The 56,838-nt window shown below is 71.8% G+C and carries 45 protein-coding genes and 7 pseudogenes (1 of these 52 running past the window's edge); 24 read left to right on the forward strand and 28 right to left on the reverse strand.

The features are described from left to right. The 3 genes from ACSU6M_RS33115 to ACSU6M_RS33125 form a co-directional block, all read right to left on the reverse strand. Positions 1-323, reverse strand: the 5' portion of a protein-coding gene (locus tag ACSU6M_RS33115) for a hemerythrin domain-containing protein (protein ID WP_437074820.1). 307 nt of this gene lie to the left of the window's left edge; the window shows 323 of its 630 coding nt (coding positions 1-323); its start codon is at positions 321-323; its stop codon lies off the left edge, out of view. Between the two features lie 31 nt (positions 324-354). After that, positions 355-804 (reverse strand): DUF4383 domain-containing protein, encoded by a 450-nt coding sequence (locus ACSU6M_RS33120; protein ID WP_437074821.1) that lies wholly within the window; start codon positions 802-804, stop codon positions 355-357. 938 nt (positions 805-1,742) lie between these two features. Beyond that, entirely contained in the window at positions 1,743-2,177 is a 435-nt protein-coding gene (locus ACSU6M_RS33125; RefSeq protein WP_437074823.1) for a hypothetical protein, read from the reverse strand. Positions 2,178-2,261: 84 nt separating this feature from the next. Here ACSU6M_RS33125 and ACSU6M_RS33130 point away from each other — a divergent pair, with 84 nt between their 5' ends. From ACSU6M_RS33130 to ACSU6M_RS33145, 4 genes are all read left to right on the forward strand, one after another. Continuing rightward, positions 2,262-2,939 (forward strand): helix-turn-helix transcriptional regulator, encoded by a 678-nt coding sequence (locus ACSU6M_RS33130; protein WP_437075451.1) that lies wholly within the window; start codon positions 2,262-2,264, stop codon positions 2,937-2,939. Positions 2,940-3,712: 773 nt separating this feature from the next. Then, entirely contained in the window at positions 3,713-5,095 is a 1,383-nt protein-coding gene (locus ACSU6M_RS33135) for an MFS transporter (RefSeq protein ID WP_437074824.1), read from the forward strand. 626 nt (positions 5,096-5,721) lie between these two features. After that, the gene (locus ACSU6M_RS33140; RefSeq protein ID WP_437074825.1) at positions 5,722-5,859 is read left to right on the forward strand and encodes a hypothetical protein; all 138 of its coding nucleotides are present in this window, start codon (positions 5,722-5,724) and stop codon (positions 5,857-5,859) included. 473 nt (positions 5,860-6,332) lie between these two features. Then, positions 6,333-8,396, forward strand: coding sequence for a carbohydrate binding domain-containing protein (locus ACSU6M_RS33145; protein WP_437074826.1), 2,064 nt, complete (start codon positions 6,333-6,335; stop codon positions 8,394-8,396). A gap of 304 nt (positions 8,397-8,700) precedes the next feature. Here the strand turns inward: ACSU6M_RS33145 and ACSU6M_RS33150 are convergent, their stop codons facing one another. From ACSU6M_RS33150 to ACSU6M_RS33160, 3 genes are all read right to left on the reverse strand, one after another. Beyond that, entirely contained in the window at positions 8,701-11,406 is a 2,706-nt protein-coding gene (locus ACSU6M_RS33150; RefSeq protein WP_437074827.1) for a cation-translocating P-type ATPase, read from the reverse strand. A gap of 2 nt (positions 11,407-11,408) precedes the next feature. Then, on the reverse strand, positions 11,409-12,290 hold the full coding sequence (locus ACSU6M_RS33155) for a universal stress protein (RefSeq protein WP_437074829.1): 882 nt from the start codon (positions 12,288-12,290) through the stop codon (positions 11,409-11,411). A 276-nt stretch (positions 12,291-12,566) separates the two neighbouring features. Continuing rightward, positions 12,567-13,454 (reverse strand): universal stress protein, encoded by an 888-nt coding sequence (locus ACSU6M_RS33160; protein WP_437074831.1) that lies wholly within the window; start codon positions 13,452-13,454, stop codon positions 12,567-12,569. 237 nt (positions 13,455-13,691) lie between these two features. On the opposite strand from ACSU6M_RS33160, the gene pflB reads away from it, so the two are divergent. The 3 genes from pflB to ACSU6M_RS33175 are packed head-to-tail and all read left to right on the forward strand — an operon-like array spanning position 13,692 to position 17,619. Then, on the forward strand, positions 13,692-15,968 hold the full coding sequence (pflB, locus tag ACSU6M_RS33165) for a formate C-acetyltransferase (protein ID WP_437074832.1): 2,277 nt from the start codon (positions 13,692-13,694) through the stop codon (positions 15,966-15,968). After that, entirely contained in the window at positions 15,965-16,711 is a 747-nt protein-coding gene (gene pflA / locus ACSU6M_RS33170; RefSeq protein ID WP_437074833.1) for a pyruvate formate-lyase-activating protein, read from the forward strand. Before pflB ends, pflA begins: the two co-directional genes overlap by 4 nt. 23 nt (positions 16,712-16,734) lie before the next feature. After that, positions 16,735-17,619: a universal stress protein gene (locus ACSU6M_RS33175; protein WP_437074835.1), complete on the forward strand. Its 885-nt coding sequence runs from the start codon at positions 16,735-16,737 to the stop codon at positions 17,617-17,619. A 98-nt stretch (positions 17,620-17,717) separates the two neighbouring features. Here the strand turns inward: ACSU6M_RS33175 and ACSU6M_RS33180 are convergent, their stop codons facing one another. From ACSU6M_RS33180 to ppdK, 5 genes are all read right to left on the reverse strand, one after another. After that, a complete protein-coding gene (locus tag ACSU6M_RS33180) occupies positions 17,718-18,197 on the reverse strand; it encodes a pyridoxamine 5'-phosphate oxidase family protein (protein ID WP_437074837.1) in 480 nt (159 codons plus the stop codon). 263 nt (positions 18,198-18,460) lie between these two features. Then, complete coding sequence (locus tag ACSU6M_RS33185) at positions 18,461-18,817, reverse strand: CBS domain-containing protein (protein WP_437074838.1); 357 nt, start codon at positions 18,815-18,817, stop codon at positions 18,461-18,463. Next, on the reverse strand, positions 18,757-19,065 hold the full coding sequence (locus tag ACSU6M_RS33190; protein WP_437074840.1) for a CBS domain-containing protein: 309 nt from the start codon (positions 19,063-19,065) through the stop codon (positions 18,757-18,759). Before ACSU6M_RS33190 ends, ACSU6M_RS33185 begins: the two co-directional genes overlap by 61 nt. Before the next feature lie 71 nt (positions 19,066-19,136). Then, positions 19,137-19,529: a hypothetical protein gene (locus ACSU6M_RS33195; protein ID WP_437074841.1), complete on the reverse strand. Its 393-nt coding sequence runs from the start codon at positions 19,527-19,529 to the stop codon at positions 19,137-19,139. A 100-nt stretch (positions 19,530-19,629) separates the two neighbouring features. Beyond that, entirely contained in the window at positions 19,630-22,317 is a 2,688-nt protein-coding gene (gene ppdK, locus ACSU6M_RS33200; RefSeq protein ID WP_437074842.1) for a pyruvate, phosphate dikinase, read from the reverse strand. Positions 22,318-22,683: 366 nt separating this feature from the next. Between ppdK and ACSU6M_RS33205 the strand changes: the two genes are divergently transcribed. The 5 genes and pseudogenes from ACSU6M_RS33205 (at position 22,684) to ACSU6M_RS33225 (ending at position 29,427) form a co-directional block, all read left to right on the forward strand. After that, positions 22,684-23,376 carry a response regulator gene (locus ACSU6M_RS33205; protein WP_437074844.1) on the forward strand — a complete coding sequence of 231 codons (693 nt, stop codon included), beginning with the start codon at positions 22,684-22,686 and terminating at the stop codon, positions 23,374-23,376. 240 nt (positions 23,377-23,616) lie between these two features. Next, complete coding sequence (locus ACSU6M_RS33210; RefSeq protein ID WP_437074846.1) at positions 23,617-24,822, forward strand: globin domain-containing protein; 1,206 nt, start codon at positions 23,617-23,619, stop codon at positions 24,820-24,822. An 838-nt stretch (positions 24,823-25,660) separates the two neighbouring features. Further along, the gene (locus ACSU6M_RS33215; RefSeq protein WP_437074848.1) at positions 25,661-26,542 is read left to right on the forward strand and encodes a universal stress protein; all 882 of its coding nucleotides are present in this window, start codon (positions 25,661-25,663) and stop codon (positions 26,540-26,542) included. Between the two features lie 34 nt (positions 26,543-26,576). Then, positions 26,577-27,547: pseudogene (locus ACSU6M_RS33220) on the forward strand (zinc-dependent alcohol dehydrogenase); the annotation flags it as partial. Between the two features lie 134 nt (positions 27,548-27,681). Then, positions 27,682-29,427, forward strand: a complete 1,746-nt coding sequence (locus ACSU6M_RS33225) for a sensor histidine kinase (protein WP_437074850.1) — start codon at positions 27,682-27,684, stop codon at positions 29,425-29,427. Positions 29,428-29,455: 28 nt separating this feature from the next. On the opposite strand, the gene ACSU6M_RS33230 is transcribed toward ACSU6M_RS33225, so the two are convergent. Then, the gene (locus ACSU6M_RS33230; RefSeq protein WP_437074852.1) at positions 29,456-29,824 is read right to left on the reverse strand and encodes an STAS domain-containing protein; all 369 of its coding nucleotides are present in this window, start codon (positions 29,822-29,824) and stop codon (positions 29,456-29,458) included. Positions 29,825-30,197: 373 nt separating this feature from the next. Between ACSU6M_RS33230 and ACSU6M_RS33235 the strand changes: the two genes are divergently transcribed. Together ACSU6M_RS33235 and ACSU6M_RS33240 are read left to right on the forward strand one after the other, a co-directional pair. After that, the gene (locus ACSU6M_RS33235) at positions 30,198-31,268 is read left to right on the forward strand and encodes a zinc-dependent alcohol dehydrogenase family protein (protein WP_437075453.1); all 1,071 of its coding nucleotides are present in this window, start codon (positions 30,198-30,200) and stop codon (positions 31,266-31,268) included. Between the two features lie 19 nt (positions 31,269-31,287). Beyond that, complete coding sequence (locus tag ACSU6M_RS33240) at positions 31,288-31,959, forward strand: pyridoxamine 5'-phosphate oxidase family protein (protein ID WP_437074853.1); 672 nt, start codon at positions 31,288-31,290, stop codon at positions 31,957-31,959. 235 nt (positions 31,960-32,194) lie between these two features. Here ACSU6M_RS33240 and ACSU6M_RS33245 read toward each other — a convergent pair whose 3' ends face one another. Further along, the gene (locus ACSU6M_RS33245; protein ID WP_437074854.1) at positions 32,195-32,902 is read right to left on the reverse strand and encodes a CBS domain-containing protein; all 708 of its coding nucleotides are present in this window, start codon (positions 32,900-32,902) and stop codon (positions 32,195-32,197) included. Continuing rightward, positions 32,899-33,363 carry a cyclic nucleotide-binding domain-containing protein gene (locus ACSU6M_RS33250; RefSeq protein ID WP_437074856.1) on the reverse strand — a complete coding sequence of 155 codons (465 nt, stop codon included), beginning with the start codon at positions 33,361-33,363 and terminating at the stop codon, positions 32,899-32,901. The genes ACSU6M_RS33245 and ACSU6M_RS33250 overlap by 4 nt, the downstream gene beginning before the upstream one ends. A gap of 210 nt (positions 33,364-33,573) precedes the next feature. Between ACSU6M_RS33250 and ACSU6M_RS33255 the strand changes: the two genes are divergently transcribed. Genes ACSU6M_RS33255 through ACSU6M_RS33270 form a run of 4 tightly spaced genes read left to right on the forward strand, consistent with a single transcriptional unit; the run spans position 33,574 to position 38,630 of the window. Beyond that, a complete protein-coding gene (locus ACSU6M_RS33255; RefSeq protein ID WP_437074857.1) occupies positions 33,574-34,479 on the forward strand; it encodes a universal stress protein in 906 nt (301 codons plus the stop codon). 41 nt (positions 34,480-34,520) lie between these two features. Beyond that, the gene (locus ACSU6M_RS33260) at positions 34,521-35,381 is read left to right on the forward strand and encodes a universal stress protein (RefSeq protein WP_437074858.1); all 861 of its coding nucleotides are present in this window, start codon (positions 34,521-34,523) and stop codon (positions 35,379-35,381) included. Between the two features lie 25 nt (positions 35,382-35,406). Then, positions 35,407-38,097, forward strand: a complete 2,691-nt coding sequence (locus ACSU6M_RS33265) for a bifunctional acetate--CoA ligase family protein/GNAT family N-acetyltransferase (protein WP_437074860.1) — start codon at positions 35,407-35,409, stop codon at positions 38,095-38,097. Positions 38,098-38,126: 29 nt separating this feature from the next. After that, on the forward strand, positions 38,127-38,630 hold the full coding sequence (locus ACSU6M_RS33270) for a flavodoxin domain-containing protein (protein ID WP_437074861.1): 504 nt from the start codon (positions 38,127-38,129) through the stop codon (positions 38,628-38,630). A gap of 1 nt (position 38,631) precedes the next feature. Here ACSU6M_RS33270 and ACSU6M_RS33275 read toward each other — a convergent pair. From ACSU6M_RS33275 to ACSU6M_RS33300, 6 genes and pseudogenes are all read right to left on the reverse strand, one after another. Next, a pseudogene (locus ACSU6M_RS33275) lies at positions 38,632-39,016 on the reverse strand (AIR synthase-related protein); the annotation flags it as partial. Next, positions 39,016-39,562 (reverse strand): annotated as a pseudogene (gene hypD / locus ACSU6M_RS33280) (hydrogenase formation protein HypD); the annotation flags it as partial. The pseudogenes ACSU6M_RS33275 and hypD, both read right to left, overlap by 1 nt. Beyond that, on the reverse strand, positions 39,559-40,179 hold the full coding sequence (locus tag ACSU6M_RS33285) for a CBS domain-containing protein (protein ID WP_437074863.1): 621 nt from the start codon (positions 40,177-40,179) through the stop codon (positions 39,559-39,561). The gene ACSU6M_RS33285 and the pseudogene hypD, both read right to left, overlap by 4 nt. 10 nt (positions 40,180-40,189) lie before the next feature. Next, positions 40,190-40,534 (reverse strand): nickel-dependent hydrogenase large subunit, encoded by a 345-nt coding sequence (locus ACSU6M_RS33290; protein WP_437075454.1) that lies wholly within the window; start codon positions 40,532-40,534, stop codon positions 40,190-40,192. Between the two features lie 327 nt (positions 40,535-40,861). Further along, a pseudogene (locus ACSU6M_RS33295) lies at positions 40,862-41,351 on the reverse strand (oxidoreductase); the annotation flags it as partial. Positions 41,352-41,417: 66 nt separating this feature from the next. Then, a pseudogene (locus ACSU6M_RS33300) lies at positions 41,418-42,272 on the reverse strand (acylphosphatase); the annotation flags it as partial. Between ACSU6M_RS33300 and ACSU6M_RS33305 the strand changes: the two are divergent. Beyond that, a complete protein-coding gene (locus ACSU6M_RS33305) occupies positions 42,271-43,230 on the forward strand; it encodes a universal stress protein (RefSeq protein WP_437074865.1) in 960 nt (319 codons plus the stop codon). The pseudogene ACSU6M_RS33300 and the gene ACSU6M_RS33305 sit on opposite strands and share 2 nt — an antisense overlap. 426 nt (positions 43,231-43,656) lie before the next feature. On the opposite strand, the gene ACSU6M_RS33310 is transcribed toward ACSU6M_RS33305, so the two are convergent. Together ACSU6M_RS33310 and ACSU6M_RS33315 are read right to left on the reverse strand one after the other, a co-directional pair. Further along, the gene (locus ACSU6M_RS33310) at positions 43,657-44,097 is read right to left on the reverse strand and encodes a universal stress protein (protein WP_437074867.1); all 441 of its coding nucleotides are present in this window, start codon (positions 44,095-44,097) and stop codon (positions 43,657-43,659) included. A 439-nt stretch (positions 44,098-44,536) separates the two neighbouring features. Further along, entirely contained in the window at positions 44,537-45,118 is a 582-nt protein-coding gene (locus tag ACSU6M_RS33315; RefSeq protein ID WP_437074869.1) for an Rv1733c family protein, read from the reverse strand. Positions 45,119-45,498: 380 nt separating this feature from the next. Between ACSU6M_RS33315 and ACSU6M_RS33320 the strand changes: the two genes are divergently transcribed. After that, entirely contained in the window at positions 45,499-45,939 is a 441-nt protein-coding gene (locus ACSU6M_RS33320) for a pyridoxamine 5'-phosphate oxidase family protein (RefSeq protein ID WP_437074871.1), read from the forward strand. Positions 45,940-46,136: 197 nt separating this feature from the next. Further along, positions 46,137-46,760, forward strand: coding sequence for a hypothetical protein (locus ACSU6M_RS33325; RefSeq protein ID WP_437074872.1), 624 nt, complete (start codon positions 46,137-46,139; stop codon positions 46,758-46,760). 646 nt (positions 46,761-47,406) lie between these two features. Here the strand turns inward: ACSU6M_RS33325 and adhE are convergent. Further along, positions 47,407-50,070, reverse strand: a complete 2,664-nt coding sequence (gene adhE, locus ACSU6M_RS33330) for a bifunctional acetaldehyde-CoA/alcohol dehydrogenase (protein ID WP_437074873.1) — start codon at positions 50,068-50,070, stop codon at positions 47,407-47,409. Positions 50,071-50,351: 281 nt separating this feature from the next. On the opposite strand from adhE, the pseudogene ACSU6M_RS33335 reads away from it, so the two are divergent. Next, positions 50,352-50,983, forward strand: a pseudogene (locus tag ACSU6M_RS33335) (type I glyceraldehyde-3-phosphate dehydrogenase); the annotation flags it as partial. 34 nt (positions 50,984-51,017) lie between these two features. On the opposite strand, the pseudogene ACSU6M_RS33340 reads toward ACSU6M_RS33335, so the two are convergent. After that, a pseudogene (locus ACSU6M_RS33340) lies at positions 51,018-51,245 on the reverse strand (IS701 family transposase); the annotation flags it as partial. A 199-nt stretch (positions 51,246-51,444) separates the two neighbouring features. Here ACSU6M_RS33340 and ACSU6M_RS33345 point away from each other — a divergent pair. Then, positions 51,445-51,864 (forward strand): type II toxin-antitoxin system PemK/MazF family toxin, encoded by a 420-nt coding sequence (locus ACSU6M_RS33345; protein ID WP_437074875.1) that lies wholly within the window; start codon positions 51,445-51,447, stop codon positions 51,862-51,864. 63 nt (positions 51,865-51,927) lie between these two features. Here ACSU6M_RS33345 and ACSU6M_RS33350 read toward each other — a convergent pair whose 3' ends face one another. The 4 genes from ACSU6M_RS33350 to ACSU6M_RS33365 form a co-directional block, all read right to left on the reverse strand. Further along, complete coding sequence (locus ACSU6M_RS33350) at positions 51,928-52,170, reverse strand: hypothetical protein (protein WP_437074877.1); 243 nt, start codon at positions 52,168-52,170, stop codon at positions 51,928-51,930. 262 nt (positions 52,171-52,432) lie between these two features. Then, the gene (locus ACSU6M_RS33355) at positions 52,433-54,364 is read right to left on the reverse strand and encodes an endonuclease/exonuclease/phosphatase family protein (protein WP_437074878.1); all 1,932 of its coding nucleotides are present in this window, start codon (positions 54,362-54,364) and stop codon (positions 52,433-52,435) included. Between the two features lie 324 nt (positions 54,365-54,688). Then, positions 54,689-55,099: a RidA family protein gene (locus tag ACSU6M_RS33360; protein WP_437074880.1), complete on the reverse strand. Its 411-nt coding sequence runs from the start codon at positions 55,097-55,099 to the stop codon at positions 54,689-54,691. Between the two features lie 365 nt (positions 55,100-55,464). Next, positions 55,465-55,839 (reverse strand): hypothetical protein, encoded by a 375-nt coding sequence (locus ACSU6M_RS33365; RefSeq protein ID WP_437074882.1) that lies wholly within the window; start codon positions 55,837-55,839, stop codon positions 55,465-55,467. Between the two features lie 364 nt (positions 55,840-56,203). Between ACSU6M_RS33365 and ACSU6M_RS33370 the strand changes: the two genes are divergently transcribed. Further along, on the forward strand, positions 56,204-56,692 hold the full coding sequence (locus tag ACSU6M_RS33370) for an isochorismatase family protein (protein WP_437074883.1): 489 nt from the start codon (positions 56,204-56,206) through the stop codon (positions 56,690-56,692). Positions 56,693-56,838: the final 146 nt, after the last annotated feature.

The raw sequence follows: 56,838 nt of genomic DNA on the forward strand, positions 1-56,838 counted from the left end.
GTGCGTTCGATCTCGGCCACGAGTTCGTTGATTTCCTGGTGCTCCGTCTCGACGCGTGCGGTGAGCTCCTCGCCGTCGGCGACCTCCCTCCGCAGGAGGGGCCACAGCACGGTCTCCTCGGCGAAGGCATGGCTGAAGGTCAGCTGGACGATGTCCTTCAGCGTGCGCTCCAGCTCCTCTTCCGTCCCTTCCTCCGTCCCTTCCCGCCCCTCATACCGGGTCATCAGGCGCTCGAGCTCGGCGTGGTCACGTCGCTGACGGACGAGGATGCTGCCCTCGCCCCCCAACTCCTCCACGCTCTGCCGCGCTACCGACGCTCCCATGAGGCCGCTCCTTGGTGCGGGTGCCGGGCGGTCACGGACGTGTGGTCCGGGTGCGGCGCGTGAGCAGGACGCCGAGGGCGATCATGCCGATGCCGAGGATGAAGTGGAGCCAGTTGTCCGCGCTGTTCACGGGTACGAAGTTGGCCGTGCTGTCGTGGTCGATGATCAGCCCGTACAGCCACAGCACCAGGTAGACGGCACCGCCGCCGATGAGGAAGGTCCGGGCGGTCGATGCGGCGCGGGCCATGGCGATGCCCGCGACACCGAACAGCAGATGCACGATGTTGTGCAGGATCGATACCTGGAACACGCCCAGCAGCTTCGCCTCGGAGTGGTGCTCGGCGAACTTCAGCGCGTCGTAGTTCGTGGTGATCCCCGGGATGAATCCCAGAATCCCCACCAGCAGAAAGACCGCCCCCACCAGCAGTGCTGCCTGCTGCACAGGGCTACGTGCGGTGACCGGGCGAGACGACGTGACCATGAGTGACCTCCCTGCACAGAGCCGCCGAGGCGGCACCTCGGGTTCCACTTCGGCGAATACCCCTTTCCGCAGCGATTAGCGGACTCGCGGCGCACTTTGTCGGACGCTGGTCACTGGTCCAGGTTGGTGCTTCCCCCGCACTGTGTGCATGGCTCAGCGTTGGCGCTCTGACCGGCGAAGAGACCAAGTGATCGACCAAGGAGGCTCGCCCGCTTCCTCGATCGGCGCCAAAAGAGGACCACTCAGCACATGGCCAGCCGACGGCGCCAAGGCTGCGCGGCCTGGCTATCAGATAGGGGACTGGTAGCCGAGGATTTTGGAGATTGATCTGAGGGACACATCTCCACCCGAGCACGAACCCCACCGAGCCGCGCACAAGTATCAAGGACGAAACGATAGAGACTGATCATCGCGCACGGCAGTGTGACTGCGGTGACCATTTACTGGAATTCTGTTTCGCAGCCAAGGAGGACGGCGGGCTACGCCGATAAGGGTCACTGCCGCCAGAATGTAGGGACCTTGACGTCGTCGGCCAGACAGGCTGCGTCTTGCACTTCGAACCCCTGCTCAACCGAGCGGCGATCACGGATGGCATCCTCTCGCTAGCGCAACGTGATCGCCTTCCCCCTTGAACCCTCGTCAGCGCGAAGAGGTCCGGCTCGGTGACGCGCGGCGGGGGAGTGGTCATGGGGAGGTCCTGCTGCTGTCAGGCGCTGTGTCCTGTCGGCCGGGTGCGGGGCAGGGGCGGATCAGTCGATGACACGCAACTGGGCGTCGGGCTCGCAGTGGGTGCAGGCCCGCAGCCCGGTGGCGGAGGCGGCGGGCTCCGTCGCGGCTGACTGGCTGGCGCGGTTTCCTGTGAGGCGTGGCACGGCGGGTGGTGCCGTGACGCTCCACCCGCCGGACGGATTCGGTGCGCGCGTGGGCTCAATGCCTGTTCACCGCTGCCGCTCGGCGTGGTAGCGCTGAGCGAGCCGCGCCAGCGCGACGGCGCCAAGGAGCAGGCCGAAGTCGCGCAGGGCGATGTCGTAGTGGTCCGGGATGGTCAGCAGGTTGACGATGATCCCGGCCAGCCAACCGGCTACCAGCCATCCCCCGAAGCGCGGAGCCAGCGCCACCGCGAGGCCGGCCACGATCTCGATCACGCCCACCGCGTACATGGCCGCCTGGGCGCTGCCCGGAACGATGTCGTCGATCCACGGCGCGAGGTAGGTGGGCCAGTCCACGAGCAGGTTGGCGAACTTGTCCAGTCCGAACAGGATCGGCGCCACGGTGAAACCGGTACGGAGGATCACGAACGCCTGGTAGCCGGGGTCGGCGAGCGCCGCCCGCCGCCGGGTAGGGGTCGCGGTGCTTGTGGTTGCGGAGGACATGCCCTCTCTCCTTCTATCGGCAAGCTTCACTTCCCATAGAAGACCTCTCTCGCTCTTTAGTCAATGGCCGTGGGTTTTACACTGGTGTTCATGGACACCCCCAAGGGAGTACGCGACGCCGATGTCTCCGCCATCGCCGCTCTCGACGAGCCGACCCGCAGGAGGCTGTACGACCACGTGGTGCGCCAGCTGAGCCCGGTCAGCCGTGACGAGGCGGCCGCCGCCTGTGGGCTGGCCCGGAAGACCGCCGCGTTCCACCTGGACCGGCTGGCCGACGAGTCGCTGCTGGACGTCGTCTACGAGCGCCGCAGCGGACGCTCAGGTCCGGGCGCGGGAAGGCCGGCCAAGCTCTACCGCCGCTCGGCGAAGCAGGTCGCCGTCAGCCTTCCGGACCGCCGCTACGAACTGGCCGGGCGGCTGCTCGCCCAAGCCGTGGAGGAGTCCGACGCGACCGGCGAGCCGGTACGGGAGGTGCTGTACCGCAAGGCCGAAGAACTCGGCACACAACTGGGCGAGCAGGATAGGACGAACGTCTTCGACTTGCTCGAGCAGTACGGTTTCGAGCCACGCCAAGAGGACGACGCCATCGTTCTGGGCAACTGCCCCTTCCACGCGCTGGCCCAGGCGCACACCCAGACGGTGTGCGGCATGAACCTCCACCTGATGCGTGGTGTCCTCAGCGGCCTGGATGACGCAGGACTCGAAGCTCGCTTGGCGCCCCAGCCAGGACAATGCTGCGTCCGGCTGCAACCGGCCGACTGACCAGACCGGAGCCGCTCAATCGCCGATCAGCCGACGCCAATGTGGAACAGCGATTTTGCTGATCCCGGGCTAAGCACTGTTTTTCCTTATACGGAGCAAGTCGCACGTTAAGGATGAGACAGCAGCTTCACACCTCTCGCCAGTTCTGAACAGACTGACATGACAGGGAACCCGGTGAGCGGCCGAGGAGACATGGCACGTAAGAAGGTGGTGACCGTCGCCGTCCTGGCAGTGGTCTGGCTGCGTAGGTCAGAAGCAGGAACGGTTGTCGGTAGTTTCTGCGAACGACCGCAGGCTGGCAGCCCTGAAGATGGCGGTGAGAAGTAGGAACGGCTGGCGCCCGCATCTCGCGGTCTCGGTGCCAGATTCCCGGACTTATTCGTCTACGAGGGATGATCCCTCCATGGACAGGGTTGTTGATCTTGATGCGCCGTGGGCCGGGGACACGGAGGGGGCTCCGTCGTGAAACGGCATTCGCGCGGGCAGCAGTTGGCGGGTGGGTAAGCAGAGGGTGTGTGGGCGGACGTCATCGAGCAGGTGTGCCGCGAGCTTTCGCGGTTGTAGCACTGCACGCGCCATTCTCAGCCTTCGAAATATTTCGACGGTGTCTGCACTCTGACTGTAAGTCGGCAATCGGCCGCAGTTGTCCGTTCTGGTTGCAGCAATTGCCTTGCGCGGGAAAGCGGGTGGCGTATTCAATGACGCCGCCCGGCCCGGCGCCCGCCATCTCGGCTGTCCGGTCACCGGTTTCATCGGAGCGGGAAGGACAGGACGTGCCGGAGACTGGAAGCAAACCCCCGATACGCACCTCGGCCGCCGTGGTCGTCGTGGTGGCTCTGGCACTGGCGCTGTTCTCGCTCAGTACTGTCGAGACGCTGCCCGTCGGTCTGCTCCCGTTGATCGCGGAGGATCTGGGGGTCTCCGAGACGGAGGCCGGCCGGCTGGTGACCGGGTACGGCATCGTGGTGGCGGTCGCCTCGGTGCCGCTGACCCATCTGGTCAGACGGGTGCCGCGACGGGCCCTGCTGGCCTGGCTGCTGGTCCTGTTCGTGCTGGCGAACCTCGTCTCCGCCGCCACTCCCGGCTACTGGGTGCTGTTCGCGGCGCGGATCACCGTCGCGCTCACCCACTCGGTGTTCTGGTCGATCGTCGCGGCGACCGCCGCCGGTCTCTTCTCCGCCGAGGTACGCGGGCGGGTGATCGCCGGGCTGTTCTCCGGTCTCTCGCTGGCCGGTGTGGTGGGTGTCCCGGCCGGCACCTGGGTGGGCCAGCAGAGCGGCTGGCGGGTGCCCTTCCTGGTGATGAGCGGTTTCGGCTTCCTCGCCCTGTTGGCGGTGGTCACGCTGCTGCCGTCCACGGTCGGGGAGGAGGGGCATGCCACCAGCGGCACCGAACCCAGCCGCCGCCGGTTCGTGGTGCTGATGGCGGCGACCGCCCTGGTGATCTGCGGCGTCTTCGCCGGGTACACCTACATCACCGTCTTCCTCACCGAGGTGACCGGCTTCTCCAGGGCGGCCGTGGCCCCGCTGCTGCTGGCCTCGGGTATCGCCGGCATCGCCGGCACCGCCCTGGCCGGCGCCGTGGTGGACCACCGGCCCCGCGGCACGCTGGTGCTGGCCGTGGCCCTGCTGGCGGCCGCGATGCTCGGCCTGTACGCGTTCGGCGGCACGGCCTTCTTGGCCGTCTGTCTGATCGCCTTGCTGGGTTTCGCCATCTCCTCGATGACCACGGCACTGCAGAACCGGATCCTCCATGTGGCGCCCGGCAGCACTGAGATGGCCTCGGCCACCGGCTCCGCGGTCTTCAACGTCGGTATCGCGGGCGGCTCCTTCCTCGGCGGTCTCCTGCTGGCCACCGGTCCCGGCGTACGAGGCACGATGCTCGTCGGCGGCCTGCTCGGAGCCTGCGCGGTGGCGGTCCTGCTCGCCGAGCCCTGGGCCGCCCGGCACGAGACACTCCGCGCCGCCACCCGGGAACCGGCACAGGAGGCGGCCTGGTTCGACGGGGACCGTCACGGTCACCCGGGGCACGCTGCCGCCGCGGACAGGGCCGAGCGCCACCAGCGCGTACAGGGCCGTGCCGAAGGGCAGGCCGAGCAGACCGAGCGGAACGAGGCAGCGGCCGAAGTGGCCGAGGGCCGCCACCAGCCGCGGTGACATGCCCTGCACGGTCAGCACGACCAGGATGACCACCGTGACGACGAGCCCGGCGAGGGTCATCATGCCGCCGTCGATCGCGGCGAGCGTGGCCTGGGCGGTCGCGTCACAGTTCAGCCCGACGGTGGGGCAGATGCCGTTCCCACCGCGGCAGCGACCAGCCCAGCAGCGCGACTGCCCCCACCAACAGGAGGGCCGCGCCGAGGGTGCGGGTCCGCCGGGCGCGCTGGCTGCCAAGGCTGCGGTGTGGCGGACGGGTGCGTACGACCCGGCTCGGGGACGGCGGCCCGGGCGGTGTCACAGGCGTGGGCGCAGAGGGCTGGCTGGCGGGGAACCATGCCGGTGCCAGGCGGTGGTCTGCGCGACACGGCCGGGCGGACGCGCGGAGTTCTGCGTGCTCATCGGCCTCCTCGGTGCGCGCAGTGACTGGTTCGCCCAGTGACTTTCGCCCAGTGACCTTCGCCTAGTGACTTACGAGTGTCCGACGGAGCTGGGGCGGCGGCGAGCCCGGGCGGACGGCCCGCGCGCCTGGGACGCGGACATCACCGTGCGCTGGAACCAGCGCGGCGCTCGGCGCTGAACGACACGACCCTGCACACCAGCGGGCAGTTCGCGGTCCGCTCGGCATGCTGCTGCTGGTCGGCATGCTGGGCCTGGCCGAGGCGTTCGTCCTCGACATCCTCCTCGGCGCTTCGCCGCCGGTGCCTCACCAGGCTCGTCCTGCACGACGCCTCGCCCACGCACGGCGTGACACATCTGCGTGATCTTCCGTTCGAGCATGGGGAGTTCGGCATGGACGTTGGTGATGCCGTAGTCGCCGCCCGCCTGTCCGCCGCACAGCCACCGAGGCCAGGCCGGTGTCGGCCCAGCGCAGGGTGACGACCCGGTGGGGGTACACGGGTTCGGCATCTCTGGGCGAGACGGGGCGTCAAGACGGTGGGATCTCGTACGTCCCGTGGTCAACACTGGCCGCTGGCTTCGGCGCCCCATGGCCCGTAAGTCCCTGAAGCCGCTCTGCCGCCCAAGTCGCCGGAGCTGACACCGGATCGGCCGGGACGAAGGTGCGACGCCCGGTCCGCGGGCGGAGCAGGAGTTGGTCGTGCGAGACCCCTTGACCCGATGCGGTGGAAACCTTAACTTTCTGGCACTTGCTGAAAGTTACTGCAATGTTTTGCGGAGTGTGGCGGCGTGTTACGTCCGAGGCCGCGCCTCCTCGACCCCACCTTTGGAGCGCCTCATGAGCCCTACCGCACCTGCCCCAAGACGGACGTCTGCCGTTCTGGCCGGCGCCGGTCTGATCCTCGCTCTGACCACCGCCCTCACCGCGCCCGCCCAGCCGGCGGCGGCGGCGCCGACCGCCAACGGCAACAAGAAGGTCACCGCCGTCCTGTTCGAGTGGAACTTCGACTCGATCGCCCGCGAGTGCACGCGCACCCTCGGTCCCAAGGGCTACGGCTACGTTCAGGTCTCCCCGCCGCAGGAGCGCATCCAGGGGAGTGCGTGGTGGACCGCCTACCAGCCGGTCAGCTACAAGATCCAGGGACCGCTCGGCGACCGTGACTCCTTCCGGAACATGGTCGACACCTGCCACGGCGCCGGTGTGAAGGTCGTCGTCGATGCCGTGCTGAACCACATGACGTCCGGCTCCGGTACCGGCACCGCCGGCACGCAGTACGGCAAGTACCACTACCCCGGCACCTACTCGGACGCGGACTTCCACGGCTGCCGCCGCCCCATCGGCAGCAACTACGCCGACCGCTACAACGTCCAGGAGTGCGAGCTCGGCGAGACGGGACAGCCCTCGCTCGCGGACCTCGACACCAGCAGCGACCATGTCCGCGGCAAGATCGCCGGGTACCTCAACGACCTGCTGTCGCTGGGCGTCGACGGCTTCCGCATGGACGCCGTCAAGCACACAGCCGCCGGTGACCTCGCCGCCATCCGCAGCAAGCTCACCGACAAGAGCGTTCACTGGATGCAGGAAGCCATCCACGGCGCGGGCGAAGCCGTCTCGCCCAACGAGTACCTGGCAACCGGCGACGTCCAGGAGTTCCGCTACACCACCGACCTCAAGCGGATCCTGACCAACGAGAAGCTGTCCTACCTCAAGAACTTCGGTGAGGCATGGGGCTACATGCCCTCCGGGCAGAGCGGCTCCATGGTCGCCAACCACGACACCGAGCGCAACGGATCCAGCCTGAGCTACCGCGACGGCGCGAACTACACGCTCGCCCACGTCTTCATGCTCGCCCACCCGTACGGTGCTCCGTCCGTCCACTCCGGATACGAGTTCAGCAACCGGGACGCCGGTGCCCCCAACGGGGGCAATGTCACCGCCTGTCACAGTGATGGCTGGAGCTGCCAGCACGCCTGGCGCCAGATCGCCAACATGGTGGCCTTCCGCAACGCCTCCGAGGGAACCGGCCTCACCAACTGGTGGGACAACGGCAACAACGCCGTGGCCTTCGGGCGAGGCAGTAAGGCGTTCGTCGCGATCAACCACGAGGGCGGCTCACTCACCCAGACCTTCCAGACCTCGCTCCCGGCCGGCACGTACTGCGACGTCCAGCACGGCGACCCGACCGCGAGCGGCGGATGCACCGGCACGACGTACACCGTCGGCACGGACGGCAAGTTCACCGCCACCATCGGGAGCAACGACGCCGTCGCCCTGCACGTCGGCGCGACGGTCGGGGACCAGCAGGGTGACAACACGGCCACCGTCTACTACAGCACGGACAAGAACTGGACGGCCTATAAGCTCCACTACGCCCCCACCGGCGGCACCTGGACCACCTCACCCGGTGTCACCATGGAGAGCGCGTGCACGGGCTGGGTGAGGAAGAGCATCGCCCTCGGCTCGGCCAACGGCCTCAAGGCAGCCTTCAACAACGGCTCCGGCACCTGGGACAACAACAACGGCGCCGACTACGCCCTCGGCACCGGCGACATCACGGTCAAGAACGGCACCGTCGGCACCGGCAACCCCTGTGAAGTCCGGCAGACCGAGCCCGGGGCGACCTTCGCGGCCACCGCCACCACCGTCCCCGGCCAGAACATCTACGTCGTCGGGAACCACGCCGCCCTCGGCAACTGGGTGCCCGCAGCGGCCCTCAAGCTCGACGCCGCCGCCTACCCGGTGTGGAAGCTCGACGTGAAGCTGCCCCCGGGAACGTCCTTCGAGTACAAGTACCTCCGCAAGGACGCCTCCGGCAACGTCACATGGGAGAGCGGTGCCAACCGCACGGCCACCGTCCCCGCCGACGGCAAGGTCACGCTGAACGACACCTGGCGCAACTGACCTGCTGTCACGTGGCGGGGTACCGGCAAGACGCCGGTACCCCGCCGAGGTCGAGGACCTGACTGCCCGTATCGAGAAGGCCGGGGCCCGGAGATCGAGACCATGTCGGGGGTGTGCTGGTGGTGCGGGATCATGCCCTGCGCGAAGTCGACATCTGATCATTGTGAGCACCGGCGGTGTCCTGTCGTCCAGGGCTGAACCGTGCAGGTCTCCATCGCCGTGCTGCCGGCAAGGCCCCGCAGCACGTCCTGCCACGAAGGGGCCTCCCTGCTCCACGACATGAGCCGCCGGCCGCGTCGCGGCGTCATGCTGCCGGGGGAAGGTGTTCGTCGCGAGGCCTGTTCCGCAGGGCACGCCAGGTGTGCTCCGTCAGGAGGACCGTGGAGGCGGTGAGGAGGCAGACGGCCCACTGGGCGGTGTCCAGGGCGACGGTGTCGAAAACGCCCTGGGCCAGGGGCACTTGCACCGCGGTGATCTGCAGAGCGAGGACGGTGGCAAGGCAGATCCACAGGGTTCGGTTGCGCAGTTGGTGACGGCCGACGACCGGGCCGGTCTCGCTGCGGGCGGCCAGAGCGTTGCAGAGCTGGAAGAGGACGAAGGTGGTGAACGCCATCGTGGTGGCGGTCGGGGTGTCTGTGAGGTGGCGGGCGGCGGCGAAGACGGCCACGGTGCCCGCGGCCATGACGGTGCCGGCGCGGACGACGGCTGTCAGGCGCCGGGTGTCGAGGATGCGTTCGGCGGGTGAGCGCGGCGGGCGGTGCATCACGTCGTCGGTGGGCGGGTCGACGCCCAGTGCCATGGCGGGCGGTCCGTCCATGATGATGTTGACCCAGAGCAGTTGGATCGCCGACAGGGGGGCGGGCAGCCCGGCCAGCACGGTGGCGAGCAGAGTGAGGACGGCGCCGATGTTGGTCGACAGCTGGAAGCGGACGAAGGTGACGATGTTGTCGTAGATCGACCGGCCCTCGCGCATCGCACGCACCAGGGTGGAGAAGTCGTCGTCCGTCAGCACCACGTCCGCGGCCTCCTTGGCGACGTCGGTGCCGGTGACGCCCATGGCGACGCCGATGTGGGCGGCGCGCAGGGCGGCGGCGTCGTTGACCCCGTCGCCCGTCATGGCCACGATGTGACCGCGCCGGGTGAGGGTGCGGACGATGGCGACCTTGTGTTCGGGAGCGACGCGGGCGAAGACGGCGATGTCCTCGATGCGCTCCGTCAGGTCCTGCTCGCTCATCGCGGCCAGTTCGGCGCCGGTGACGACGTCTCCGGTGATGCCCAGCTCGCCGGCGATCGCGGTTGCTGTGTCGGCGTGGTCCCCGGTGATCATCTTGACGTGGACTCCGGCGGCCCGGGCCACCGCGACGGCTTGGCGGGCCTGGGGACGTGGCGGGTCGGCGATGCCGACGATCGCGGTGAGGGTCAGCCCGGTCGGCTCCAGCGGCTCCCATCGGTCCTTGACGGTGGTGGCGGCACCCAGCACGCGCAGGCCCGCGCTCCCCATCCGGCGGGCGACGGCGGTGATCTCCCGGCGGTGCTCAGCGGTGAGGGGTGCCGGGCCGTCGTCGGTGAGGACGTGCGTGCAGCGGTCCAGAAGGACCTCGACGGCTCCCTTGGCGTGGACGTGCTTGGTTCCGTCGGTGCCGCTGTGGAAGGTCGCCATGTACTTCGCGGCCGGATCGAAGGGGACTTCGCCGGTACGGGGTGTCCGGCCGATCAGCGCCGGGTCGAGGCCCGTCTTCGCGGCGAGGACGAGCAGGGCGGCCTCGGTGGGATCGCCGATGACACCGTCCGCGGTGAGGCGGGCGTCGTTGCACAGGGCGAACGGCAGGACGGCGTCGCGCAGGTCCGGGGCGTCGTGCCCGTCGGTCTGCCGGAGGGCGCCGTCGCCGCCGTAGCCCTCACCGCTCACCTCGTAGCGGCGCCCGGCGGTCCACAGGGCCCGGGCGGTCATCTCGTTGAGGGTGAGGGTGCCGGTCTTGTCGCTGCAGACCACGGTCGCGGAACCGAGTGCCTCCACAGAGGCCAGACGCTTCACGACGGCCCCGCGGCGGGCCATGCGGTGGACACCCAGGGCGAGGGTGAGCGCGAGGACGGCCGGCAGACCCTCGGGGATGGCCGCGACGGCCAGCGCCACCGCCCGCAGAGCCAGGTCGGCAGGCTCCTCGCCGCGGACGAGCGCCGCGAGCGCGTAGGCGGCCACTGCGACGCCACTGATCAGGGCCAGGCGCCGGCCGAGGCTGTCCATCTGCACCTGCAGCGGGCTCGGCGGATCCCCGCCCGTCCGCAGTTCGTCGGCGATGGCGCCGACCTCGGTGCGCATACCGGTGGCGGTGACGATCATCTCGGCACGGCCACGGGTCAGCGCGGTGTTCATGAACAGCATGCCGGTGCGTTCGGCGACGCCCACGGCGTCGACGCCGGCGGTCACGCCCGGTGCGGCCGTCTTCGCGACCGGATGCGACTCGCCGGTGAGCGCGGCCTCGGCGGCCTCGACGGACTCGGCCACCAGCAGACGCCCGTCGGCCGGGACCCGGTCACCGGCCTCCAGCAGGACGACATCACCGGGAACCAGCGTACGGGCCGGCACCGTGGTGACCTCGCCGTCGCGGCGCACCCGGGCGATCGGGACCAGCATGCTGCGCAGCGCCTCCAGGCTGCGCTCGGCGCGACGCTCCTGTACGTAACCGACGACAGCGTTGACCAGCAGGACGACGGTGATGACGAGGGCGTCCTTGACCTCGCCGACGACGCCGGCGACGACAGCGGCGGCGAGCAGGATGCCGATCAGCCAGCTGCGGAACTGGTCCAGCAGGCGCAGCCATTGCGGCCTGCGGGCCGGTGCGGCGAGTTCGTTGGTGCCGCAGGCGACGGCCCGCTCCTGGGCGTCCGCCGACGTCAGGCCGGTGGCCGGATCCACGCCGAGCATGCCTGCGACGTCCACGGTCGGCCGCAGGTGGGCGTCCGCCACGTGGTGCGCCGGCGGGACGGGGACGGTGGTCTGCCGGGACACGGTCACTCCTTGCCGCGGACGACGGCCACGGGGCAGTGGGCGTGGTGCAGCAGTGCCTGGCTGACCGAGCCCAGCAGCAGCCCGGTGAACCCGTCGCGGCCCCGTGCGCCCGCCACGACCAGCTGAGCGTCCCGGCTGGCGTCGAGCAGGGCGTTGCGGACCCGCGAGCGCACCAGACGCAGCTCCACGGGGACTTGCGGGTAGGCCGTACGGCAGCGGGCCACCGCCTCCTCCAGGAGGTGCTGTTCGGCCTCGCGGAGCCGGTCGGCGTCGGCCACGACGGCGGTCAGCGGGTCGCCGGGACCCTCGTAGGCGCGCTCGCTCCAGGTGTTCCACACGTGCAGCGCCACGAGCGGCGCCCCCCGCAGGGCGGCCTCGGCGAACGCGAACTCCACCGCCGCCTCGCCGGCCAGGGAGCCGTCCACGGCGAGCAGTACCGGTCCGGCGGGGTCCGGACGGCCGCGGACCACCATCAGCGGGCAGTGGCCGTGGGCAGCCAGGTGCACCGCCGTGGAACCGAGCAGCAGCCCGGAGAACCCGGACAGGCCCCGACTGCCCACCACCGCCAGAGTGGCGGACCGCGACTCGATCCCCAGCACCTCGACGGGGTCACCCGACACCACCGAGCGAGTGACTTCGACGCCGGGCGCGGCCTCGTGCGCCCGCACCTCCGCCCGGGCCACTTCCCCCCGCACCATCGGCTCCGGACCGGAGCCGCCCGCACCCCGCGGCGCCGCCAGGGACGGCGGATGCGCCGACGGGCGCCCGAAGGCGTGGACGATGCGCAGCGGCGCGCCCCGCAGGAGGGCCTCCGAGGCCGCCACGTCCACGGCCGCGAGGCTCGAGGTGGAGCCGTCCACCCCCACGATCACCGGATCACTCACTGCGTTGTCCCCTTCCTGAGGGCCACCGATGTGGCCGCTGTGGTTTCCGAGCCTCGAACACGGCCGTCACGGCGGACAGAGGCCGACCAGGCCACGCCCCGCGCCAGTCGGCCCTGCCCCGGCCCGCCGGACCTACCCGGCCTGCCAGGCGCGGTGCACGGACTGCGGTGGACGGGCGCAGTGCACGGACTGCGGTGGACGGGCGGGGTGGCCGGGGCACCCTCCCCAGGCCCCCGGGCCACCGCCTCGACCGCTCCCTGCCGTGAGCAGGCCCTCTCAGTGAGGCCCGCCCCCGCCCCGCACCACCGCGACCGGGCAGTGCGCGTGGTGCACCAGGGCCTGACTGACCGACCCCAGCAGCAGGCCGGCGAAACCGCCCCGGCCGCGGGCGCCGACCACCATCAGCTGGGCGGAGCGGCTGGCCCCGATCAGCGCCTCCCGCGTGCGGCCGTGCACGACCTGGTGCTCCACCACGACGTCCGGGTAGCGCTCCCGATGGCCGGCGAGCGCCTCGGCCAGCAGCCGCCGCTCCGCCTCGGCGAGAGCGCCGGGCGGGTTGGCGTACGGCATCGCGGGGTCCTGCGGAGGGGGCAGCGGAGCGTTCCAGTCGGTGTAGGCGTGCAACGCCAGCAGGGGCGCCTTGCGCAGTGCGGCCTCCGCGAAGGCGAAGCCCACGGCTTGTGCCCCCGCGGTCGAGCCGTCCACGCCCAGCACGACCGGACCGGCGTCCTGCGGGTGCTCGCGCACCACGAGCACCGGGCACCGGCCGTGCGCCGCCAGGTGGACCGCCGTCGAGCCGACCAGCAGCCCCACGAAGCCCCCCATGCCCCGGGAGCCGACCACCACCAGCTCCGCCGCGCGTGACTGGGCCTCCAGGACCGTCAGCGGCTCACCGGTCACCACGACATGACTGACGTCGATGTCGGGCGCCGTCCCCCGGGCCCGCTCCACCGCCTCGGCCACCAGTTGGTCGACCATGTTCCGCATCCCGCCCTCCGGCGGACCCAGCGGCGACGGCCCCAGGGGAACATGCATCGCGGGCCACAGGTACGCGTGCACCACCCGCAGCCCCGCCCCGCGCAACCGCGCCTCCCGCGCTGCCGCCTCCACCGCCGTCAGGCTCGACGCCGAACCGTCCACGCCGACGACCACCAGACCGCTCATGATGTCTCCTCTTCGCCAGGACCTCCCGGTCACGCCCAGCCTCAGCCCGGCCGCCCTCGCCGGTCATGGGGCCGGGCAGGCCGCGAGGAGGGCCGAAGGGCCCACGGCGAAGGGGCCGCAGGGCGCGAGGAGGGGTTCCCGGCGGCCCTCCCCGGACGGCCGGCGCACGACGAGCATCGTCAGTGCAGCCGCCTGCCGCATCCGGCGGGTGATGCCCTGGACGAAGCGGAGGCAGTGATGACGGTGGCACCCCAGGCAGAAGCGGCCCGGACGGGCGGGGACGCACCAGCGCAGGCGTGGCGCGGGTTCACCGGGACACGGTGGCGCGCACACACCGACGTGCGCGACTTCATCCAGGCCAACTACACGGCCTACGAGGGAGAGGCGGCGTTCCTGGCCGGCCCGACCGAGCGCACGCTCGAGGTCTGGCGCAAGGTCGGCGCTCTGTTCCCGGAGGAGCGGCGCAAGGGCGTCCTGGACGTCGACGCCGCCACCCCCTCCACCATCATCTCCCACGGGCCCGGCTACATCGACCGGGACCGCGAGCTGATCGTGGGCCTGCAGACGGACGCGCCGCTCAAGCGCGCGATCATGCCGAACGGCGGGCTGAGGATGGTGGAGAACAGCCTGGCCGCCTACGGCTACGCACCGGACCCGTTCGTGACGAAGGTCTTCGGCACCTACCGTAAGACCCACAACGACGGCGTCTTCGACGCGTACACCCCCCAGATGCGGGCCGCCCGCAGGGCCGGGATCATCACCGGACTGCCGGACGCCTACGGCCGCGGCCGGATCATCGGCGACTACCGGCGCGTCGCGCTGTACGGCACCGACCGGCTGATCGCGGCCAAGCGCGCCGAGCGGGCCCTGCTGGACGCGCGGCCCTCCACCGCCAACGTGATCCGCGACCGCGAGGAACTGGCCGAACAGATTCGCGCGCTCGGCGAACTGGCCGACATGGCCGCCTCCTACGGCTGCGACGTCACCCGCCCCGCCGCCACCGCCCACGAGGCCGTGCAGTGGCTGTACCTCGGCTTCCTGGCGGCGGTGAAGGAGCAGAACGGCGCCGCGATGTCGCTGGGCCGCACCTCCACCTTCCTGGACGTGTACCTCCAGCGCGACCTGGACGAGGGGACCATCGACGAGACCCGCGCCCAGGAGCTGGTCGACGACTTCGTGATCAAGCTGCGGATCGTACGGTTCCTGCGCACCCCCGAGTACGACGCGCTGTTCTCCGGGGACCCGACCTGGGTGACCGAGTCCATCGGAGGCATCGGCGCCGACGGCCGCCCGCTGGTCACCCGCACCTCCTTCCGCTTCCTGCAGACCCTCTACAACCTGGGCCCGGCCCCGGAGCCCAACCTGACCGTGCTGTGGTCCCCGCGGCTGCCCGAGGGGTTCAAGCGGTTCTGCGCCCAGGTCTCCATCGACACCAGCAGCATCCAGTACGAGTCGGACGACCTCATGCGTCCGCGCACCGGCGACGACACCGCGATCGCCTGCTGCGTCTCGGCCATGGCGGTCGGCAGGCAGATGCAGTTCTTCGGCGCGCGGGTCAACCTCGCCAAGGCGCTGCTGTACGCGGTCAACGGCGGCCGGGACGAGATGACCGGCGAACAGATCGCACCTGCGACGCCCCCGCTGACGGGTGAGTACCTCGACTACGAGGAGCTGTCGGCGGCGTACGACCGTACGCTCGACTGGCTGGCCGAGACGTACGTCGACACCCTGAACGTCATCCACTACATGCACGACAAGTACGCCTACGAGCGCATCGAGATGGCGCTGCACGACCACCCGGTGCACCGGTTCATGGCCTGCGGCATCGCCGGCCTGTCGGTCGCCGTGGACAGCCTGTCCGCCGTGAAGCACGCCCGCGTGAAGGTCTTCCGGGACGCCACCGGACTCGCCGTCGACTTCCGCACCGAAGGAGACTTCCCCGCGTACGGCAACAACGACGACCGCGCCGACGCCCTCGCCGTCGGCCTGGTGGAGTCCTTCATGGCGAAGGTGTGCAAGAACCCCGCCTACCGGGACGCCGAGCACACCCAGTCGGTGCTGACCATCACGTCGAACGTCGTGTACGGCAAGCACACCGGCAACACCCCCGACGGCCGGCGGGCCGGGCAGCCCTTCGCGCCCGGTGCCAACCCGATGAACGGCCGCGACCGGCACGGCATGGTCGCCTCGGCGCTGTCGGTGGCCAAGCTGCCCTACGAGGCCGCCCGCGACGGCATCTCCCTCACCTCCACCGTCACCCCCGAGGGCCTCGGCCACGACCCGGACGAGCGGGCCGCGAACCTGGCCGGCATCCTCGACGCCTACATGGCCGGCGGCGGCTTCCACATGAACGTCAACGTGCTGAACCGCGCGACGCTCGAGGACGCCATGGAACACCCCGAGAAGTATCCGGAGCTGACCATCCGCGTCTCCGGATACGCCGTCAACTTCGTCCGTCTGACCCGCGAGCAGCAGCTCGACGTGATCAGCCGCACCTTCCACGGAGCACTGTGAAGACCACCACCGGGCCGGTGACGGGCCGCGTCCACTCCTGGGACCTGTCCACGGGAGTGGACGGCCCCGGCACCCGGTTCGTGCTGTTCCTCAGCGGCTGCCCGCTGCGCTGCCTGTACTGCGCCAACCCGGACACCTGGCACATGCGCGACGGCCGGGCGACCACCGTCGACGACGTGATGGCGGAGATCGGCAGGTACCGGTCCTTCGTCAGCACGGCGGGCGGGGGAGTGACCCTCACCGGCGGCGAGCCGCTGCTCCAGCCCGCGTTCACCACGGCGGTGCTGCACCGCTGCAAGGAACTCGGCCTGCACACCGCGCTGGACACCTCCGGCTTCCTCGGCGCCCGCGCGAGCGACGGACTGCTCGCCGACACCGATCTGGTGCTCCTCGACATCAAGTCCTTCGACGTCGGCGCCTACCGCAGGCTCACCGGCGGCTCTCTCGCCCCCACCCTGAGCTTCGCCACCCGGCTGGACCGGCTCGGTGTCCCGGTCCACATCCGTTACGTCCTCGTCCCCGGCTGGACCGACGACCCCGAAGCCGTTGACGGCCTCGGCGGCTTCCTGGCCGGACTCGGCAACGTCGACCGGGTCGACGTCCTGCCGTTCCACAAGCTCGGCGCCCACAAGTACGAGGCCCTCGGCCTGCCCTTCCCGCTGCGCGACACCCCGACCCCCGGCCGGGAGCTGACCGAGCGGGTGCGCGAGCAGTTCCGCGAGCACGGACTGAGGGCCCTGTGAGCCCCGCCGAAGGAGGACCCTCCATGTCCCGTACCGTCACCGTCGGCGTCGACGGCTCCCCCGAATCCCTCGCCGCGGCCCACTGGGCGGCCCGTGAAGCCGAGCTGCGGGCGGCCGGGCTGCGTCTCGTGCACGCCGGTGACCAGCCGCCGCACGCGTACACCCCTTTCGGCGGCGAGAGCGTGCCGTCACCCGGCACCGACCTGTGCGCCCGGATGCTCGGGGAGGTCGCGGCCGTCCTGAGACACCGTCATCCCGCCCTGCGGATCACCGCCGAACAGATCGCCGGACAGCCCGCGCGGGTGCTGCCGGCCGCGGCCGGCGACGCCGAGCTGCTGGTGCTCGGGTCACGGGGCCTGGGCGCGGCGGCCGGTGTTCTGCTGGGCTCGGTGGCCTGCGCCGTAGTGGCCCGCGCCGTCCGGCCCGTGGTGCTGGTGCACCCGGACACCGGCGCGGGCGGCCGCCGGGCGCCGGCTCGTCCCGCCGTGCCGCACCGGCAGGTCGTCCTCGGCCTCGATCTGCACCGGCCCCACGACGCCGTGCTCGCGTTCGCCTTCGACGCCGCCTCCCGCCGGGCGGCCGAGCTGCGCGTGGTGCACGGCTGGAGCCGACCGGCGCACCTGGGCGTCGCCGCCGACGGCACGGGCGGCACACCGGCCGACCGACTGAGGGACAGGCTCACCGAGACGCTGCGTCCCTGGCGGGAGAAGTACCCGGACGTGGAGGTGACGCACGAGGCGGTCGTCGGCCGGCCGGGCTCGCATCTGGTCGACGCCTCGCACGGCGCATCGCTGGTCGTCGTCGGGCGCAAGTGCCGTCAGGGCACGCTCGGTCCGCACCTCGGCCCGGTCGCCCACGAGGTCCTGCACCTCGCCGCGGCACCCGTCGCGGTGGTCGCCCACGACTGACTCCCGGACGCGACCGCGCGGCCCTTCGACAACGCCGGGGGACCGAGGAGTCCCCACCCCCAGCGTTCGTCGCGCCGACGGCCCGGCCCCGACCTCCGCTACGCGTCCGAGGGCCGGGCAGCGACCGGCTCGTCCGCGACGGTCAGCCGGATGCCGGTGACCAGGTCGGGGCGGATGCGGACCGCGTAGTCCATGGTCTGCTGCACCCAGGGGTGCAGCAGCGCCCGGTAGCGGGCCAGTTCCTTCCGGTCGGTGATCAGGCGGGCGTAGCCGGTGACGACCACACTCCAGCCCAGGTGAGTGCCGGGGTCGATGGCGTCGGCCTCGTAGGCGACGACGACGGCCGAGCCGTCGGTGTGCCGTGCGCGCGAGGTCAGTGCGGAGCCCGCATGCGTACGGATGACGATGTCCCCGTCGTCCAGGACGTGATTGACCGGCCGGATCATGGGAAGCGCATGCTGGGTGAAGACGATCCTGCCCAGGGAGACGCTGCCCAGTAGCCTGAGGGCTTCCACGGTGTCGAGCTCCACACTCTGTCGTGGTCCGACGGCGGAGGCCGGCGCGTTGTCGGCGGTCATGGCGTTCCCTACGGGGTCGTGGCTCGCGGCCTGGGTCTTCGAGGGCGCGGCCTGCCCTGGGGCGCGGACGGCCGGCTGCGAGCGGCACCGCGAGGGAGGTCGGCACCGCTCGCCCTTCCACCCTCGCGCGGGCAGCGTTCCTGCCCAACAGGCCGATGGTCCCTGTCCGCAGGCCGGAGGGCCCCTCGGCACAGTCGTGTCGGTCGGGCCTCACGGCTCGGCAGGGGCGGCCGCAGGCGCGGGGCAGTCGTCGAGGCGGTAGGTCAGGGCGTTGACCATCCGACCGCTCCCTCCACCCGCCATGCCGACCTGATCACCACAGGGATGTCGCTACGGTGCTCCAGGCGGCCCTTCAGCGTGACGACACCGTCCCGGACGAAGACGGTGACGGCGTCACGGGCCAGGCCGAGGGAGCCGGCCAGGACGTCGTCGGCCACCTGCCGCCGGATCTCCTCGTCCGTGCGCAGGAAGACCTGCAGCAGGTCGCCTCGGGTGGCGATAACGACGAGCCGGTCCTCCTCGTCCACCGCGGGCAGCCACTCGATGCCCTGACGCTCCATCAGGCGGGCGGCGTCCGGGACCGGTGGCTCGGGGTGCACGGTGATCGCGGGTGTGGACATCCGCTCCGCCGCGACGATGTCAGGCGCCCTGTGCGCGGGAGTGCCCCCGGCCGCCGATCGGCAGGCGCCCGGACGCGCAGCAGGTCGGTCGCCGAGACCACGCCGACCACCTTGTCGTCCCCGTCCACGACGGGCAGTCCGCCGATCCGGTGCCGGTCAAGCAGCCGTACGAAGTGCTTGAACGGCGTCCGTGGACGGACCCGGACGACGCCGGTGGTCATGACCTCTCCGATGATGCGGGTCTTCATGCCGCCCTCCTTCACCGCTGCGCCGGGCCCGCCTGCGGGAGACGTCCGCTCCCACGGCGGGCCCGCGACGCCTACTCGTGCCGACCGTTCAGCGGGCCGCCGCGCCACGGCGGAGGCGCGGACGACCGGCGGCCCGCCTCCGCGCGGTGCACGGCCCGCTCCACCTGGCCGCGCAGCCGGTCCTGCAACCGGTCGGCGAGTTCGTGCGCGCTCGCCTCGCGGGCGTGGACGACCACGAGGTCGCCGTCCACCCGGATCTCGGCCCGCGCCGACCACGGCAGCTCGACGTGGTGCGCGGCGGCCCTGCCGACCCGCACCTCGCCGCTCACCGCCGGCAGCCCCGGCCGGCCGAGGGCCGCCTCGACCTTGCCGCGGACGTACGCGAGCTCCTCCTCGGTGACGTCGCCCTCGGCCCGTACCCGCACGGCGGGAGACTGCTGGACGCCGGTGTCCCTGACGGTCATCTGCTTCACTCCTTGTGATCGTTCTGAGTCTCCAGCCTGCTGCCGGTCCCGTCCCGGTCCCAGGGCCGCTCGGTCCCGGCCACGGGACCAGGGGTCCTCCTCACCGGCTGTCGCTGCCCTCGGTCCCTTCGAGCGCGGCGCGGCCGGCCTCCAGACGGGCCACCGGGACCCGGAACGGCGAGCAGGAGACATAGTCGAGTCCCGCCTCGTGGAAGAAGTGGATCGAGTCCGGGTCGCCCCCGTGCTCCCCGCACACGCCGGCCTTCAGGTCCGGCCGGGTGGCGCGGCCCTCGGTGACGGCGGTCCGGACCAGACGGCCGACGCCCTCGCGGTCCAGGGTCTCGAACGGCGAGGTGGCGAAGACGCCCTTGTCGAGGTAGGCGGAGAAGAAGGCCGCCTCGACGTCGTCGCGGGAGAAACCCCAGGTGGTCTGCGTGAGGTCATTCGTGCCGAACGAGAAGAAGTCGGCCTCCTCGGCGATCCGGCCGGCCGTGAGCGCCGCCCGCGGCAGCTCGATCATGGTGCCGACCGGGCACGTCACCCGGATGCCGGTCTCCGCGGAGACCTCGGCGAGCACGCGTTCGACCTCGGCGCGCTCGATGCGCAGTTCCTCCACGGCGCCGACCAGCGGCACCATGATCTCCGCCCTCGGCGTGCCCCCGGCCCGCGTGCGTTCCACGACCGCCTCGGCGACGGCCCGTACCTGCATGGCGACCAGACCCGGCACCACCAGGCCCAGCCGTACACCGCGCAGGCCCAGCATCGGATTCTCCTCGTGCATCCGGTTCACCGCGGCGAGCAGGTCGCGCTCGCGCGGGTCCTGGCGCTCGCCGCGTGCCTCGGCGGCCGCGATGCGCACGGCCAGGTCGGTGCGGTCGGGCAGGAACTCGTGCAGCGGCGGGTCGAGGAGACGGATGGTGACCGGCAGGCCGTCCATCGCCGCCAGGATGCCGACGAAGTCCTGGCGCTGAAGCGGCAGCAGAGCCGCCAGCGCCCGGTCGCGCTCGACGTCCGTGCCGGCCAGGATCATCTGCTCGACCAGCTTGCGGCGCTCGCCGAGGAACATGTGCTCGGTGCGGCACAGCCCGATGCCCCGCGCCCCGAACCGGCGGGCGCGGGCGGCGTCCTCGGGGGTGTCGGCGTTGGCCCGCACCTCCAGCCGCCGCATGCCGTCGGCCCGGCGCAGAGCGGCGTCCACCGCGTCCACCACGCCGGGCCCCTGTTCCCCGGTCTCCAGATACCGCATCACCGCCGAGTCGGTGAGCGAGGCCGCACCCGCGTACACCGCGCCGGTCGAACCGTCCACGGAGATGACCGTGCCCTCCTCGACGACGGTGCCGTCGCGGGTGGTGAAGCGCCGCCGCTCGGGCTCCACGGTCAGCCCGTCGGCACCGCACACGCACACCTTGCCCATGCCCCTGGCCACCACGGCCGCGTGGCTGGTCTTGCCGCCCCGGCTGGTGAGCACGGCCTGCGCGGCCACCATGCCGGGGAGATCGTCGGGCGTGGTCTCCGGGCGGACCAGCACGACCCGCTCACCGGCCGCGGCACGTCGTACGGCCGTGGTGGAGTCGAAGACCGCGGCGCCGACCGCGGCGCCGGGCGAGGCCGGCAGGCCGTGGGCGAGCGGGGCCCCGGTCGCCGAGGTGTCGAAGCGCGGGAACATCAGCCGGGCCAGCTGCTCCCCGCCGACCCGGGCCAGTGCCTCCGCCGGCGTGATGAGCCCCTCGCCGGCGAGTTCCGCGGCGATCGTGAACGCGGCCTCGGCGGTGCGCTTGCCCACTCGGGTCTGCAGCATCCACAGCGTGCCGCGCTCGATGGTGAACTCGATGTCGCACAGGTCCCGGTAGTGGCGTTCCAGGGTCCGCATGTGCTCGCGCAGCTGCCGGTAGGACCGCGGGTCCAGACGCTCCAGCTCGGCCAGGGGCACCGTGTCGCGGATGCCGGCGACCACGTCCTCGCCCTGCGCGTCGGGCAGGTAGTCGCCGTACAGCCCCGTGCGGCCGGTGGCCGGGTCCCGGGTGAAGGCCACACCGCTGCCGGAGTCGGCGCCGAGGTTCCCGTAGACCATGCGCTGGACCGTGACAGCGGTGCCCAGGTCGTCGGGGATGTGCTCGCGGCGCCGGTACAGGCGGGCCCGCTCGCCGTTCCATGACTCGAAGACCGCGAGGATCGCGCGGCCGAGCTGTTCGGCGGGGGACTGCGGGAAGTGCTCGCCGGTCGCGCGGTGGATGAGGCCCTTGTACGTCTCCACGAGCCGGGCGAGGTCGGCGGCGTCCAGCTGCACGTCGTCTTGGACGCCCCGGAGCTCCTTGAGCCGGGTGAGGGCGTGCTCGAACCGCGCGGAGTCGACGCCCATGACCGTACTGCCGAACATCTGGAGCAGGCGGCGGTAGGAGTCCCAGGCGAACCGCTCGTTGCCGGAGACCTTGGCCAGGCCCCGCACCGACTCGTCGGTCAGACCGATGTCCAGGACGGTCTCCATCATTCCGGGCATCGAGAACCGTGCCCCGGAGCGGACGGACAGCAGCAGCGGATCGTCGGGCTGTCCCACGCGACGGCCGGCGGACTCCTCCAGCACGGCGAGGTGATCGGAGACCTCACGGGAGAGGCCCTCGGGCTCCGCGCCCGACGCGAGGAAGGCCCGGCATGCCTCCGTGGTGACGATGAAACCCGGCGGCACGGGCAGTCCCAGCCGGGTCATCTCGGCCAGGTTCGCCCCCTTGCCGCCGAGCAGGCCGGCCAGATCGCGGCCGCCCTCGTGGAAGTCGTACACGTATCGGACCATGATGGCGCGCTCCTCGGCTCTGGACGGGATCCCGGTCGTGGGTCCCTCCAGCGTCCGCCGCGGCGGGGGCGGGCGTCAGGTGCCGGCGGTCCCGGCCGACGGGCCGGTCGGCCCAGGGGACACGCCGGGTCCGAGCCGGCGCGGGCCGCCCGCCGCCGACGGTGGCGCCCTGGCAGCATCGGGGTAGTCGCGGTGAGGAAGGACCGGGGGAACGGGTCGGCGGTGAGGAGGGGCGTGAGGAAACAGGGCCGATCGGCCCTGGCCCTTGGTCCCGGTACCGGCGAGGATTCCCCTACAAGACGGCCCAGCGCGTCCCCACGTCCGGACACCGGCTCGGAGCGCGTACTCGGTGAACAGGAGCATGCGATGGTGGACGGCGGGCAGCCCGGCCCCGACAACCCGATCACGGTCTTCCTGCTGGACGACCACGAGGTGGTGCGCCGCGGGGTGCACGACCTGCTGAACGACGAACCGGACATCACCGTCGTCGGCGAGGCCGCGACCGTCGAGCAGGCGCTCGTCCGCGTTCCGGCCCTGCGTCCCCAGGTCGCGGTCCTCGACGTCCGCCTGCCGGACGGCGACGGCGTCACGGTCTGCCGTGAGCTGCGCTCGCGCATGCCGGACCTGGCCTGCCTGATGCTCACCTCGTTCGACGACGAGGAGGCGCTGCTGGACTCGATCATGGCCGGGGCGGCCGGATACGTGCTGAAGCAGATCCAGGGCTCCGACCTCGTCGCGGCCGTGCGGACGGTGGCCCGGGGCCAGTCGCTGCTCGACGCCAGCGCCACCACGAAGCTGATGGCCAGGCTGCGCGGGGGACAGCCCGAGGAGGAGGAGCCGGACGCGCTGCCCGGTCTCACCGACCGCGAGCGGGAGATCCTGGCGCTGATCGGAGAAGGTCTGACCAACCGGCAGATCGGGCAGCGGCTCTACCTCGCCGAGAAGACGGTCAAGAACCACATCTCGCGGCTGCTCGCCAAGCTGGGCGTGCAACGCCGTATCCAGGCCGCCGTGATCGCCACCGAGGCGCGGGACCGGATCCAGAAGCAAGGCCGCTGACCACGCCGCCGGGCGTCTCGCCGCCCCGCCCTCAGGCGCCACTACCGCGGACGGGAGGCGCGGGCCAGGGCCGTTCGGCCCCCAGCAGCCCACCACCGCCGGGCCCGAACGGCCCGATGTGCGCGGACGTTGGTCCCCGAGTGGGCGACGGGACCGGGCGTGGGGCCGATGCGCTGATAGACCGGACGCCAGCCCTGTGAGAGCGGCGAGCCGAGCTCGTCCGCACGTCCGAGGAGACCCATGCTTTCGCCCGAGTCCGCCGTCGTCGTCCGTGCCACCCTGCCCGCCGTGGGCGGAGCCCTCGACGAGATCACGGCACGCTTCTACGGCACCATGTTCAGCGAGCACCCCGAGCTGCTGGACGGCCTGTTCAACCGGGGCAACCAGGCCACCGGAGACCAGCGCAAGGCCCTGGCCGGGTCCATAGCGGCCTTCGCCCAGGCCCTGCTCGCCGACCCCGACGCGCGCCCGGACGCCCTGCTGTCCCGGATCGCCCACAAGCACGCAGCGCTCGGCGTGACCGAGGACCAGTACGCGATCGTGCACAAGTACCTGTTCCGCGCCATCGGGGACGTGCTCGGCGACGCGGTCACTCCGGAGGTGGCCGCCGCCTGGGACGAGGTGTACTGGCTGATGGCCGGGGCGCTCATCGCCCTGGAGGCGCGGCTCTACCAGGACGCGCAGGTCGACCCGCGGCACCCCTGGCGGCAGTGGACGGTCGTCGAGCGGCACGACGAGACGCCCGACGTCGTGTCCTTCCTCCTCCGCCCGGCCGACGGCGCGCCGGCGCCGGCCGCCCGCGCCGGGCAGTACGTCAGCGTCCGGGTGCGGATGCCCGACGGGGTGCGCCAGGTCCGCCAGTACAGTCTGTCCAACGCACCCGGCGACGAGCTCCGGCGTATCACCGTCAAACGCGCGACGAGCGAGGCCGGGGCACCCGAGGGCGAGGTGTCCCACCACCTGCACCGCACGGTCGGCACCGGTGACGAGCTGACGCTCTCCACCCCCTTCGGAGACGTGGTCCTCGACGAGGTGGACAGCCCGCTGCTGCTGCTGTCCGCGGGCATCGGCTGCACGCCCCTGGTCGGCATGCTGGAGCACCTCGTGGCCACCGGCGCCACCCGCCCGGTGCAGGTGCTGCACGCCGACCGTTCCCCGGCCGACCACGCCCTGCGTGACGACACCCGCCGCCTGGTCGCCGAACTGCCGGACGCCTCCGCCCAGTTCTGGTACGAGCGAGACGCGGCCGCCGAACCCGGCGCCCGCAGCGGCCTGATGGACCTCGCCGGCCTCGACCTGCCCGAGGACGCCGACGTCTACCTCTGCGGTTCGGTTCCCTTCATGCGCGCCGCGCGCTCGCAGCTCCTGCGGGCCGGCATCCCGGCCCGGCACATCCGCTACGAGGTCTTCGGCCCCGACCTGTGGCTGGCCCACGCCGAAGGCTGAGCCCCCGGCGGCACCGCAGCACAGCAGCGCCACGCCTCCTGGCACCAGGTGGCGTGGCGCTGCTGTCATGCGGGCGGACACGGCCCACCGCAGGGCCGGTTCACCTGCCGGCGTGTGCTCTGCGGTCGGTGAGGTGCGAGCGGTCCCTCGGCACCAGGGACCAACTGTGTGGCACCGGGGACTTGTGGCCGCTCACCGTGAGCGTCGTGGAGGGATCGTCGGCGGACCGACTTCCCCGGCGTCCGACGCAAGGAGCACAGGATGTCCGCGATGCCCAGAGCACCCGTGACCGGTGAGGGAGCGCAAACTCCTGCCCGACCGCCTCTTCCCGCGCCCAGGCGGCCAGTTCGTCCACGGCCTGCGCAGTGGTCCGTCCACCCGGACCGGACCAGGACGGCACCGCCTCCGAGGACGTGGACCTCGCCGCCTTCCCGTGTGCACCGCCGGGCCGGTACGGCCAGTGGGCTGAGGGACAACCGGCCGTAGACCCGCCAGGAGTGTCGTCTTCACGGACGGGACGGCGAACCGGCTGATCGCCGGGCGGCTCCCGGCCGCCCGTGTAGATGCATCTGGACAGCGTGCTCACCATGGTCGATCGCGACGCCTTCACGCCATCGGCGCGCTCGACGCCGCGTACGAGATCGTCCACGGCAGGTCGCGCACGCTGGTCCGCCCCGGCCTGCCGGTGAGCCGAGGGCGCGAGCGGACGCAACCGGGGCCGTTCGGCCCCCCCACCCGGACCCCTGCGGCCCTGCGCGCCGTACCACCGCCGGCCGGATCCTGACATCGCGCTCCCGAACGCCCGTACCCCCCGTCCCTGTTCCAGGAGGAATGCAGCATGTCCCGTTCTGTCACCGTCGGTCTCGACGGATCCCGTGAGAGCCTCGCCGCCGCCGAGTGGGCCGCCTGCGAGGCCGAGCTGCGCGAACTGCCGCTGCGGCTCGTCAACGTCTGGACACCGACCCCCGAGCGCGTCGCGCAGGCGCCGCTCCTCGGCCCCGACACGCTCCGGCACTGGAGCGAGCGGATCCCACGGGACGCGGCCGGTGCTCTCCGGCGGCGGCACCCCAGGCTCGAGGTGAGCATCGAGCAGCTCGTGGGCCGGCCCAGCGAGACACTGGCGGCCGCGTCGAAGGAATGCGAACTGCTCGTCCTCGGCTCGCGCGGACTGAGCGGGATCGGCGGCTTCCTGGTCGGCTCCGTCGCCCAGGCCGTCGTCGCGCGTACCGAGGTCCCCGTGGTCCTCGTCCGCGCGGGACAGAAGGCTGACGAGCCCGGCACGGCGGCGGCCAAGGACCGGCCGGTCGTTCTGGGCCTCGACGCGGACAGCCCGCACGACGCCGTGATCGGCTTCGCCTTCGAGACGGCCTCCCGCCGGTCCACCGCCCTGCGGGTCGTCCACGGCTGGAGCCTCCCGCTGTACTACCCCTACGGCCTGGCCAACGACCCGGACATGACCGCCGAGCTGCGCCGACAGGACGCCGACGCGGTGGCCGCGGTGATCGATCCGTGGAAGGAGAAGTTCCCGCAGGTCGAGGTCACCGAGGAGTCCCGCGGAGGTAGTGCCGCGATCCACCTCGTCGACGCCTCCCGTGACGCGTCACTGGTCGTCGTCGGCCGCCGCATCCGCCGCAACCCCTTCGGCATCCACATCGGCTCCGTCACCCACGCCGTCCTGCACCACGCCACCGCCCCCGTCGCCGTCGTCGCGCACGACTGACGCCGGTCCGCCCCGTCCGAGGAGCACGAAGAACATGGAAGCAGCGGTCGTAAGAGCCTTCGGTGAGCCCCTCGTCATCGAGGAGCGCCCCGACCCGGAGCCCGGCGCGGGTCAGGTGCGGATCCGCGTGGAGGCATCGGGGCTGTGCCACACGGACATCCACGCCGCGCACGGCGACTGGCCCATCAAGCCCGATCCGCCCTTCGTGCCGGGCCACGAGGGAGTGGGCCCGGTGGAGAAGCTCGGTGAGGGCGTCACCCACCTCTCCGTCGGACAACGAGTGACCGTCCCCTGGCTGGGCAAGGCGTGCGGCGGTGCGAGCACTGCCTGTAGGGCTGGGAGACGCTGTGCGAGCAGCAGATCAACACCGGCTACGGCTGCGATGGCGGTTATGCCGAGAAGAGGCTGGCATGGGCCGACTTCGCTCAGCCGGTGCCAGACGGGGACAGCCCTCTCGACGCCGCCCCACTGATCTGCGCGGGCGTCACCACCTACCAGGCGCTCAAGATCGCCGACGTCAGGCCCACTCAGCTCGTCGCCGTCTCCGGCGTCGGCGGGCTCGGGCACCTGGCCGTGCAGTACGCGAAGATCGCCTTTGCCACCGTCGCGGCGATCGACGTCACCGACGACAAGCTGCAACTCGCCCGGGAACTCGGCGCCGACCTCGTCATCGACGCCCGCAAGGAGGCCACCGGCGCCGTGCTGAAGCGGCACGGTGGCGCACACGCCGCTCTTGCGCTCGCCGTGAACGAGGCCGCCTTCGAAGCCGTCAATTCCGGGCTGCGGCGCGGCAGCAAGCTCGTCATGGTGGCGCTGCCGGCGCAGGGGACGACCGGATCCCGATCTTCGATACCGTCCTCGGCGGTACCTCGGTGATCGGCTCAATCGTCGGCACCCGGCAGGACCTCGTCGAGGTGTTCCAGCTGCATGCCGCCGGACGCACCATGGTCTTCCCTCGAGACCCGTACGCTCGCCTCGGTCAACGAGTCGATGGACGCCGTGCTGAGTACCTGCACCGCCCTGGCCCGCCCCGATCCGGCCGAGGCGCACACCGCGCGGGCCCGGCCTCGGCCTGATGCTGTACCTCCCGTGCAGCGGATCGTTACCGTTGACCACGACGACAACGGTCTGCTGTGCAGATGACGAGGGGAAGTACCGCGGTGGAGAGCGCCGAGGAGGCCCGGGAAGCCCGAGTCCGGCTGCCCCAGCTGAGGCTGGACGAACTGCTTCAGGAGGTGCAGGCCCGCCTCGACGCGGCCCGCGGTACGCGCGACCGGGTGCACAGCCTCCTGGAAGCCGTCCTGTCGGTGGGGCGCGAGCTGGACCTGGAGCAGGCGCTGCGCAGCATCGTGCAGGCGGCCGCCGTGCTGGTGGACGCCGAGTACGCGGCGCTCGGCGTGATCGGGCCGGACGGCAGGCGGCTATCGGAGTTCCTTACCGTGGGCGTCTCCGACGAGCAGATCGCCAAGATCGGGCCTTTCCCTCAGGGACACGGCATCCTCGGCGAGCTGATCCGCAACCCGGAGCCGCTGAGGCTGTCCAAGCTGTCCGAGCACCCGGCCTCCTACGGCTTCCCGCCGCACCATCCGCCGATGAACAGCTTCCTCGGCGTCCCCATCCGGGTGCGGGACCAGGTCTTCGGCAATCTGTACCTGACGGAGAAGCGCGGCGGGCTTCAGTTCGACGAGGACGACGAGTCGGTGCTGGCGACGCTCGCGGTGGCGGCCGGCGTCGCCATCGACAACGCCCGCCTGTACGAGGAGTCCCGGCTGAGGGAGCGCTGGCTGCGAGCGAGCGCCGAGATCACGCACATCCTGCTCTCCGGGAGCGCGCGCGGCGAGGTGCTGCGGCGGATCGCCGAGCGGGCCCGGGAGATCACCGGTGCCGCGCTGGCCGTGGTCGCGGTGCCGATGGACGATACCGAGTCGCTGACGGTGGAGCTGGCCATCGGCCAGGAGGCCGAGTCGCACCACGGGCTGGTGCTTCCGGTGCGCGGCAGTCTGATCGGTGAGGCATTCTCCGGTGCGGCCCCCGTCACCAGCCCGGACGTCACGCACGACGACCGGATCTCGGCGGGTCCGCCGCGCTTCGATGGGCTCGGCCCGGCCGTCGCCGTCCCCATCGGCTCGGGCGAGGATCTGCGCGGCGTCGTGCTGCTGGTCCGCGAGGCGGGACGGACGGCGTTCACCGACGAGGAGACCGAGCCGCTGCAGGGCTTCGCCGCACAGGCGGCGGTCGCGATGGAACTGGCGGAACGCCGCCGCGACGCGGAGCAGATCGCGGTGCTCCAGGACCGCGACCGCATCGCCCGCGACCTGCACGACCTCGCGATCCAGCGGCTGTTCGCCACCGGCATGACCCTGCAGAGCGCCGGACGCTTCATCGAGCACCAGGCGGCTGCCGAGCGCGTGGTGCGCGCGGTGGACGACCTGGACGAGACCATCAAGATCATCAGGTCGACCATCTTCGGTCTGCGGGCGCGTGACGAGATCACCGGGCCGGGCCTGCGGGCCCGTGCGGTACGGGTGGTCGGCGACGCCGCCCCGGTCCTCGGCTTCGCGCCCAGCGTGCGCATGGAGGGCTTGCTGGACACGCACGTGCCGAAGGACACCGCCGACCACCTGGTGGCCGTGCTCTCCGAGGCTCTCACCAACATCGCCCGGCACGCGCGGGCGGGCCGTGCAGAGGTGGTCCTGGAGACCGACGGGCGCCACGTACGGCTGGAGATCACCGACGACGGCGTCGGCATCCCCGCCGAGGGGCGGCGCAGCGGCCTGGACAACTTGGCCGAGCGCGCACGGCAGCTGGGCGGGGACTTCGAGTGGACCAGCCCAGCCGAGGGCGGCACGAGGCTGGTGTGGCGAGTGCCGGTCACCGACGGGTAGACGGCGCACGCCTCGGCGGTGCCCGGCCTCAGCGCGGCGCCGCCCCTCCCAGCGCGTCCGCCAGCCGTGGCCGGACGTCGAAGACGTCGTCCAGCCGCACCTGCCGCAGGATCCGGAGGAAACGCGGGCTGTCGCAGACCAGGCGCAGCCGGCCGTGCCGCGCCAGCGCCCGCTTCCACGCCCGGCACAGGACACCGATGCCGGAGCAGTCGATGAAGTCGACGGCGCTGAGGTCGATCACCAGGTCCGGGCGCCCTACCGCCGTCAGTCTGTCCAGCCTGGCGTTCAGCGCGGGGACGGCGAGCAGATCGATGTCGCCGTGGAGGGTCACCACGGTGGTCCCGCCGACCGTGTGCTCGGCGCGATGCGGGGACCAGGTGCGAGGGCTTTCGGTCATACGCAGAGACAACCGGGCACGACGACTTCCCCGATAGGGCCTACTGGCCTTACCGGCCCGTTCACGAGGGGCCGCTGGGCCCGTCGTACAGGGGACGTCCCGGCCTCTTCCCCCGAGCTGGGTGGAAGAGGCGGCGGATGCGTTCCTCAGCCGGCCGGGGCGTGCCGCCCACCGGCAGCTGGCGGGCGTCATCGTCATGATCGAGGCCGACCGCGACGGACCCCTGCTGCCGCCGATGCCGCTGCTGGTGCGGTACGCCGGGCAGGACCCGGTCGGCCGGCCAGTGGGGCCGATCGGCCCAAGCCCGCGTCGGCGTCGGCCGCACAAGCTGAAGGTGCGGGGCGAGCCGAGCGGCTCGCGGGGAAGGACCATCATGAAGGGCTATGTGTTCCACGGCCCCGGACAGTCCTCCTGGGAGGACCTCCCGGACCCGGCCGTGAAGGAGCCGACCGACGCGATCGTACGCGTCGACGCCGTCACCGTCTGCGGAACCGACCTGCACATCCTCAAGGGCGACGTCCCCGAGGTCCGCCCCGGCACGGTGCTGGGGCACGAGGCGGTGGGCGAGGTCGTGGAGAGCGGCGCCGACGTGCGCACGGTCCGGCCCGGAGACAGGGTGCTGATCTCCTGCATCACGGCCTGCGGCCGCTGCGCCTACTGCCGCAAGGCCATGTACGGCCAGTGCCGGGGCGGCGGAGGCTGGATCCTCGGACATCTCGTCGACGGCACGCAGGCGGAGTACGTGCGCGTCCCGTATGCCGACCTGTCGGTGCACACGCTGCCGGCCGCGCTCGACGACCGGGACGCCGTACTGCTGGCGGACATCTTCCCGACCGCCTACGAGGTCGGGGTGCTCAAAGGGCGGGTGCGCCCCGGCGACACCGTCGCCGTCGTCGGCGCAGGCCCCATCGGGCTGGCCGCTGTCGCCACCGCTCGGCTGCTGAGCCCGCAGCGCATCCTCGTGGTCGATCCCGCCGAGACCCGGCGGCGGGCCGCCCGACACCTCGGCGCGGACGCCGTGGCGGACCCGGCAAAGGCCCCCGAGCGGCTGATGGCCGACCTGACCGACGGGCTCGGTGCGGACGTCGTCATCGAGGCCGTCGGGCTGCCGGAGAGCTTCGAGCTGTGCACCCGCATGGTGCGCCCCGGCGGGCGCGTGGCCAACGTCGGCGTCCACGGCAAGCCCGCGACCCTGCACCTGGAAGACCTGTGGATCAAGAACGTGACGATCACCACCGGGCTGGTCGACACCCACTCGACCCCCGCCCTGCTGCGCATGGCGACCGCCGGCCGGCTGCCCACGTCCGAACTGGTCACCCACACCTTCCCGTTGGAGCACATGGCCTTGGCCTACGACGTCTTCGCCGGCGCTGCGGACACCGGGGCGCTGAAGGTCGTGCTCGAACGGCACCGGCACGAGGAGCAGGCCGCCGCAGCGGCCTGACGAGGAGGAGGCGACAGCCATGACCGAGCAGATCACCCCCTTGGCGCAGGAGACCCCACTGGGCGACCTCGGACGCCGTATCGCCCAGCGACGTGCCCAGCTCGGCCTCAGCCGGAGCGCGGCAGCCGCTCGTGCCGACATGGCAGCGAGTTATCTGCGGCACCTGGAGGAGCACCCTGGGGCAGCGCCCGGTGCCGCTGCCCTGCTGAGGCTCGCCGGTGCGCTGGAGACCACCGTCGCTGAACTCGCCGGAGGGTCGGTCGAATCACCGCCCGGCCCCGGCCGGGCCTCCCGGAACGCCGACCTCACCGGACTGGACGCCGAGGAGTGCCGCAGGCTGCTGGCCGCGCACGGAGTGGGGCGGATCGCGTACCTCGCGGCCGACGGTCCCGTCGTGCTCCCCGTCAACTACAGCGTCGTCGACGGATCCGTGGTCTTCCGCACGGACCGCCGGGCCGCGCCGGGCCGGGCGGCCGGCCGCCGGGTGGCGTTCGAGGTGGACCGCATCGACGATGCCTTCAGCTCCGGGTGGAGCGTGCTGGTGCGGGGCACGGCACGAGCCGTGACGGATCCTCAGCAAGCGCGGTGGCTGACCGAGAGGGCCTTCACCACGCCCTGGGCGGGCGGCCACCGCACGATGTGGGTCCGGATCGACGCCGCCGTGGTCACCGGCCGACGGATCACGGTCTGAGGGTCACCCGCGTGCGCACCTCGGCGTCCACCGACCGGGTGCGGGGCGTCGCGACCCCACCGAGCGACGAAGGTCCTCCGTCCCGCCCGAAAGCATCCTCGCGGATCCTCAGTGCGTGGTGCGCGGCTCCTGCGGGCCGTTTCCCCGCGTCCGGTGCGGGGCCTTCCCGTCCACCACAAGCACATGACGTGAGAACCGGGGGTGCCCTCGCCGAGGGGACCACCGCTCGTGGACGTCACCGAGCGGGGGCGTCGGTCGTGTCCAGGTCGAACCGCACGTCGACGACGCCCTCCACGGCCTGCGTCAGCCGGGCCGCCACCGGCACCAGGGAGCGGTCGCGGATCCGGCCGCCGAGGCGGACCACACCGTCGTGGACGTCGACATGGACGGCGGACGCGGGACCGGTGAAGAGATACGCCACGATCTCGCGCCGGACCTGCTCGGCTATGTCCTCGTCCTCGCGGAGGAACACCTTCAGCAGGTCGGCGCGGCTGACGATGCCCACCAGACGACCGGTGCCGTCGACCACGGGCAGCCGCTTGACACGCGCCCGGGCCATGACGCGGGCCGCCTGCGCGAGGGTGGTGCCGGGAGTCGCTGTGATCGGGGGGGACGTCATCAGTTCCCGCGCGGTGACGGAGCCGGCCCTGGCCAGGTCGGTGAGCCGGCGCAGCTGCGTGGAGCGGTCCGGGACCGTGTCCCGGAACTCCTCCTTGGGCAGCAGGTCCGCCTCGGACACGATCCCGACCACCCGCCCGGCCCCGTCCACGACGGGCAGGGCGCTCACCCGGCGATCCTGCAGGACACGCACGATGTCCTTGAACTCGCTGCGCGGCCCGACGGCGGCCACCCGGCGGGTCATGACGTCACTCACGACGTGCACGAACCCGTGCCCGGCGGCCACTAGGCCGTTCGCGCCGCCGGAGGTGCACGGCGCGGTCATCGCAGGCCCCCGCTGCCGTACGGTCCGTACAGGTCCAGCAGCCGGGTGCGCGTGGCGTGCAGCCGGTGGGCGACAACCTCGCCGACCCATTGCGCGACGCTCCTGCCGAACTCGGCATCGGCCTCGCACAGGGCACGTACGAGCGTGGCGTCGAACTCGTAGGCGCGTACCGGCGTCGCCGCCTCCGCACCCAGACGCCATCGGTAAGGGGCATGGAGCCAGGACCAGCCGACGAGCGCGTTGTGCCCGAGCGACTCGATGACGGCCGCGCGACGGCCCGGAATCCGCATGTCCAGGTCCACCGTGCCGGTCCGAACGATCCAGAACCGGTCGGCCCGGCCGCCCTCCTCGAACAGACGCGTACCCATCGGGAAGGTCACCTCGCGGGCGATTCCCATCAGCCGCTGCCGGTGTTCGGCGGGCAGGGCCCGAGGCAGGTTCATGGTGGTGGGAGCGTTCATGGCACGCCTCCAGATGTCATCGGACTTGCCACCACCAGCATCGCCGTCCGTCCCATGACCGGCCATGGGCCACACGGCCCGGCGTGCAGGGCCGAACGGCCAACGGACGCGCCGGCATGGGCCGGTCGGCCACCCTCGGGGACGTGCGGCCCCTGTCACCGAGGTGCCTGCCTGGCGAGTCTGGAAGCAGAGAGGAAGAGGAGGCGCATCATGGTCCGCACGGTTGTCGTAGGGCTCGACGGTTCCGCCGAGAGCAGGGCCGCGGCCGAGTGGGCGGCGCGCGAGGCGCGGCTGCGCGGTCTGCCGCTGAACGTCGTACATGTCTGGGAGCCGGTCCCCGAGCCCTGGGCGCAGGCGCCGATGCTGGGGGCGGAGACACAGGCGCACTGGTCCCAGCGGATCCCGCGGGATGCCGTCGAGGGACTGCGGCTGCGTCATCCGGGCGTCCACGTCGACATGACGCAGCTGCCCGGCCGGGCCGCCGACGTGCTTCCGGGCGCCGCCGAGGAGGCCGAACTCCTCGTCCTCGGCTCCCGCGGCCTGAGCGGACTCGGCGGCTTCCTGGTCGGCTCCGTGGGCTTGAGCGTGCTCGCGCACACCACCGTGCCCGTGGTCCTGGTCCGGGCGGGCGAACAGGCCGCCGACGAACACGAGAAGGACCCGGCCGGCATCCCCTCCGCCGCCACCGCCTTCCGCCCCGTCGTCGTCGGTCTCGACACCGACCGGCCGGCCGACGACGTGCTCGCGTTCGCCTTCGAGGAAGCTCAGCGCCGCCGCACCGCTCTGCGGGTCCTGCACACCTGGTACCTCCCCCCGTACTACGTCTACGGCGCTTCCCTCGACCCCGGCCTGAACGACTCCCTGAGCCGGGAGGAGGCCGTCGAGCTCGCCGAGGCGCTGCGGCCCTGGCGCCGGAAGTACCCCGAGGTCGAGGTCCGGGAGGAGCCCCGCCAGGGCAGTGCGGCCGACCAGCTCGTGGCCGCCGCGGGCACGGCGTCGCTGCTCGTCGTCGGCCGCCGGATCCGGCGCAGCCCCTTCGGTCCGCACATCGGCCCCGTGACCCACGCCGTCCTGCACCACGCCCCGGCGCCCGTCGCCGTCGTGGCCCACACCTGACCGACCGCCCCTCGGGGCCCCAGCGGATGAGGGCGACCATCATGAAGCTTCCCGTCGTCGTCGGAGTCGACGGCTCCGAGCCGAGTCTGCGGGCCGCAGAGTGGGCGGCCGAGGAGGCCGTCCTGCACGGGCTGCCGCTGCGGGCCGTGTACGCCTCGCTCTGGGAGCACTACGAAGGCTCCGCGTTGGCGCCGGAGTTGGGCGAGGACGCGGAGAAGGTCCGGGCCGAGGACATCGTCGACTGCGCCGCACGGCGAGCCCTGCGGCGCTGTCCCGGACTCGACGTCACGACGCTGGTCGTGCCCGACGAGGCGGAGCGGGCGCTGGTGCACGAGAGCCGCAACGCCTGCGCCCTCATCGTCGGCAGCAGGGGCCGCAGCGGCCTCGCCGAGGCGCTGCTGGGCTCGGTGGGCATGGCCGTGGCCGCCCACGCCGACTGCCCGGTGGTCCTCGTGCGCGGCCGCCACGACAACCAGGCGGTCCGCGGACGCGTCGTCGTGGGAGTCGGGGACGGCGCCGAGGAGACCGCCGTCGTAGGGTTCGCCGCGCGGGAGGCCCGGTCGCGCGGCGTGCCGCTCGTCGCCGTGAGGGCCTGGCGGCGCCCCGCCCATGAACCGGTCGGCCATCCGCTGCTCGTCGGCGGGCCGGCCCTCGCCCGGGAGAGCCAGGCCGCCGAGGCCCTGGAGAGCGCGCTGGCGGAGGTACCGCCGGACGTCGATTTGCGCCGCCGCACCGTCGAGGGCCCCGCCCGCCGGGTGCTGGCGTCCGCCTCGTACGACGCCGACCTGCTGGTCGTCGGCCTGCGGCGACACGCCGGGCGCTACGGACTCCAACTCGGACGTGTCGCCCAGGCAGTACTGCACCACTCAGCGTGTCCGGTGGCCGTCGTGCCGCACCTTTGACCGACTCGGCGAGAAGAGAGCAGCGATGAAGAGCGACCAGATCAGCCGCACACCGGTCCACGCCCTCCTCGCGGACGGCATCACCGTGTGCATCCGCCCCGCGCGGCCCGCGGACCACACGCGCGTGCGGGGCCTGTACGAGGAGATGTCCCCGGAGAACCTGCGGCTGCGGTTCTTCGCGGTGAGCCCCGGTTCCGGCGCGGCGGCCGCCGACCGGGCGTGCGGCCCGCCGCGCCCCGGCTACCGTGCCCTGCTCGCCGAGCGGCAGGAGCAGGTGCTCGGCGTGGCCGAGTACGACACCGGCGGCACCGGCACACAGGCGGACATCTCCCTCGCCGTCGCCGACGGGCTGCACGGCCGAGGGGTGGGCACCCTGCTGCTGGAGCATCTGGTCTCTGCCGCGCGGGCGGAGGGCGTCACCGCTTTCACCGCCGACGTGCTCAGCGAGAACCACGAGATGCTCAGGCTCTTCGCCGACCTCGGACTGCACGCCCAGCGGCACTTCGACGGTCCGGAGGTGCGCTGTGTCATCCCGCTGGAGGCGAGCGAGACCTACCTGTCGGCCGTGGAGGAGCGCGGACGGGGCGCCGACATCCAGAGCCTCCGGCCGTTGCTGCGGCCCGCCACCGTCGTGGTCGTCGGTGCGGGCCGCCGGCCCGGCTCGGTCGGTCGTGCGGTCCTGCACCACCTGAAGAGCGGTGGCCTCACCGGGCGCCTGTTCGCCGTCAACCCCGCCGCGACCGCCGTGCTCGGCGTGCCGTCCTTCCCGTCCGTGAGTGCCGTCCCGGTCACACCCGACCTCGCGATCGTCGCCGTACCGGCGACCCGGGTACCGGCCGTGGCCGAGGAGTGCGGCAAGACGGGCGTGCGGGCCCTGGTCGTCGTGTCCGCCGGCCTCGACGCCGATCAGGCCGGGGCCCTGCGGGCGGCCTGCCGCACCTACGGCATGCGGCTGGTCGGCCCCAACTGCCTGGGCGTCTCGAACACCGAGCCCGGCATCCGCCTGGACGCCACCTTCGCCGTGAACCATCCGCGTCCTGGCGCGGCCGGGGTCGCCGTGCAGTCGGGCGGCGTCGGGATCGCCCTGCTCGACGGGCTGTCCCGCCTCGGGATCGGTGTGTCGTCCTTCGTCTCGCTCGGCGACAAGTACGACGTGAGCGGCAACGACCTGCTCCAGTGGTGGGAGAGCGACGGCCGCACCGGCCTCGCGCTGCTGCACCTGGAGTCCTTCGGCAACCCGCGGGCCTTCTCCCGCACCGCCCGGCGCGTCACCCGCCGCATCCCGGTGCTGACCGTCGACGCCGGGCGCACGGAGGCGGGCCGACGGGCTGCCACCTCGCACACCGCGGCCGCCGCCGGCCGCACCATGACCCGGCAGGCCCTGTTCACCCAGGCCGGCATCACCGCCACCCGCTCGGTGGGAGAACTCCTGGAGACCGCCGCCCTGTTGCACGCGCAGCCACTGCCCGCCGGGGCGCGCGTCGCCGTCGTCACCAACGCCGGCGGTGCCGGAGTGCTGGCGGCCGACGCGTGCGCGGAGGCCGGACTGGCCCTGCCGCAGCCCACGCCCGAGCTGGTCGGCGACCTGCTCGCCGTGCTGCCCGAGGGCGCGGCCGTCGGCAACCCCGTCGACGCCACGGCCGCCGTGTCGGAGGAACAGTTCGGCGCCTGCCTGGAGCGGATCACGCGGTACGGCGGCGTCGACGCCGTTCTCGTCGCGCTGGTCCCCACCGCGGTGGCCGCGGCGACCGGCGACGACCTCGCGCGGGCGGTCACCGACGTCGGCCGGGGCCTGAAGCCGATCGCGCTTGTCCGCCTGGAGCAGGCCAGGTCCGTGGAGCTGCTGCCGGCACCCGGCGGCACGGCCGTCCCGTCCTACGCCGAACCCCGGTCCGCGGCACGGGCGCTGGCCCACGCCGCGCACCGGGCGGCCTGGCTGGCGAGGCCCGCCGGCACCGTGCCGCCCCTGCCGGACGTGGCGGCAGAGCGGGCCCACGCCGTGGTCGACTCCTACCTCGACGCCCACCCGGACGGCGGCTGGCTCGACCCGCACACCTGCGCCGCCCTGCTCGACTGCTACGGCATCCCGCAACTGCCTTGGGCCTGGGCCGACTCCGAGGACGCCGCCGTACGCGCCGCCCGTCGGCTACGCGGGGAGGACGGGCGGGTGGTGATGAAGGGCTACTGGCCCGGACTGCTGCACAAGAGCGCAGAGCACGCCGTACACCTCGACCTGAGCAGCGACGCCCGAGTGCGGGCCGCCTACCAGGACTTGAAGGGCCGGTTCGGCGACCTGCTCACCGGAGCGGTGGTGCAGCCGCTCGCCGGGCGCGGCATCGAGCTGTTCGCCGGTGTCGTCCAGGACGAGGTCTTCGGCCCGCTGGTGCTGTTCGGACTCGGCGGTACGGCGACCGAGGTGCTCGCCGATCACGCGGCCCGGCTCGCCCCACTCACCGACCACGACGTGCACGACCTGATCACCACCCCGCGCTGTGCGCCGCTGCTGTTGGGAGCACAGGGCGCGGGGCCGGTCGATCTGGCGGGACTGGAGCGGCTGCTGCTGCGGCTGTCCCGCATGGCGAGCGACCTGCCGCAGCTCGCCGAGACGGACCTCAACCCGGTCCTCGCGACACCGGACGGCGTGCGTGTCCTCGACGCCCGCGTGCGTGTGGTGCCCCGCCCGCCGCAGGATCCGTATCTGCGGCGACTGCGGTGAGACAGGAACGGTAGGAAAGGCGGACGACCATGAACACGAACGTACTCGTCGCCTATGGGACGACGAACGGCTCCACCGTCGGCATCGCTGAGGCCGTCGCGCAGGTGCTGCGCGAGGAGGGGCTGACGGCCGAGACGGCATCCGCCGGGACGATCAGGGACGTGACGCCGTACGACGCCGTCGTGGTCGGCGGCGGGCTGTACGCGGGGCACTGGCACAAGGACGCCCGCCGGTTCGTCCGCCGAAATGCGCGGGAGCTGGGCGAGCGCCCCGTCTGGCTGTTCAGCAGCGGGCCCCTGGACCCCTCGGCGTCCGAGCGGGACATCCCGCCCGTGCCGGGCGTCCAGCGCGCCATGAGGCGGGTCGACGCCCGGGAGCACGTCACGTTCGGCGGCTGCCTGGAGGAGGGCGCGAAGGGGTTCGTCGCGCGGATGATCGTACGCAACGGAAAGGGCGGGGACTTCCGTGACTTCCCGCGTATCGAGCAGTGGGCGATGCACGTCGCCGACGAGCTGACGCGCGCGGATCCCTGAAGACGCGCGGCAGTTGCTCCCCCAGCGGCATGTCCACGATGCGGCGGGCGCCCAGCAGCGTCCGCTGCGTCACCTGTGCCGCCGGTCCCTCGCGGAGCACCTCGCAGATCCGCACCGCCTGCGTCCCCTCCGACGGGGAACGCAGCGCGGACAGCGCGGCGCCGGCCGCGACGAAGGCAACCAGGCAGCCCTCGTTCGCCACGATCAGCGGGTCCAGGCCCAGCAGGTCTCAGGCGGAGGCGACGGGCCCGGGCACGGGGACGGCGTGCTCCTCGATCTCCAGGGCGACGCCGGAGTCGCGGGCGATCTCGTTGAGGGCGGCGGCCAGTCGGATCGCGCAGTACGTGGACGTCCGCGCCGAGCGGCGCGAGCACCCTCACCAGCCGTCCGGGTCGTCCAGCGGCGCGGTCATCGCGGGCGGTACGAGGACGTGGCTGACCAGCATCGAGAAGTTCGCCAGCCCAGCCGGGCCGCGTGCAGCACGGCCACGGCGGTGGCGGGCGCGGTCGTCTCGAAGACGACGGCGAGGAACACCACCTCACGGCCGGGGTGTTCGGCGGCCAGTCGTACGGCGTCCATGGGGGCGTAGACCACCCGCACGTCCACGCCCCGCGCCCGCAGCGAGAGCAGGTCGGTGCGCGTGCCGGGCACCCGCAGCATGTCGCCGAAGCGGGTGAGGATCACACCGGGCCGGGCCGCGACGGCCATCGCCCGGTCGAGCGTCTCCGGCGGAGTGACGCACACGGGGCAGCCAGGACGTGGATCATGCGGATGCCGGCCGGTAGGAGCCAGTCGATGCCCTGCCGGACCAGGGTGTGGGTCTGTCCGCCGCACACCTCCATGATCCGCCAGGGACGTGTGGCGAGGGCCCGCAGCTCGCCCAGCAGGCGCCGGGCGAGCACGGGATCGCGGTACTCCTCCAGGTACTTCATCGGTACGTCACGTTCAGCCGGACGTCCACGACGCCCTCCACGGAGCGCACGGCCCGTGCGATCACGGGGACGAGTCCGCGGTCGGGCAGGGATCCCACGAGGGTGACCGTGCCGTCGGTCACCGACGCCTTCAGAGCGTCTCCGGGAGGCAGCAGGTTGAGCACGCTGTGCTGGACCTCGTCGGCGATCTCCTCGTCGGGGCGCAGGAAGACTTTCAGCAGGTCGCTGCGGCTGACCACGCCTTGCAGCAGGCCGACACCATCGACGACCGGCAGCCGCTTGACGTGCCTGCGGGCCATGATCCGGGCGGCCTCGGCGACGGTGGCGTCCGCGTGCACGGTCACGGCCGGGGTGCTCATCAGGTCGCCCGCCGTCAGCGCGCTCGCCTTGATCCGCTCGGCGAGGTCACCGCGCTCGGTGTCGCGGAACTCCTCCTTGGCCAGCAGGTCCGCCTCGGAGACCACGCCGACCACGCGGCCCTCACCGGCCAGCACCGGCAGGGCGCTGACCTTCCACTGGGCGAGCAGCTCGACGATCTCCTTGAAGGACGCCTTGCTGCCGACGGCGACGACGGTGTGCGTCATCACGTCGCTCACGGTGTACGGGGATTCAGGCATCGCGGCCTCCTCAGGCGCGGACGACCGTCAGGTCGAGGAAGTGGGTGGAACAGGAGATGCACGGGTCGTGGTTGCGGATGGCCCGCTCGCACAGGGCCGTCAGTTCGCCGTCGTCGGGATCGCCTCCGGCCAGGGCCTGCTGGGCCAGGCGCCGCAGGCCGTCCTCGATGGCACCCTGGTTCTGCGCGGTCGGCGGCACCAGCACGGCATCGGTGATCAGGCCGTCGGTGTCGAGGGTGTAGCGGTGGTAGAGCAGCCCGCGCGGTGCCTTGGTCGCCCCGTGTCCCGTGCCGGCGACCGGCGGTACTTCGACGTAGGCCCGCTCGGGAGGCTCGTAGCCGTCGATGATGCGCAGCGCCTCCGCGACGGCCTACAGCGTCTCCACGGCGCGCACCACAGCACACAGCACCCGCGTACGGGTCGCCCAGCCCCGCCTCGACGGCGGCACAGGCGCTCATCTGGTGGGCGGTGGGGCAGATTCCGGACACACGGGCGGTGATGTCGGGTGGCTCGGTGCAGGACCGGCCGCGCAGGTACGCCTCGAAGAACCGCGGCGGTTCGTAGATCTCCAGGCGCACCCCGGTGACCGTGCCGTCGTGGATATGCAGGCGCAGCGCGCCCTCGCCCTCGCCCTCGACCCGGGAGAGCGAGCCGACGTGCAGGACTCGGGATCCGCGGTGTGTCATGGTGCCGGCTCCTTCGCGAAGGCGGCCGGGTTGAAGGTGTGCAGCAGGCGTCCTACGGCCGCCTCGTCGAGGCCGTCGCGGCGCAGCGGGACCAGCGCGGGCAGGTTCACCGACGGACGGGCCGAAGCAACCGCGCCCGTAGGCCGGGCACAGGGCGCCGCAGCTGGCGTGCGTGACCGGGCCGAGGCAGGGGGTGCCGTGGGCGACCGTGACGCACACGGTGCCGCGCCGCTTGCACTCGAAGCAGACGCTGTGGCCCGGCACATCGGGCTTGCGCCCGGCGAGGAACGCGGTGATGACCTCGAGCCGCTGCCGCCGGTCGACCGGGCAGCCGCGCAGCTCGAAGTCGACGTCCACATGGGCGGAGACGGGCGTGGAGCCGGCGAGTGTGGAGACGTACTCGGGGTGGGCGTAGACCGTGCGCCGGTACCTGCCGACGTCCGCGAAGTTGCGCAGGGTCTGGATGCCACCGGCGGCCGCACAGGCGGGCGGCACCTCGCGGACCGAGGACCCGCGGGAGCCGGGGGCGCTTCGCCGCATATCGAACCCGTCGCCGTAGGCCGTCCGTCCGGTGCCTGCGGTCGGCGAGACCTCGCGGACTCGTACGAGCGCCGGTGCGTCGGTGCGCAGCCGGGCGGCGAACTCCTCGATCGCCGGTGCCGGTCCGCACACCTCGCCCTCCGCTCGCCCGTCGACGTCGGCCAGCCAGCCGGTCAGGCCGAGCGCGGTGGCGGTGTGGTGGACGAAGGGCCGGAAGCCGACGCCCTGGACGATGCCCTCGACGTGGAAGTGCTGTGCGGTCATGACGGCCTCCTGGCCGAGGCGTTCGGACGGTGCCGGACGACTTCCTGTTCCACGGCGTCGGCGAGCGGGTCCATGGCCGCCGCGACGGCGGGGGAGAGGCCGGTGCCGAATGAGGTCTCGGCGCCTTCCACGGCGTACACCACCAGGCGCCCTGGCAGCAGTCCGAGGGCGCCCGCGTGCTGCACCGTCTCGCCCGGGCCCAGACCGTGGGAGCTGGTGGTGGAGGTGCGCGCGACGAGGTCGCCGTCGAGTCCAGCCGGTGGACGCGTCCGGGCGAGCCGGGGTGCGCGTGCGCCGCGTCCACGACCACGGCCAGCGCGGCTCCCTCCCAGCCCACGCCGCCGTCGCACCGGAAGTCGTTGCCGACGCCGATGACGACGATCCGCCCGCGTGTCTCCATACCTCGACGGTGTCGGAGCGACCGGGTGCCGCACAGGGGCCGAACGGCCCGGTGGCGGCCTTGAGGGGCCCTGGCCGGACGGGCGGGGGCAGGCCCAACGGCCACGAAAGGTACCCGTGTGGCCCTCCTGCCGGAACACCGCGCCGGGTGACGCTGGTACCGGCAGGGACCGCATCGGGAAGGCAGTGGGAGGTGACGGTCATGCGCAAACCGATCGTCGTCGGCGTGACCGAGTCCTACGAAGGCATGGGGGCGCCCGACTGGGCGGCCAGGGAAGCCGTGCGCCGTGCGCTGCCGCTGCGGCTGGTGCATGCCTGGGAGGCGGGTCTGCCCGCGTACGAGGGGGCGTCCGCCTGTGTGGGCGTGACCTCGTCCGCCGGGCTGTCCGCCGGGCTATCCGCCGGGCCCGAGCCGGCCATCACCCAGCCCCACGCCCGGCAGGTGCTGCGCAGCGTGCTCGACCGGCTGGGCGAGCGCTACCCGGACCTGGACATCACCGCGGCACAGGCCCCCGATCCGCCCGTACCTGCACTCATCGCGGAGGCGGAGAACGCCGAACTGCTGGTCATCGGCGGCCAGGGCACCACCGGCCTGGGCGGTTTCCTTTCGGGCCCGGCCGCCATGGCCACCGCGGCCCGCATCGAGCGGCCGCTCGCCGTGGTGCGCGGCTCCCAGACCGCCGAGGACGAGCACCTGCCGGACCACGACGGCAAACCGTCGCTGCGCACCCCCTACCGCGACATCGCGGTCGCCGTCGACATCGACGGCTCCTCCCACGAGGTGTTGGAGGCGGCCTTCCGCGCCGCCGAGGCTCGCGGCGCCCCGCTGCGTGTCGTGCACGCCTGGCACCTGCCGTACGCCCACCGCCTGGGCGACGCCGCCCCGTACGCGCGGGCCCGGGCGGACGCCGGCCGGGAACTGGCGAAGCTGCTCGAGCCCTGGCGCGACACGTACCCCGCCGTGCACGTCAAGGAAGAACTGCACGAGGGACGCCCCGCCCACGCGCTCGCCCGCGCGACCGCCGGCGCGGGCCTGCTGGTGGTGGGCCACCGAGCCCACCGGGCAACCGGCCCCGGCCCGCATACCGGACCGGTCGCCCACGCCCTGATCCACCAGGTGCGCCAGCCGATCCTCCTGGTGCCCCACGCGTGGGAGGCGTGAGCATGAGGCGGCGCCGTACGGTCCCTTGGTCCGGGCCGGCCCCGCTGCCGCCGGACGGGCCGAGGGACGCGACGGTCGGAGCGACACTCCCTGCCGTGCGTCGTGACGCAGCCTGACGAGACGCCGGAAGGCAGAGGTCCGCGGGCGCGCGCTCGACGTCGTGCATGCCTGGCGCCGCTCTGGCTCCGGGGCCGCCGACGCCACGACCGGGGTCGCCGACGCGGTGCAGCGGTACGAAGAGCGGGCCTCGCCGTGATCGACACCGTCTGACCGCCGCCGACGGCAGTGCCTCGGGGCAGTCCCGCCGTGCCGCTGACGCCTCGGCCGACGGCGGTCCGTGCCGGTTGCGGACGGAGGTGGACGGCCGCGGCGACCGGTCGGCGCTCCCCGGTGCCGTGCGAGAACGGGAATCGCGGACGCTCGATGTCAGTTGTGGGGGACGACGGCCACAGGGCAGGCGACCTGGTGCATCACCCCGTGCGCCACGGGGCCGATGTGCATGCCGAGCCGAGCGGGGCGGACCCGGCGGTCGACGACGAGCAGACACGCGTCCGCCGCGGCGTGGAACAGGTGATCGACCGGCCGGCCGTGGCGGACGGTGTCCCGCGGGAGAGCGACCTGCCCGGAGTTCGGGCGCAGCTGCGGATACCGCTTCTCGAGCTGACGCAGCGTGGCGCGCAGAATGTCCTCCGCCCGACGGCGCGGCGCGTCGAGCTCGGGAAGGTGGGAGGGCTCGGAGGGCAGATCCCCACCGGCGTGCAGCAGACGCAGCGGGAGGCCGCGGCGAAGCGCTTCACCGGCTGTCCATTGGGCCGCGGCGAGGCTTTCGGCCGATCCGTCCAGACCCACGACGACGGAGCGAAGCACGGCCGACACCTCCTGGGATCCATGTCCGCGCACAGCGGCGGGCACCATCAGCATCCTCCCTGTGCCGCACGGCGCACAGAGCCGACCGACCCGCGGCGGCAGGGCCGGACGGCCCTGCCCAGGCGGGCGGTAGGGCAGCCCGGACCCGTCGAGCGACGCCTGAGCGGCTCAGCCCCATGCCTTGACGAGAGCCACACGCCTGTCACAGGAGCGGCCGTGCTCATGGATGCTGCGTGCGCGGCGCATTCGTCGCCGCAGCATTGCACACCGTGGCGCATGCGGTGAGCGTCGCGACGGTCACGTTCGCGTCGTAGCCGGTGGGCCGGGACAGGACGGCGGCGGTGACGTTGGTCGGCGCCGACCTTGGCCGCCCGAACCCGCAGGCGAGCCGCAGTGCCCGCATGTTTCGGCCACGGTTTTCTGCCGGGCATGGCTCCCCTCACCCGGTCCTGTGGCCCCACTGCGGGCCGATCAGTTTCCACTCCCTGCCCCACTTCTCGATGCGCCGCCGGCCGAGCCTCCGGCGTGCGAGGGCTCCCGCACCGACGACCGGGACGGCGAAGGCCAGCGCGGCCCCCGTGGCAAGGAGGGCGGCTTCGTCGGCCGCCTCCGTGGGAGTCAGCGGCTCGGTGACGATCTCATCCCGCCCCGCTGTCCAGATCACGATCCCGGAGCCTGCCCTGGATCCGGAGTCCACCAAGGCCCTGCCGGTGCGGACGGAGCCGTCGGAGTCCGTCCAGTGGACTCGTGCGCGGGTCCTGTCGCCGCCGCTTCCGGTCCCTGCCACGGTGCGCGGCACGTCGGTCAGGAGCACGGCGCGCACGGAACGGCGCTCGGGGCGATGCCGCGCGAACAAGTCGTCGGCCGCATGGACCGTCATGAGGCCGACGACGGTACCGCCCACCACGACGACCGCCCACACCGCCAGGACGAGCCACGCCTCGACGATGTCCTCGCGCCGTCGCAGCGGATTGTTCCGCCACCGCCAGAGCCGGTTCTTCCTGCGCCTGCCGCCGTCCATGACTGGGTCCCTCTTCTTCGTCGTGACGTTCACGAAAGTGACAGCCGCGGGCGGGCCCCGCATGGGTCCGTCAGGCAGCGAGCGAGGACCGACGTCCGTCCGTTCCGGGGCCGTTCGGCCCCTACCGGTGCGGGATACGGTGTGGACACGGCGTCGCCGGCGGACACCGTCCACCGCCTTGCGGGACGGCACCGGCCGTCCGCAAGGGCGCCGGCAGCGCCCGGGCTCCCGGACGGCCCGGTCCGTCGGCCCGGCGAGGGGGTGGGTCAGTGGGCCGCTCTCCGACACGGCCGGGACCCATGGGCCCTCATCCTGGGGCGCGGCCAGGCTGAGGCTGGAGGTACGCAGTACCGCTGTACCGAGCGAAGGACGGCCGGCCGATGTACGCCAACGATGGTTTCCGCGAACTCGAGCGGCACGAGTGCCTGCGGCGGATGGCCGAGGTGCCCGTAGGCCGTATCGTCCACACGCGCCGGGCACTGCCCGCCGTGCTGCCGGTCAACTTCACCCTGGACGACGACGGCGCGGTCCTGCTGCGCACGTCCGCGGACTCGGAACTGGTCCGCGCGATAGACGGCGCGGTGGTCGCTTTCGAGACGGACGTCGTCGACGTTGACCGGCAGTCCGGCTGGAGCGTCGTCGTCACGGGTTCGGCCCGGACGGTGACCGATCCCGCCGAGCACGAGCGCCTGATCCGCTGCGGCCCGGTCTCCTGGGTGCCCGCGACCCGTGAGGTGTTCGTCCGCATCGAGCCCGAGCTCGTCACCGGGCGCGAACTCGTCGGCGGACGCACCCTGTACGGAGTGCACCTCACCGCTTGAACAGCGCCCTCTCTTGCCACCCGCCGGTTCCGAGGCCGTAGGGCCCCAAGCTGGAGGGCCCCGACGGGCAGGCCGAACGGCCCGCCCGTCGGGGCCCTCCAGCCTCTCCAGCGGAAGTTGACCACGCGAGGCATTGAAGGTGCAACAGAACCTCCATATCCCGGCGCATCACCGCCTTTCCGAAAGGGATGAGCAACATGGCAGTCCACGACCACTCCCCCCGGCACCTGGGATTCCGCTCCTGGTCCCGGCGCAGCGCCGGAACGACTCCCGCCTCCGCGGATGAGACGACCGCGGCCGCGACGGCGACCCGTGGGTACGTCTTCGCCGGACTCCGCCTGCTGACCGGGTTCGTCTTCCTGTGGGCGTTCCTGGACAAGACGTTCGGCCTCGGCTACGCGACCCCCTCCGGCAAGGGCTGGATCGACGGTGGCTCGCCGACCCGGGGCTTCCTCGGCGGCGTCGCCGTCGGCCCCATGGAGAGCACCTTCCACGCCTGGGCGGGGGACGCCTGGGCGGACCGGCTGTTCATGCTCGGCCTGCTCGGGATCGGCGTCGCGCTCACCGCGGGCGTCGCTCTGCGGCTCGCGGCCGTCGCCGGGACGGCCATGATGGCGCTGATGTGGATAGCGGAGTGGCCGCCGGCCAAGCACCTTTCCGACGGCACGGCCAGCATGTCGACCAACCCGTTCGCCGACTACCACGTCGTCTACGCCCTTGTCCTGATCGCCCTCGCGGCGGCGGGCGCCGGCGCCACGTGGGGTCTGGGCAGGGTCTGGGCACGGCTGCCCTTCGTCGGCCGCCACCGCTGGCTCCTCTGAGGCCCGCGCGCTCGCCGGACCGGGGCACCTCCGTCAGTCGGCGGGGGTGCCCCCGTCCTGTTCGTCCCACCGCAGCCGGGAGCTCCCGACCGGAACACCCTCCGGTCGGGAGCTCCCGGCTGTCCGTATGCGCCCCTGCTCACCGGACGGAGGCCGGCGCAGGTGCACGCGACGGCCCCGACGAAGGCGATGTCCGGCAGGACGCCGACGCCGAGACACGGATCGAACCACACCGCCGTGAGGGCGAGCCCACTGGCGGCACCGGCGACTGCCGCGGTGGGCCATCAGCCGCTGCCCACGAGAGCCCCGGCGCCCGAGATGGCATAGACGAGGGCCGTGTACCGGGCGAGCACCAGGACGATGGCCCTGGTCGACGCTGGGTGACGTGGGCTGTGGTCGGCGCCCGTCGGGCCGCTGCGATGCCGCCCGGACGTAGGATGCAGCATCGCGTGCTACAGGGTGCTGTTCTTCCTCGGGATCGCCTTCGGCGTCGCGGTCAGGGTCGTCAGGGTGGTGGTCAACCCCTTCGGTGCGGGGCGCCGGCCGTCCGGAGTCGTACCGGGGCCGCCTGTGCCCGTTCTCCGCCGGGCACGCGAAAGGATCGGCACCCGCTCCCGCGGATACCGATCCAGTCGGCCAGACGTGCCTATGCGCCGGTCGCCCCGGCCGTTCCGTAGTAGGCCATGCGCATGAGGTCCTGCATGTCGTCGAGCATAGGCATGCGGGGGTTGGCGGGCGCGCACTGGTCCTCGTAGGCGTTCAGAGCCTGCTCGGGCAGCGCGTCCAGGAACGTCCGCTCCTCCACGCCGAGGGCCTGGAACGACGGCTCGATGCCGATGGCGGCACGCAGGCGTTCCACGGCCGTGGCGAGCGACTCCACGCCCTCCTCGGGCGTGGCGGCGGGCAGGCCGAGGAGGCGGGCGATGTCCTGGAAGCGTTCGGGGGCACGGTAGCTCTCGTATTTGGGCCAGCCGGTCAGCTTCGTGGGGACGGTGCCGTTGTAGCGGATGACGTGCGGGAGGAGGACCGCGTTGGTGCGGCCGTGCGCGATGTGGAAGGTGGCGCCCAGGGTGTGGGACATGGCGTGGACGATGCCGAGGAAGGCGTTGCCGAAGGCCATGCCCGCGATGGTGCCGGCATTGTGCATCTTCTCCCGCGCCTCGGCGCTGCCGGCGCGGTCGCTCACCGCCGTCCGGAGGTGGCCGAACACCAGGCGGATCGCGTGCAGCGCGAGCCCGTCGGTGAAGTCGTTGGCGTAGACGGACACATACGCCTCGATGGCGTGGGTGAGGGCGTCGAAGCCGCTGTCGGCGGCCAGCGCCGGGGGCAGTTGGGTGGTGAGGAGCGGGTCGACGATGGCCACGCTGGGGGTGAGCGCGTAGTCCGCCAGCGGGTACTTCTTGCCCGTCGCGGGGTCGGAGATGACCGCGAAGGGGGTGACCTCCGCGCCGGTACCGGAGGTGGTGGGGATGCAGACCAGGCGGGCGCGGGCGCCCGGCACCGGGAAGCGGAAGGCGCGCTTGCGGATGTCGGAGAACTTCTGCCGCATGTCGGCGAAGTCGATGCCGGGCTGCTCGTACAGCAGCCACATCACCTTGGCCGCGTCCATCGGCGAGCCTCCGCCGAGCGCGATGATCGTGTCCGGGCGGAAGTCGCGCATGAGGGCGGCGCCGCGCTGTACGGAGTCGATGCTGGGCTCGGGCTCGACATTGTCGATGATCTGGACGGTGACCGGCTGGTCGCGGCGTTGCAGGACGCGCGTGACGCGGTCGACGAAGCCGAGACGGGTCATGGTGGCGTCGGTGACGACCGTGACGCGGCGGACGTCGGGCATCGAGGCCAGGTAACGAATGGCCTGCGGCTCGAAGTAGATCTTCGGCGGGACCTTGAACCACTGGAGGTTGTTGCGGCGCGCGGAGACCCGCTTGACGTTCAGCAGCTGGGCCGCGGAGACGTTGTTCGACACCGACGTGCTGCCCCAGGAGCCGCAGCCCAGCGTCAGCGACGGCAGCAGGCCGTTGTAGATGCCGCCGATCGCGCCTTGCGAGGAAGGGGAGTTGACGATGATCCGCACTGTCTTCATCCGGTGGCCGTACGCCTCCGCCACCGCACGGTCCTCGGTGTGCACGACGGCGCTGTGGCCCTGGCCGTGGAAGGCCACCATGTCCGCGGCGAGGTCGAAGCCCTGCTGCTCGGTTTCGGCGCGCAGCACGGCGAGCACCGGGCAGAGCTTCTCGCGGGTCAGCGGCTCATCCGGGCCGACCTGCTGCGCCTCGATCAGGATGACCGAGGTGTCCGTGGGCACGGTGAACCCGGCCTGCTCGGCGATCCAGACCGGGCTGCGGCCGACGGCCGCGGAGTTGACCTTGGGCTCGCAGCCACCGCCCGTGGCCTTGCCGACGGGGAAGAGGAATGCCTCCAGCTTCGCCTTTTCCTCGGAGCTCGCCAGGTGGGCGTGCAGAGTACGGAACTCGGCGAGGGCGGCGTCGTAGATCTCCTGGTCAAGGATGACGGCCTGCTCCGAGGCGCAGATCATGCCGTTGTCGAAGGACTTCGACAGCACCAGATCGTGGACGGCGCGGCCCAGCTTCGCGGTCCGGTGCACATACGCCGGAACGTTGCCCGCGCCGACGCCGAGGGCGGGCTTGCCCGCGGAGTAGGCGGCCTTGACCATGGCGTTGCCGCCGGTTGCGAGGATCAGGGAGACGCCGGGGTGGTGCATCAGCGTCCGTGTCGCCTCGACCGACGGGGCCTCGATCCACTGCACGCAGTCCTCCGGCGCACCGGCGGCGACGGCGGCGTCCCGTACCACCCGGGCCGCCGCGGCGCTGCTGCGCTGGGCCGAGGGGTGGAAGGCGAAGACGATCGGATTGCGGGTCTTCAGCGCCATCAACGCCTTGAAGACCGTCGTGGAGGTCGGGTTGGTGACGGGGGTGACGGCGGCCACCACGCCGACCGGCTCCGCTATCTCGACGACGTCCTCGATGTCGTCGCGGGCGATGACACCGACGGTCTTCATCGGACCCATGCTGTGCGTGACGTGCTCGCAGGCGAACATGTTCTTGGCCGCTTTGTCCTCGAAGACACCGCGTCCCGTCTCCTCGACGGCGAGCCGGGCCAGCGCGGTGTGCTGGTCCAGCGCGGCGACCGACGCCTTCTTGACGATGTGGTCGACCTGCTCCTGGGTGAGGTCCTCGTAGTCGGCCAGTGCCTTCATCCCGTTCGTGACCAGCCGGTCGACGGCCACGGTGATGTCGGACGGCGCCCCGGCGGGGACGGCGGTCGCGGTGCCGGCGTCTTGGCGGGTCATGGGCGTGCCTCCGTCGTCGGAAGGTGAAGCCGCACGGTCGGCGGCTCGTCGGGCGAGCGGCGCCGCGGGGGACCGGCGCCGCTCTGCCTACAGCGTCTCTCCCGCACCCCTGTGCCGCGCAGGTCCGCCCGGTCCTGTGGAGGCGTCCGACCGTCCTCGATGCGAGGGCCGGACGGCCCACGGGCCGGCCGTGGCGGGCGGCGGGGCCGAACGTCCCCGGCTCGCCCCCGTAGGGCCCAAGCCCGCACCCGTCCCGTGGCGGAAGGCTGGGAGCGACACAGGCAGACCTGGCCTGGGGTGACCTCGGCGTGGACGTCGTGATCGAGTCCACCGGCCGCTTCCGCACCCGCGAGCAGGCTGGCCAGCACCTGCGGGGCAGCGCCCGCAAGGTGCTGCTGTCCGTGCCGGGCAAGGACGTCGACGCCACGATCGCGAGGGGACGTACGACCCGCAGCAGGACCATGTCGTCTCCAACGCCTCCTGCACGACGAACTGCGTGGCGCCCATGGTGAAGGTGCTGGACGAGCACTTCGGCCTCGTCAAGGGGCGGATGACCACCATCCACGCCTACACCAACGACCAGGTGGTCCTCGACGGCCCGCACAAGGACCCGCACCGCGGCCGCAGCGCCGACGTCAACATCATCCCCACCAGCACCGGCGCCGCCCGCGCGGTCGGCCTCGTCCTGCCGGAACTGTCCGGCACCGCCGTACGCGTCCCCGTGGAGGACGGCTCGCTGACCGACCTCGGCGTGATCCTCGACCGGCCCGTGACCGCGGACGAGGTCAACGCCGCCTTCCGGGAGGCCGCCGACGTGCCCCTGAAGGGCGTCCTGCGGGTCTCCGACGCCCCGATCGTCTCCCGGGAGATCGTCGGCGACCCCGCCTCCTGCGTCCTGGACGCCCCGCTGACCCAGGCGCACGGCGAACTGCGGCGGCGCCGCGGCCCGCATCGTCGTCGTGCAGATGTTCCAGCACGTACTCGCGCACGGTGTCGGCATCCCACTCAGCCCGGCCGAGCAGGTGCTGCATTCCCTGCGGACTGGCCTGCCCGGCCCACTCGGCGCTGCTCCGGCAGCAGTTGTTGCGCGGCAGGTCCGACGGCAGCCCCGGCATCACGTCCCGCACCTGATGCCGGGGTTCAACCCGCGCGAACCTACCCGCTGGCCGGGACATCAGGGCCGCGAACGTCTCCTGTCGGCGGGCAGGGTCTACGCTGTGACGCGCGGCCGCCGCATGATCTTCAGTCCGTGGCCGTGCCCGTCTTCACCGCTCACCGCCCCTCGGTCACGACGTGCGAGGACGGGTCCGTATCCCTTCCGTGTCCCGCACGGGGCACGCAGCGTTCGCCCGCCGTCTCGTGCCAGGAGGACACATGCAACGCGGTGAAGTCTGGTGGGTCGACTTCGACGAGCGACGCCCGGTCGTGCTGCTCTCGGACGAGGAGACATCCGGGTTTCGGGCGATGCAGGTCGTTGCGCCGGCGGGCGTCGACATCAGCGGTCTGGCCGTTGAAGTGGCCGTAGGAGCCCGGGAAGGACTGCCCTTCGAAGGCGTGCTGCGGTTCGCGTTCCCGCGTCCGGGCTTTACTCCGTGCACATGGCTGACCACCGTGGCTCGGGACGACCTGATCGAGCGGGTGGGCGTGTTGTCCTCCGTGAAGCTCAGCGAGGTCGGAGAAGCCCTCCGTGCCGCTGAACAGAGAAAGGAGTGGACCCCGACGACGGCTGCCAGGATCAACGAGCTCAGCGTTATGCTCCATGCTCATCGCAGATACGTGAGGCGCGACGAGTAAGCGTTGTTGATGAAAAACGCCGAGGCTGTGGCGTTCTCAACGGGATAGGGAAGCAGGTGCAGGTCAGTCGTCTTGCCCTTCGATGAAGCTGCCCGTGGTCTCCCTGAGACGATGCCGTGCTGCATCCAGACGCTCCGCGTAGTCGGCGGCGAAGATGCCGGGAAGTGCCTTGTCCGACGTGCCCGCGATCTTGTGGATCGGGGCCCATACGGCCGGATCGTCGACCAGACGGCTGAGATCCGTCATCTGAACTCGCTCCAACCAGTCCGAGAGGACCAGCGCCTCGTCGGAAGCGAGCTTGATCATGATCTCAGTGTTGTCCACGAGCCGAACTCAGCCGGGCGCCTCCCGGAAGTCTCGTTCGGGACAGAGGCCGAACCGCCGGTACAGGGGGGCCTGGGTCCCGAGAGAGCCAGCGGGAAACGGAATCCGGTACGAGGTCCTCAGCCTGCTGATGTGTGAGGCCCGCCCACTGCTTGCTGTTGTGGACTTCTGTCGGCGTTGCGGGGGTGTACCCCGGTCCGGGTGGACCGGGGCATGTGGGGGCTGGAGTTCGGTTGCCGTGGGGTCAGAAGAGCCGGTCGTTGGCGGGGAAGCCCCAGCCGGTCCGGTCGACATCGTTGAGGGTGGCGGGCGGGTTGGGGAATGGGGCGGCAGGGTCGCCCGTACCCCGGTAGAGGAAGATGTCCTTCTTGGGGTCGGTGGCGCTGTGCGGCTTGATTCCCAGGAGGTCGTTGTGGCCGGTCACGTCCCCGTCGAGGTTGCCGGGCATCAGGATCTGGCTGAAAACGTTCCAGCCGGAGCCGACCTTCACGCCGACGTCGAGCGTGCCGTCGGCCTTGCCGGCGAAGCGGTGCAGGTCGCCGCCCGGCGTTCGCGCGAGGATGTCCGGCCTGCCGTCACCGGTCAGGTCTCCGGGGGCAAGCACCGTGTCGTACGCCCCGAAGCCGGAGGAGAGGACGACGGCTTCGCCGATACCGCCGTCGGTCGCGGTGGAGGAACGCGTGAGGGTGCCGTCGCTGGTCCGTGCGATGAGGTCCGGGTTGCCGTCGCCCGTCATGTCCGGGCTCACCGCGAGCTGGTTGACGGCGCTGAGGCCCTGGGCGATCTCGCGGGGCGCGCGGGTGAACAGCTCCGAGTTGCGGTCACCCTCGTAGAAACGCAGAACGCCGTTGTTGTCGAGGGCGTAGAGGTCCTCGTCGCCGTCCTTGTCGACGTCCCCGGCCCGCGCGATGAGCTTGGTGTTCTTCCAACCGAAGCCGATCTTGCACTCATCGGCAGCGATTTGGCCGGTACTGCGGCCGTAGTGCCGCCACAGATCTCCGTCGGCGTCCACCCGCAGCAGGTCGGCATAGCCGTCAGCCGTCAGATTGCAGTGGCGGAAGGTCGCCGCGCCACGGTAAGGGAGGTGATCGGAGATCCCCTTACGAGCCTCAGCCGGTGCGCCGACCGCACCGGCGACGTTCTTGAAGTGAGACTCGTTCACGAAAATGTAGTCGAGCTTGCCGTTCGAGGGATGGGTGTACTGCCCGGAGCGGCAGCGCTGCACCACCGGCAACCCCGCCGCGTCCTTGCACGGGGCGTCGAAGCGCTCGACATCGGTCTCGTCGGTCTCGATCCACCGCTGGCCGCCGCCCACAGCGCCCATGTCGCCCAGGTAGAACGGGTCGAGGTCCGCGGAGCGGGGCCGCTCGCCGCCATCGCGGTTGATCGGGTTGAAGTCGCCGCCGAGCACGACCGCGGTGCCGGCATTGAGCCACGGGTCGACCGCCAGGTTCTGGGCCTGTGTCATGGTGAGGTAGGGGGAGCGGTCGGGGTGGTTGGGCCACAGGTGAACGGAGCAGGCACGGGTCCTGATGGTCTGCACCGCGGCCTCGACGCATGCCGCGGACCAATCCTCCGGCCCCGTCGCCTCCCTGACGTCCCCGTACGCTCCGACGGACGGGTCCAGCTTCACCCTGCTGGTAACGGGCCCCTTGGCGAACACCGCGATGCCGTAGTCGCCCTCAGCCACGCCGGCCGCATCCGTTGGGTCGTCCATCGGACACAGACTCTCCTTGGCCTCGGTCGGTGTGAAAGTCGCTACGAAGTGTCCGCTGCTGTACCCGTGCGCCATCAGACTCTTGTTGATCGCGTTGTACTGCTGGCGGCACACCTCCTGCAGGAAGACCAGATCAGCCTTCCACTCCAGTGCCTGGCTCACGACCTCCTCATTTCGAGGGCCCACGGTCCGAGGGCTTGTGCAGCCGCTCACGAGGCTGTTGCCGCAGATGTTGTACGTCAAGAACCGGACCAGTGGCGCCGTGGTGGGCGTCGGCGCATCGGCCACGGCAGTCTGCGACATTCCCCCCAGCATCACCAACAGCGCCGAGAAGAAGACGGCGAATATTCGACGTTTGCGCACGGTTGACCCCCTCTGTATCCAACCCGCCCAGCAGATACGAAAGACGATGTCTCCGGGCGGGCAGCCAACAAGATCAACAGACCTTATCCGAGCCATGGCGGATGCCTCTGCGCACCCGATCTCTGAGCGCTCCAGTGGTTGACTCGGCCGGAGGAGGGCTCGTGCGGGGGCCCAGGCGGGGCCGTGGGCGGTGCTGGTGCCCGCGTCCTTGACGGCGTCGTCCTGCAGCCTGGCGCGACCGCGACCGCGGTCGTATCGGCGTACTCGTCGTCCAGGGCAGCCGGGGCTGCCTGGAGCAGCTCGTCGAGGTCGGCGCGAGTACGCGGTGGACGAGCTTCGGGGAGTACGGCACCTGGGCCGGCTGGCTGGGCGTGCCTGGCCACACCGTCGCCGCCTTGCACCCAGGCGCCGTCACCGGCCTCAGCGAATGAGACCGATCGCCTCGATCTCGATCATCCACTCGGGGTCGGCGAGTGAGGAGACCTCGACGAACGACTCCGCGAGGTGGGGCTTGTCCGGGAAGTGTTCCGCGCGCAGTCTGGCGAAGACGTCCTGCTGCGTGATGTCGGTGACGAACACCGTCGCTTTGACCGTGTCGGCGAGGCTTGATCCGGCGTTCGTCAGCACTGTGGACAGATTTGCGAGCGCCTGACGTGCCTGGGCCTCGAAGTCTCCCACTCCGACCGTGGCCCCTTCGGGATCGATCGGGGCCTGTCCCGATGTGAAGACCAGGTTCCCCACCCGGATGCCGAGCGAGATGCCGGCCGACTCGTACCAGTCGGGCTCCGCGGTGACACGCACACGTTCTGCGGCGGGCTGTGTAACGGCCATGCTGCTGACACTCCCTCAAAAGCTTGCGTACTGAAGCCGAATGTTGTGATCGCCACCCGGCGTGATCCACGTACGACAGCTACGGGAGATGGTGATCCATTCCCGAGGGCTCCGGGTCCTCGCGGTTCCCCGACGGGCTGGCCGTGGAGGAGGACCCCAGGGGCGGCTCGGCGACAGGCTCTGCGCGGTCTGTCGGAATGCGAGTGATGCCACGATCAGCCCCGCTGTTGGATCGGTGGCTCGAACCGAAGGGCAGCCCGGCCCGACATGCGCCCGCCGCCGCCCAGACCGTGGCGGGACACCGGGGGAGTGGCGCACCCGTGCCCGCCCTTGTCCCACGATGCGGCATCGAGCAAGCCGATCGCCTATGTGGCCCGGGACGTCGTCCCGCGGATGATGCGCACTGCGCGGCCCTGTGCACAGAGACCGGCCGCCTTCGGCTCAAGGCTGTCCTGGTCCACTGCCCCGAATTCGATGCCCTCACCGTTCACGCCCGGTCCTTCGGCCAGATGCTCACCGAGCTCCAGGGCGAACGGCTGCAGCAGTGGATCGACACCGTTCGGCAAGACGACCTCCCCAGCCTGCACACCCTCGCCGTGTGCATCGACCGTGACCGCGATGCCGTCATCGCCGGTCTCACCCCGCCCTGGAACTCTGGCATCGTCGGAGGCCACGTCAACCAAATCAAGATGCTCAAGCGCGAGCTCCCGCCGCGCCTGGTCGGACTCTGCTTCAGGCATTGTCCCCAGAAGATCGATGAACTCGCTCCCCTGACCACTCCACAGCTCGCTGACCAGGTGGCCGACGCCTTTGCAGGACCTTGGCCGCGTCGTCCGGATCCATCTGCTCGCCTTCGCAGCCCTCGACGAACCACAGGACATCGACCAGGGCCTCGGCCAGGCGTGGGTCAGGGACGAGTACACGGGCATCGAAGCGGACTCCTGTCGACGGTCACGCTATTCCCGAGGGCAAACGTCACGTGATTTCCCAGTCTCCCGGTTGATACGGTGCCCGGCCGTGGCTGGCGCCCTCTACGCACCGAGCGCACCACGGGTGCCAGCGGGCCCGGCTGCCGGTGCACCGGCAGGCCCTACGATCGGCATCATGACCTCTGCACTGATCCTCATCGACCTGATGCCCCGCATCATCGCCCTCCCCCTCGCCCCGCACTCCGGTGACGAAGTCCTCGCGCGCTGCCGCCAGTTGGCCGAGTCGTTCCGGGCGAGCGGGCGGCCAGTGGTACTGGTTCGAGTGGAGCGCCCCAACGTCGCTGAGCAGCCGCCGGGCAGCGACTTCGCGGACGGCCTGGTACACGGCAGCGACATCGTGGTGGTCAAGCGCACCATCGGCGCGTTCTATGGAACCGATTTGGACGAGCAGCTGCGCAATCTAGGTGTGGACACCTTGGTGATCGCCGGGCTGGTCACCACGATGGGCGTCGAGTCCACCGCACGGGCAGCGGCGGACCACGGCTACCAACTGGAGTTCGTAGCCGACGCGATGTCCGGACTGACCGCGGACGAGCACGAGTTCACCGTAGAGCGGATCTTCCCGCGCTTCGGTGAAGTGCGGAAAACCGACGACTACAGCTGACGCCCACTCAGCGAGTCGGTCCCCGGCCCACGTCCAGACACGACCGCCGTCCCCATGGGGAAACGTGACCACGAGGGTGGGGGAATCACGTGGCGCTGACCGTGTAGGGCGTGGGAAATTGCTGGACCGCTTACAACTCCCGGCAT

Source organism: Streptomyces sp. enrichment culture (genome assembly GCF_964272895.1).
Classification (GTDB): domain Bacteria; phylum Actinomycetota; class Actinomycetes; order Streptomycetales; family Streptomycetaceae; genus Streptomyces.

Bases quoted from the DNA above. Each gene is read 5' to 3' on its own strand.
- ACSU6M_RS33160 (WP_437074831.1), bottom strand. From the start codon at position 13,454: ATGAGCGGTCTGGTGGTCGTCGGCGTGGACGGTTCGGCGTCGAGCCTG.
- ACSU6M_RS33140 (WP_437074825.1), top strand. From the start codon at position 5,722: ATGCTGCTGCTGGTCGGCATGCTGGGCCTGGCCGAGGCGTTCGTCCTC.
- ACSU6M_RS33360 (WP_437074880.1), bottom strand. From the start codon at position 55,099: ATGGCCGTTACACAGCCCGCCGCAGAACGTGTGCGTGTCACCGCGGAG.
- ACSU6M_RS33320 (WP_437074871.1), top strand. From the start codon at position 45,499: ATGTACGCCAACGATGGTTTCCGCGAACTCGAGCGGCACGAGTGCCTG.
- ACSU6M_RS33255 (WP_437074857.1), top strand. From the start codon at position 33,574: ATGGTCCGCACGGTTGTCGTAGGGCTCGACGGTTCCGCCGAGAGCAGG.
- adhE (WP_437074873.1), bottom strand. From the start codon at position 50,070: ATGACCCGCCAAGACGCCGGCACCGCGACCGCCGTCCCCGCCGGGGCG.
- ACSU6M_RS33350 (WP_437074877.1), bottom strand. From the start codon at position 52,170: ATGATCAAGCTCGCTTCCGACGAGGCGCTGGTCCTCTCGGACTGGTTG.
- ACSU6M_RS33355 (WP_437074878.1), bottom strand. From the start codon at position 54,364: ATGGCTCGGATAAGGTCTGTTGATCTTGTTGGCTGCCCGCCCGGAGAC.
- ACSU6M_RS33210 (WP_437074846.1), top strand. From the start codon at position 23,617: ATGCTTTCGCCCGAGTCCGCCGTCGTCGTCCGTGCCACCCTGCCCGCC.
- ACSU6M_RS33205 (WP_437074844.1), top strand. From the start codon at position 22,684: ATGGTGGACGGCGGGCAGCCCGGCCCCGACAACCCGATCACGGTCTTC.
- ACSU6M_RS33145 (WP_437074826.1), top strand. From the start codon at position 6,333: ATGAGCCCTACCGCACCTGCCCCAAGACGGACGTCTGCCGTTCTGGCC.
- ACSU6M_RS33325 (WP_437074872.1), top strand. From the start codon at position 46,137: ATGGCAGTCCACGACCACTCCCCCCGGCACCTGGGATTCCGCTCCTGG.
- ACSU6M_RS33195 (WP_437074841.1), bottom strand. From the start codon at position 19,529: ATGACCGTCAGGGACACCGGCGTCCAGCAGTCTCCCGCCGTGCGGGTA.
- ACSU6M_RS33365 (WP_437074882.1), bottom strand. From the start codon at position 55,839: ATGCCTGAAGCAGAGTCCGACCAGGCGCGGCGGGAGCTCGCGCTTGAG.
- ACSU6M_RS33185 (WP_437074838.1), bottom strand. From the start codon at position 18,817: ATGTCCACACCCGCGATCACCGTGCACCCCGAGCCACCGGTCCCGGAC.
- ACSU6M_RS33190 (WP_437074840.1), bottom strand. From the start codon at position 19,065: ATGAAGACCCGCATCATCGGAGAGGTCATGACCACCGGCGTCGTCCGG.
- ACSU6M_RS33285 (WP_437074863.1), bottom strand. From the start codon at position 40,179: ATGCCTGAATCCCCGTACACCGTGAGCGACGTGATGACGCACACCGTC.
- ACSU6M_RS33230 (WP_437074852.1), bottom strand. From the start codon at position 29,824: ATGACCGAAAGCCCTCGCACCTGGTCCCCGCATCGCGCCGAGCACACG.
- ACSU6M_RS33270 (WP_437074861.1), top strand. From the start codon at position 38,127: ATGAACACGAACGTACTCGTCGCCTATGGGACGACGAACGGCTCCACC.
- ACSU6M_RS33215 (WP_437074848.1), top strand. From the start codon at position 25,661: ATGTCCCGTTCTGTCACCGTCGGTCTCGACGGATCCCGTGAGAGCCTC.
- ACSU6M_RS33240 (WP_437074853.1), top strand. From the start codon at position 31,288: ATGACCGAGCAGATCACCCCCTTGGCGCAGGAGACCCCACTGGGCGAC.
- ACSU6M_RS33250 (WP_437074856.1), bottom strand. From the start codon at position 33,363: ATGAACGCTCCCACCACCATGAACCTGCCTCGGGCCCTGCCCGCCGAA.
- ACSU6M_RS33175 (WP_437074835.1), top strand. From the start codon at position 16,735: ATGTCCCGTACCGTCACCGTCGGCGTCGACGGCTCCCCCGAATCCCTC.
- ACSU6M_RS33265 (WP_437074860.1), top strand. From the start codon at position 35,407: ATGAAGAGCGACCAGATCAGCCGCACACCGGTCCACGCCCTCCTCGCG.
- ACSU6M_RS33125 (WP_437074823.1), bottom strand. From the start codon at position 2,177: ATGTCCTCCGCAACCACAAGCACCGCGACCCCTACCCGGCGGCGGGCG.
- ACSU6M_RS33345 (WP_437074875.1), top strand. From the start codon at position 51,445: ATGCAACGCGGTGAAGTCTGGTGGGTCGACTTCGACGAGCGACGCCCG.
- ACSU6M_RS33305 (WP_437074865.1), top strand. From the start codon at position 42,271: ATGCGCAAACCGATCGTCGTCGGCGTGACCGAGTCCTACGAAGGCATG.
- ACSU6M_RS33370 (WP_437074883.1), top strand. From the start codon at position 56,204: ATGACCTCTGCACTGATCCTCATCGACCTGATGCCCCGCATCATCGCC.
- ppdK (WP_437074842.1), bottom strand. From the start codon at position 22,317: ATGGTCCGATACGTGTACGACTTCCACGAGGGCGGCCGCGATCTGGCC.
- ACSU6M_RS33245 (WP_437074854.1), bottom strand. From the start codon at position 32,902: ATGACCGCGCCGTGCACCTCCGGCGGCGCGAACGGCCTAGTGGCCGCC.
- ACSU6M_RS33235 (WP_437075453.1), top strand. From the start codon at position 30,198: ATGAAGGGCTATGTGTTCCACGGCCCCGGACAGTCCTCCTGGGAGGAC.
- ACSU6M_RS33120 (WP_437074821.1), bottom strand. From the start codon at position 804: ATGGTCACGTCGTCTCGCCCGGTCACCGCACGTAGCCCTGTGCAGCAG.
- ACSU6M_RS33225 (WP_437074850.1), top strand. From the start codon at position 27,682: ATGACGAGGGGAAGTACCGCGGTGGAGAGCGCCGAGGAGGCCCGGGAA.
- ACSU6M_RS33315 (WP_437074869.1), bottom strand. From the start codon at position 45,118: ATGGACGGCGGCAGGCGCAGGAAGAACCGGCTCTGGCGGTGGCGGAAC.
- pflB (WP_437074832.1), top strand. From the start codon at position 13,692: ATGACGGTGGCACCCCAGGCAGAAGCGGCCCGGACGGGCGGGGACGCA.
- ACSU6M_RS33260 (WP_437074858.1), top strand. From the start codon at position 34,521: ATGAAGCTTCCCGTCGTCGTCGGAGTCGACGGCTCCGAGCCGAGTCTG.
- ACSU6M_RS33180 (WP_437074837.1), bottom strand. From the start codon at position 18,197: ATGACCGCCGACAACGCGCCGGCCTCCGCCGTCGGACCACGACAGAGT.